The organism is Dankookia rubra (assembly GCF_004355005.1).
Classification (GTDB): Bacteria; Pseudomonadota; Alphaproteobacteria; order Acetobacterales; family Acetobacteraceae; genus Paracraurococcus; species Paracraurococcus ruber_A.
This window is the reverse complement of the sequence record NZ_SMSJ01000049.1, coordinates 1-41,610: the sequence shown is the minus strand read 5'-3', so window position 1 is coordinate 41,610 and position 41,610 is coordinate 1. Positions and strand designations below refer to the sequence as shown.

General features: G+C 68.9%; 35 protein-coding genes and 1 pseudogene. 18 read left to right on the top strand and 18 right to left on the bottom strand.

The features are described 5' to 3' along the window. Positions 1-118 precede the first annotated feature (118 nt). Positions 119-844 carry an IS5 family transposase gene (locus tag E2C06_RS24855; RefSeq protein WP_133291285.1) on the top strand — a complete coding sequence of 242 codons (726 nt, stop codon included), beginning with the start codon at positions 119-121 and terminating at the stop codon, positions 842-844. Positions 845-1,337: 493 nt separating this feature from the next. Here E2C06_RS24855 and metB read toward each other — a convergent pair whose 3' ends face one another. Both metB and E2C06_RS24845 read right to left on the bottom strand, forming a co-directional pair. Then, a complete protein-coding gene (gene metB, locus E2C06_RS24850) occupies positions 1,338-2,501 on the bottom strand; it encodes a cystathionine gamma-synthase (RefSeq protein ID WP_133291284.1) in 1,164 nt (387 codons plus the stop codon). A 245-nt stretch (positions 2,502-2,746) separates the two neighbouring features. Beyond that, positions 2,747-3,634, bottom strand: coding sequence for a LysR family transcriptional regulator (locus E2C06_RS24845; protein WP_133291283.1), 888 nt, complete (start codon positions 3,632-3,634; stop codon positions 2,747-2,749). A gap of 122 nt (positions 3,635-3,756) precedes the next feature. Here E2C06_RS24845 and E2C06_RS24840 point away from each other — a divergent pair, with 122 nt between their 5' ends. From E2C06_RS24840 to E2C06_RS24825, 4 genes are all read left to right on the top strand, one after another. Continuing rightward, positions 3,757-4,611: an XdhC family protein gene (locus E2C06_RS24840; protein WP_193560501.1), complete on the top strand. Its 855-nt coding sequence runs from the start codon at positions 3,757-3,759 to the stop codon at positions 4,609-4,611. Positions 4,612-4,678: 67 nt separating this feature from the next. After that, positions 4,679-5,146, top strand: coding sequence for a hypothetical protein (locus E2C06_RS24835; RefSeq protein WP_133291282.1), 468 nt, complete (start codon positions 4,679-4,681; stop codon positions 5,144-5,146). Continuing rightward, positions 5,124-5,786 carry a 5-formyltetrahydrofolate cyclo-ligase gene (locus E2C06_RS24830; protein WP_133291281.1) on the top strand — a complete coding sequence of 221 codons (663 nt, stop codon included), beginning with the start codon at positions 5,124-5,126 and terminating at the stop codon, positions 5,784-5,786. Before E2C06_RS24835 ends, E2C06_RS24830 begins: the two co-directional genes overlap by 23 nt. Beyond that, entirely contained in the window at positions 5,786-6,256 is a 471-nt protein-coding gene (locus tag E2C06_RS24825; RefSeq protein ID WP_241671454.1) for a PAS domain-containing protein, read from the top strand. The genes E2C06_RS24830 and E2C06_RS24825 overlap by 1 nt, the downstream gene beginning before the upstream one ends. Before the next feature lie 47 nt (positions 6,257-6,303). Here the strand turns inward: E2C06_RS24825 and E2C06_RS24820 are convergent, their stop codons facing one another. The 3 genes and pseudogenes from E2C06_RS24820 to E2C06_RS24810 all read right to left on the bottom strand — a co-directional run bounded on the left by E2C06_RS24820 (position 6,304) and on the right by E2C06_RS24810 (position 10,451). Continuing rightward, the gene (locus E2C06_RS24820; RefSeq protein ID WP_133291280.1) at positions 6,304-7,470 is read right to left on the bottom strand and encodes a tellurite resistance/C4-dicarboxylate transporter family protein; all 1,167 of its coding nucleotides are present in this window, start codon (positions 7,468-7,470) and stop codon (positions 6,304-6,306) included. Positions 7,471-7,881: 411 nt separating this feature from the next. After that, positions 7,882-9,142: pseudogene (locus E2C06_RS24815) on the bottom strand (IS3 family transposase). Positions 9,143-9,488: 346 nt separating this feature from the next. Further along, positions 9,489-10,451 (bottom strand): MurR/RpiR family transcriptional regulator, encoded by a 963-nt coding sequence (locus tag E2C06_RS24810; protein WP_133291279.1) that lies wholly within the window; start codon positions 10,449-10,451, stop codon positions 9,489-9,491. Between the two features lie 117 nt (positions 10,452-10,568). Between E2C06_RS24810 and E2C06_RS24805 the strand changes: the two genes are divergently transcribed. The 5 genes from E2C06_RS24805 (at position 10,569) to E2C06_RS24785 (ending at position 18,168) form a co-directional block, all read left to right on the top strand. After that, positions 10,569-11,927: an aspartate aminotransferase family protein gene (locus E2C06_RS24805; protein WP_133291278.1), complete on the top strand. Its 1,359-nt coding sequence runs from the start codon at positions 10,569-10,571 to the stop codon at positions 11,925-11,927. 65 nt (positions 11,928-11,992) lie between these two features. Continuing rightward, entirely contained in the window at positions 11,993-12,943 is a 951-nt protein-coding gene (locus E2C06_RS24800) for an amino acid ABC transporter substrate-binding protein (protein ID WP_206664680.1), read from the top strand. 71 nt (positions 12,944-13,014) lie between these two features. After that, the gene (locus tag E2C06_RS24795; protein ID WP_133291276.1) at positions 13,015-14,241 is read left to right on the top strand and encodes an ABC transporter substrate-binding protein; all 1,227 of its coding nucleotides are present in this window, start codon (positions 13,015-13,017) and stop codon (positions 14,239-14,241) included. Positions 14,242-14,335: 94 nt separating this feature from the next. Continuing rightward, complete coding sequence (locus E2C06_RS24790; protein ID WP_133291275.1) at positions 14,336-16,423, top strand: hydantoinase/oxoprolinase family protein; 2,088 nt, start codon at positions 14,336-14,338, stop codon at positions 16,421-16,423. Continuing rightward, positions 16,420-18,168 (top strand): hydantoinase B/oxoprolinase family protein, encoded by a 1,749-nt coding sequence (locus E2C06_RS24785; protein ID WP_133291274.1) that lies wholly within the window; start codon positions 16,420-16,422, stop codon positions 18,166-18,168. Before E2C06_RS24790 ends, E2C06_RS24785 begins: the two co-directional genes overlap by 4 nt. A 32-nt stretch (positions 18,169-18,200) precedes the next feature. Here E2C06_RS24785 and E2C06_RS24780 read toward each other — a convergent pair whose 3' ends face one another. From E2C06_RS24780 to acnA, 3 genes are all read right to left on the bottom strand, one after another. Further along, positions 18,201-19,292, bottom strand: a complete 1,092-nt coding sequence (locus E2C06_RS24780) for a lactonase family protein (RefSeq protein WP_133291273.1) — start codon at positions 19,290-19,292, stop codon at positions 18,201-18,203. 182 nt (positions 19,293-19,474) lie between these two features. Then, positions 19,475-20,455 carry a Bug family tripartite tricarboxylate transporter substrate binding protein gene (locus E2C06_RS24775; RefSeq protein ID WP_133291272.1) on the bottom strand — a complete coding sequence of 327 codons (981 nt, stop codon included), beginning with the start codon at positions 20,453-20,455 and terminating at the stop codon, positions 19,475-19,477. Between the two features lie 66 nt (positions 20,456-20,521). Further along, complete coding sequence (gene acnA, locus E2C06_RS24770) at positions 20,522-23,179, bottom strand: aconitate hydratase AcnA (RefSeq protein WP_133291271.1); 2,658 nt, start codon at positions 23,177-23,179, stop codon at positions 20,522-20,524. Between the two features lie 106 nt (positions 23,180-23,285). On the opposite strand from acnA, the gene E2C06_RS24765 reads away from it, so the two are divergent. Further along, positions 23,286-24,272: an FCD domain-containing protein gene (locus E2C06_RS24765; protein ID WP_133291270.1), complete on the top strand. Its 987-nt coding sequence runs from the start codon at positions 23,286-23,288 to the stop codon at positions 24,270-24,272. 364 nt (positions 24,273-24,636) lie between these two features. Then, complete coding sequence (locus E2C06_RS24760) at positions 24,637-25,617, top strand: Bug family tripartite tricarboxylate transporter substrate binding protein (RefSeq protein ID WP_133291269.1); 981 nt, start codon at positions 24,637-24,639, stop codon at positions 25,615-25,617. A 210-nt stretch (positions 25,618-25,827) separates the two neighbouring features. Here the strand turns inward: E2C06_RS24760 and E2C06_RS24755 are convergent, their stop codons facing one another. Together E2C06_RS24755 and E2C06_RS24750 are read right to left on the bottom strand one after the other, a co-directional pair. Then, positions 25,828-26,778, bottom strand: a complete 951-nt coding sequence (locus E2C06_RS24755; protein ID WP_165982638.1) for a GntR family transcriptional regulator — start codon at positions 26,776-26,778, stop codon at positions 25,828-25,830. Positions 26,779-26,851: 73 nt separating this feature from the next. Then, complete coding sequence (locus E2C06_RS24750) at positions 26,852-27,823, bottom strand: Bug family tripartite tricarboxylate transporter substrate binding protein (RefSeq protein WP_133291267.1); 972 nt, start codon at positions 27,821-27,823, stop codon at positions 26,852-26,854. Between the two features lie 181 nt (positions 27,824-28,004). On the opposite strand from E2C06_RS24750, the gene E2C06_RS24745 reads away from it, so the two are divergent. From E2C06_RS24745 to E2C06_RS24730, 4 genes are all read left to right on the top strand, one after another. Continuing rightward, on the top strand, positions 28,005-29,087 hold the full coding sequence (locus E2C06_RS24745; protein WP_133291266.1) for an isocitrate/isopropylmalate dehydrogenase family protein: 1,083 nt from the start codon (positions 28,005-28,007) through the stop codon (positions 29,085-29,087). 12 nt (positions 29,088-29,099) lie between these two features. Further along, a complete protein-coding gene (locus tag E2C06_RS24740) occupies positions 29,100-30,500 on the top strand; it encodes an NAD-dependent succinate-semialdehyde dehydrogenase (RefSeq protein ID WP_133291265.1) in 1,401 nt (466 codons plus the stop codon). A 17-nt stretch (positions 30,501-30,517) separates the two neighbouring features. Then, on the top strand, positions 30,518-30,931 hold the full coding sequence (locus E2C06_RS24735; protein WP_133291264.1) for a cupin domain-containing protein: 414 nt from the start codon (positions 30,518-30,520) through the stop codon (positions 30,929-30,931). 186 nt (positions 30,932-31,117) lie between these two features. Next, positions 31,118-32,125, top strand: a complete 1,008-nt coding sequence (locus E2C06_RS24730; protein ID WP_133291263.1) for an amidohydrolase family protein — start codon at positions 31,118-31,120, stop codon at positions 32,123-32,125. 8 nt (positions 32,126-32,133) lie between these two features. Here E2C06_RS24730 and E2C06_RS24725 read toward each other — a convergent pair whose 3' ends face one another. Together E2C06_RS24725 and E2C06_RS24720 are read right to left on the bottom strand one after the other, a co-directional pair. After that, positions 32,134-33,006 carry a hypothetical protein gene (locus E2C06_RS24725; protein WP_133291262.1) on the bottom strand — a complete coding sequence of 291 codons (873 nt, stop codon included), beginning with the start codon at positions 33,004-33,006 and terminating at the stop codon, positions 32,134-32,136. A gap of 107 nt (positions 33,007-33,113) precedes the next feature. Further along, a complete protein-coding gene (locus tag E2C06_RS24720) occupies positions 33,114-34,016 on the bottom strand; it encodes a phytanoyl-CoA dioxygenase family protein (protein ID WP_133291261.1) in 903 nt (300 codons plus the stop codon). 82 nt (positions 34,017-34,098) lie between these two features. Here E2C06_RS24720 and E2C06_RS24715 point away from each other — a divergent pair, with 82 nt between their 5' ends. After that, on the top strand, positions 34,099-34,581 hold the full coding sequence (locus E2C06_RS24715; protein WP_133291260.1) for an Lrp/AsnC family transcriptional regulator: 483 nt from the start codon (positions 34,099-34,101) through the stop codon (positions 34,579-34,581). Here the strand turns inward: E2C06_RS24715 and E2C06_RS24710 are convergent. The 6 genes from E2C06_RS24710 to E2C06_RS24685 are packed head-to-tail and all read right to left on the bottom strand — an operon-like array spanning position 34,563 to position 40,268. Further along, entirely contained in the window at positions 34,563-34,901 is a 339-nt protein-coding gene (locus E2C06_RS24710) for a monooxygenase (protein ID WP_133291259.1), read from the bottom strand. The two genes, E2C06_RS24715 and E2C06_RS24710, sit on opposite strands and share 19 nt — an antisense overlap. Positions 34,902-34,913: 12 nt before the next feature. Then, positions 34,914-35,561: a cupin domain-containing protein gene (locus E2C06_RS24705; RefSeq protein ID WP_133291258.1), complete on the bottom strand. Its 648-nt coding sequence runs from the start codon at positions 35,559-35,561 to the stop codon at positions 34,914-34,916. Next, complete coding sequence (locus tag E2C06_RS24700) at positions 35,552-36,586, bottom strand: alcohol dehydrogenase (protein WP_133291257.1); 1,035 nt, start codon at positions 36,584-36,586, stop codon at positions 35,552-35,554. Before E2C06_RS24700 ends, E2C06_RS24705 begins: the two co-directional genes overlap by 10 nt. Before the next feature lie 16 nt (positions 36,587-36,602). Then, the gene (locus tag E2C06_RS24695; RefSeq protein WP_133291256.1) at positions 36,603-37,706 is read right to left on the bottom strand and encodes a flavin monoamine oxidase family protein; all 1,104 of its coding nucleotides are present in this window, start codon (positions 37,704-37,706) and stop codon (positions 36,603-36,605) included. 1 nt (position 37,707) lies between these two features. Beyond that, entirely contained in the window at positions 37,708-38,937 is a 1,230-nt protein-coding gene (locus E2C06_RS24690) for an MFS transporter (RefSeq protein ID WP_133291255.1), read from the bottom strand. Between the two features lie 11 nt (positions 38,938-38,948). Next, entirely contained in the window at positions 38,949-40,268 is a 1,320-nt protein-coding gene (locus E2C06_RS24685; protein ID WP_133291254.1) for a tetratricopeptide repeat protein, read from the bottom strand. A gap of 160 nt (positions 40,269-40,428) precedes the next feature. On the opposite strand from E2C06_RS24685, the gene E2C06_RS24680 reads away from it, so the two are divergent. Continuing rightward, a complete protein-coding gene (locus E2C06_RS24680) occupies positions 40,429-41,256 on the top strand; it encodes an AraC family transcriptional regulator (RefSeq protein WP_133291253.1) in 828 nt (275 codons plus the stop codon). The last annotated feature ends 354 nt before the right edge of the window (positions 41,257-41,610 follow it).

Here is a 41,610-nt window from a genome sequence, read left to right as displayed (position 1 = left end):
CCCCATCCGAAACCAACCGCAACCCAGTAGCGGTCACCAAGCTCAAGCGGTGGCTACCGGCTGCCCCAATTTTACTCCGCCGGGCGCTCCAATATTCCTCCGCCGTTGACAGTCGGACGTGAAGCTCGCCGAGGCGCTGGACGACCGTACCAGCTTTCGCCGCTTCTGCGGCTTTGCCGCCCACGAGCCGACGCCCGAGCGCACCGCCTTCGTCCGCTTCCGGCGCGAGCTGGTTCGGCGCGGGCTGGACCGAGTGCTGTTCGAGACCGTCACCCGACAGCTCGAGACCAAGGGCGTGATGGTGCGCACCGGCACTTTGGTGGACGCGACGCTGATTCCGTCGGCCAGCATCAGGCAGGACGGCGAGGCCAAGTGGGCTGGGCACCGCCGGCGCAAGCCGGTGCATGGCTACAAGGCGCACGTGGCGACTGACGAAGGTGCCGGCTTGGTGCGTGGTGTCGAGGTCACGACGGCCAATGTGCACGATGCGGCCGAGCTGGCGGCGGTGCTGCCACCGGAGCCAGGCGACGTCTATGGCGACAGCGCCTTCACCGGCGGGTCGGCGGAGCGGCTGATCATCGGTCGCGGCGGCCGGCCGCGCACGGTGTGGACCGGCATCTGGGGCCGCGGCCCGGACGCGCTCGCACGGCTGGAAGCGAACAACGCTGCCGTCCGGCGGGTCCGCTGCCGCATCGAGACGGTGTTCGGCACCTGGAAACGCAGCTATGGCCTGCGGCGGATGCGCTGGCTCGGCCTCGCCAAGGCTGGCCTGCAGGTGCGGCTTGCCGCGATGGCCTACAATCTCCGGCGCACCGTTACCCTGCTGCACGCTGCGGCAGCCTGAAATGGGACGAGTCTGTCCACATCGCCCCTTAGCCTTCCGAGGCAGACCAAAACCGACGCGCATCATGGTGCCCGAAGCAACCCGAAGCCCACACCACGAAGATCTCCGCTCCTTCTGTGCACCCGCGCACAGCTCTCATAAGATACGCCTCAGCGCCATTCGACCTCGCGACACAGCTTAGACACGGTCCAGGCACTCAGGCCCGTTACCTCCACCTCTGGCCCGTCCAATACCACTTGCATCAGCGCCGCCTGTTGCGTCCCGTCCAGTCACGCTGGTCGACCTGGGCGAGGTCGATTGGGCAGTCCGGTAAAGCCCTCGACGATGTAGCGCGTCACTGCATCGCGCGGCGCATCGCATTTCCTGCCTGCCAAATGCGCCGCCTTCGCCCGAGGTAGACTCTCGAGGGCGCCCGCGATCGCCTGCTCCCACGCCGTCGCACGGTCCTCTTCCCAAGGTGCCAGCCGTCGCAGCTCCTCCGCCGACAAGGGTTTCATCCACTCGCGGATGCTTCCAAACCCCTGGCGAGGTCGGCCTCCAGGTCCGCCTTACTTTCCAAACCGACGGAAAGCCGCAGCAGGTTTTCGCCGATCCCAGCGGCGCGTCTGACATCGGCGCTCATACTCACGTGGGTCATCGTTGCCGGATGGGCGACCAGGCTTTCCACGCCCCCGAGGGACTCGGCCAGCGTGAACACCTCGATCGCCCCACAGAACCGGCGCACGCCCTCTACACCGCTGGAGATCTCGAAGCTCAGCATGGCGCCGAAGCCGCGCTGCTGAGCTATTGCGATCTCATGCCCAGGGTGCGTGCGGAGCCCGGGATAGTGGACGGCCTTCACGGCCGGGTGCCGCTGAAGAAACCCGGCGAGCTCGGCCGCCGTCTGCTGCTGGCGCTCGACGCGCGCGAACAACGTCCGCAGGCCGCGCAGGGTGAGGTAGGCGTCGAAGGGCGCACCAGTCACGCCCGTGACGTTCGCCCAGGACGCCAGCGCCTCGACATCCGCCGGATTGGCAGCAACGACTGCGCCGCCGACCACGTCGGAATGGCCATTGAGGTACTTGGTCGTTGAGTGGACGACGAAGTCCGCGCCGAGCCGGAGCGGCTGCTGCAGCGCCGGGGACAGGAAGGTGTTGTCCACCACCACCTTCGCCCCAGCCGATCGCGCCTGGGCAGCGATTTCGCGGATGTCGACGATGCGCATTAATGGGTTGCTCGGGCTCTCGATGAGGACGAGCCTCGGGCCGCACGCCATGGCGGCAGCGAGGGCCTCTCCGTCGGTCTGGTCGACGAAGCGGACCTCGAACTGCCGCTTCGCCCTCCGCGCGCTCAATAGCCGCCAGGTGCCGGCGTAGCAGTCGTGCGGCGCGACCACGAGGTCGCCCGGCTCAAGGCTGGATAGCACAAGGTCGATGGCGGCCATACCCGACGAGACGACTACGGCACCGGCGCCCGCCTCCAACTTCGCTAGGGTGTCGGCGAGGAGGTCGCGCGTCGGATTGCCAGAGCGTGTGTAGTCGTAGCGGCCTGCCCGGCCGAAGCCGTCGAAGGCGTAGCTGCTCGACAAGTGGACCGGCGGTGCCACGGCTTTGAAGGCGCTGTCCGTCGCTATGCCGTTCGCGGCGGCAACGGTCTGCGGAGACTTGGGCTGGGGCATAGTTTCGACACCTTGCGCTGAGAGCAACCACCGCTTGTGGGAGTGGAGACCTGTCATCTCCAGGAGCGTGAACCGGCCGACTACCCGCTGTCACGTGCTGGCCGGAGGACCGGGTCGGGGCTCCCTCTCGCGGCAACCGGTGGCAGCCGGGCATACATCGTCCCAGCGCTGCCCGAGATCCGGCGCGCGGGGCGCGTAGGACGCATGCTCTGGCGAGGGCAGGCCTCCCGTGTGCATCAAGCGCCTCAGCCTGGTGCTTCCGGTGTTCCGGCGCTCGCAACCCATCCCGTGCCGTCAGCGCGGACGACGCTCCGGAGGCCGTCGAGCGCGATCCGGACCACCCCGGCATCATCCGTCCCCGCATGCACCGCGTAGGCGGGGTAGACGAACTCCGGGGCGCCGGACACCAGTTGGAGCTGGCCGCCCTCCAGGTACGGCCGGACCGCGCCCATGCGAAAATACCCCGAACCTCCCGCCGCAAGGATGTAGCCGAGACCGAGCGGACCCAGCCCGACATGGAGGGCCGGCTCGTCCCGGCCGGCCTGGCCCGGGCCCTTCCACAACGCGAATTCCGGGCCCCAATCCACATGCACGTAGGGCGGCGCACCGCCCCTTGCGCCCGGTGAGGTGGTCACCATGACCAGCTTCTCCTCGACGAGGAGTTCCACCGCGAGGCCGGGCCGGTAGCGGGGGGCGTAGAGCACCGCGAGGTCGAGGACGCCCTCAGCGACTTGATCCATCAGGTCTTCGGACCGTCCGACCTGCACCCGCAGGGCCACATCCGGCGCCGTGCGCCCCATCCAGAGGAGCCATTGGACCAGGAGCGGGTCCCAGAGGCTGAGCTCCGCCCCGATCGCCACGACCGCCCGCCGCCCCCGTGGCACCGCCACCTCGTGCCGCGCCCGCTCCCAGAGCTGCACCAGAGCGGGCGCATGCCGCAGAAAGCTCTCGCCCGCCGGTGTCAGCGAGGCGCCGGCCTTGTTGCGCACGAAGAGCGGCCGGCGCAGCTGCTCCTCCAGGGACCGGACCCGGGCGCTGACGGTCGTCTGGCTCACGTTCAGGCGCTCGGCGGCGCGCACGAAGCTACCGGCGGCAACGATGGCGAGAAAGGTGCGGGCCAGCTCGATATCCATGGAGCGCTCCGTCGTTCACTGCAGAGTTCTCGCAGTTATCCTGCAATCAATCTCGTTTGTATGCCGCATGCCCTGCCCCAAGATCTGCCCTGAGGGTTCGTGGTAGCCGAATGAGGGTGTGCATGACCGAGGGCGAGCAGTCTCACCTCCTGGACCTGATGGTGGCGCTGCGGGACCGGCGCGAGGCCTACGCGCTGGCCACCGTGGTCGAGACCAAAGGCTCCGCCTCGGCCAGCCCGGGGTCGAAGGCGCTGATCGGCCGGGACGGCACGCTCCTCGCCGGCTGGGTGGGCGGCGGTTGCGCCGAGTCCACCGTGCGGCAGGCGGCGCTGGAGTGCCTCCGCGACCCGCACCCCCGGGTGGTGGACCTCGATCTCGACGACGAGGTGCTGGGCGTGGGCATGCCCTGTGGCGGGAGCATGCGCGTCTATGTCGAGCCCGTGCTCCCGGCGCCGACGCTGTGGATCCTCGGCCACGGACGGGTCGCGGAATGCCTCTGCCGCTTCGGCGCCACGCTCGGCTTCCGGGTCGTGGTGGACGAGGCGCCGGCACCGGATCGGGCGCGATTCCCAGACGCGGCGGAGATCATCGACGGTGATTACGGGTACGAGAAGCTGGAGCCCCAGGCCGAGGACGCCGTGGTGATCGCCACGCAGCACAAGGGTGACCACATCTCCGCGGTTCGCGCGCTCCGCTCCCCCGCCGGCTATGTCGCTGTGATCGCCAGCCGCAAACGGTCGCGGCTGGTCTGGGACTTCCTGCGCGGGGAGGGATTTGCCGAGGAAGAATTCGCCCGGCTCCGCGCCCCGGCGGGGCTCGACCTCGGGGCACGAACACCCGAGGAGATCGCCCTGTCGGTCATGGGCGAGATCGTCATGCTGCGCCGGGGCGGTAGTGGCCGCCCCCGATGCGACGCTGCCGCGCACCGCGCCGAGCCGACCCAAGAGGAGGCGGTCGGCCGGGAACTGGTGGCCTGACCACGAGCCACGCGGACACCATGCACCCTCGCCGTGCGGACTGCCAGCTAAGGCCGAGGAGGTCGGGATGAATGAAGGGACGCAGCGGGGGGGTGCGCGGCCGGCGATCGCCCCGCCGGAGGAGGACCCCAACGCCGTCGTCGTCTGCAGCTCACCGCCCTGCTTCATGCACGAGCTCGACCCGTCTTACCTCGGCTATCTCGGCCGCGACGAGGTGCGGGAGCTGCTGGAAGCGCTGCTCGCGATGAGATGGTCCGGCACCGTGGTCGAGGCGGCCTGGGTGCGCGCCATGCTGCGACGGCACCTGGCCCATCCGGGTGTCACGCGGCCCCCTGGACCGTCGCATGTCCAGGGCGAGGCGACCACCGGCGGCGCCCACGCGGGATCCGCCGATGGCGGAGAGGACTGCCTGAGGCTCCGGCTGCGCGCTGCCTTGCCCCGCCTCGCCGACGGCGCATTGCAGCGCGACCTCGCGGAGGTCCTCAGGATGCTCGAGCGCGACCTTCGACGCCATGGCCGCACTGGCGACAGCTAAAGGCGTGCCGGGCTGGGCGGAGGTGCGGAGCTGGCGCAAGGCGCAGCGCGCGAGCCTCGTCGCGCAGTGTCTCGGTGCCGGACGCGCCGAACGGGAAGGCTGGAACTCCACCATCACGGCTCACCTCGAGGGACTGCCGGCGCTGGCAGGTCCGACGGGGACAGTCGGCTTCTACTGGCCCTTCAAAGGGGAGTACGACCCGAGGCCTCTAGCGCGCCTGCTTCATGCCCGCGGCGTGCGCCTGGCGCTGCCGGTCGTCGTCGAACGGGCGAGGCCGGTGGCCTTCCGGGCTTGGTGGCCGGGCATGCGCATGCGGCCCGGGGTCTGGAACATCCCGGTGCCGGATGAGGGCGACTGGGTCCGCCCCGAAGCCTTGCTGGTGCCGCTGCTCGGCTTTGACCCGCAAGGTTACCGGCTCGGCTACGGCGGTGGCTATTACGACCGGACTCTGGCCGCCGCGCGGCCGACACCTCCGCTTGCAATCGGCGTTGGCTTCGAGGTCGGGCGGCTGGAGACCATCCATCCGCAGCCGCACGACGTGCCGATGGACCTGATCGTCACCGAGCGGCGGGTCTTCCGGGGATCAGCACCCGTGACGGCGACTGAGGGCTCGGGCCCAGGTAGTCGGGAGGGAGTATAATGATGGGCGACGGGTGGTCGGGGGCGGAGTTGGGCCGGCTGGGTCGTGTCATGCTGGAGGCAGCGGCAGATGCCATCATCCTCGCAGACCGCAAGGGTGCGATCCGCTTCTGGAATGCTGGGGCGGAGCGCCTGTTCGGTTTCACTGCGGCGGAGGCGCTCGGTCGTCCGCTCGACATCATCGTCCCGGAGCCGCAGCGGGCGCGGCACTGGGCAGGGTTCAGCCGGGTCATGGAGACGGGCGAGAGCCGCTACGGTGCGGGCGAGGTACTCGCCGTGCCCGGCCTGCGCAAGGATGGCAGCCGCATCTCGCTGGAGTTCACCATCGTGCCCCTGCACGACCAGGCGGGCCGGATGGAGGGCATGGCCGCAATCCTGCGCGACGTGACGCAACGCTTCGAAGAACTGCGCGCGCTTCGGCGGCAGGTTGCAGCCGCACGGGAGGGCCGCGCCGCCGAGCCGCGGCCCTAGGCAGATCCGAGCCGCCCGCCGTCCTGAGGCGAGGCAAGACTGGAGCTTCAGCGCCGGGCTGCCACCGTCGCGTGCCCCGCCCGGATCAGGAGGCCGGCGAAGGCGGCGAGCCACGCCGCGATCGCCACCCAGACAAAGAGCCGCGGGATCGGCAAGAGGAAGTCGTGACTGGCCGCTCGCGCGAAGGTCGCGGTCGCGGCGGTATACATGCCGAGCGGGAAGACCATGGACCAGTATTGCGGGTCGTAAGCTAAGGAGATTCTCCCGGCCACGTGCCGCCAGGCAGTCAGTAAGGCCAGTAGCGGCACCCACCAGGTTGCCGCGGCCCAGAAGCCCGTCGTCAGCGCGTTGATGAAGGGCTGGAAGCCCAGGACGCCGGGATGGCCCTGCGCGTAGAGCAGGAGGTCGGCGCCCGCGAGGGTGGCGATCGCCACTGCACCCATGTTGATCCAGTAAGGCGGCGTCAGCATCGCCGGGGTCATTTCGAGGAAAAGCCAGCGGTAGAGAATGAGCGCGATCAGGACCGCGTAGAACATCCCGCCGAGCAGGAAGAGGCAGACGCAGGCAAAAATACCAATTTCTGGCCGCGGCAGCAGGTCGGCGACGGAGGTGCCGAGGACGCAGAGCGACTCTGTCGAGACCGCAACCAGGAGCCAGGCTCCGCTCAGCCCCCGCTCGATCGGTGGCTTCGGGCCGGCGAGTATCGCCCCGAGAAAGAAGCCGTAGAGCAGGGCGACCCAGAGCAGGGTGGCCCACAGCCACAGCGCCAGGGCGATCTCACGAAACGTGGTCAGGGAGGCGAACTGGACCCCGAGCACACCGGTTGCGGCGACCATGGTCAGGAATGGCGGGCCCACTGCATGGTCGGCCAAGTCGCGGAGCAGGGCGGAAGGGTGCCGTAGCAGCCGCGCTAGCGTGATCGCCAGCAGCGCCGGGTAGGCGACCAGGTTGAGCGCGAACAGCGCGGTGGGGACCAGCGGCACCTCTTGGAGATACGCCGCGAGCGAGACGATGCCGGTGGCCATGACGAATGCGAAGTGACCAGGCGAGAAGCGCGCCAACCGGCCGCGGTGGCCACCCGGCACAACGGCCGGCTTGGTCCCGGCCTGCACGGGGAACGTCAAGCCCGGGCCGAGGAAGGTGACCGGGCGGTCGGCCCGGGTCGTCCGGCCAGGCTCGTCGGTGTGCGACTGAATGGCGAGCCGATCCCGCACCGAGTGAACTCTCTCTCAAACGCGGCGAAGGAGCGCGGTAAGGATAGGAGGGGGGCTCGGCTGCTCATGGGCTAATGCTACTGCGACAAGTCGCGGTGTGAAGGCTTACCTCTGGATGGCGGCCACAATCGTCCACTCCGCCGCGGAGACCTGCTTCGGCGCCTTCTGAAGCGCCAGCACGGCGCTGGGATGGCGATGCGATCCGGGCTTGAGAGGCTCAACGTCGTCAGCACGGGAACTTCCTCGAGCTGGCACCGGAACACACCCTCCGGTTACAGGAACGCGGTACTTACAGGCATGGGATCGCGAGCGACCGCGCAAAAGTGTAGTGCGTCCGGATGTTGAGACAGCCTGCTGCGCTATTCAGGCGGCCAAGGGTAGGTTGGCCGGTGGGCATTGAGCAAGGCGGCGTTACTCGGCGCGGATCTGGTTCGGAGTGCGGTAGCCGTGCCGGGCGACGATCCAGGTGGCGTTATAGTGGGCCACGAACTCCTGCAGCCCACGGCGCAGCTCTTCAATGGTGTCGAAGGTGTGCACCCGTAGGAAGTTCTCTTTCAGGGTGCGGACGAAGCGCTCGGCGACGCCGTTGCCCTCGGGCTGGCGGACGAAGGAAGGCGAGCTCTCGATGCCGAAGAAGGCGATCTCGTCCTGGAAGTCGCCTGACAGGTAGTTGGAGCCGTGGTCGTGGCGGAGGGAGAGACCCTTGGCCGCGTTCTTTTCGAAGCCGCCGAAGTGGCGCAGCACGTCCTGGCGCACCGGCTCGAGTGCCTCGAAGCGGTTGCCGGAGCGGGCGGCATGGTTGCCGACGCACTCGCCGGAGCAGTGGTCGACGGCAACGAACACCCGGGCCCGACCGTCTCGGATGGTCACGGTCTCGGTCATGTCGGTCCCCCACATCGCGTCCACCGCCGTTGTGGTGATGGTGCCGTCATGGGCGGCAGCTCGGGACGGCCGACGCGGTGTGGCGCGAGCACGCCGTGCTGGCCCATGAGGCGCCGGACCCGCCGGGCCGAGGTGCGGATCCCGGCATGGCGCAGCCGGGCCCAGATCTTGCGGTAGCCCTCGCCATGCAGGCGCGAGCCGAGGATCTGGGCGCGGATGTGCTCGAGCAACTCGGTGTCAGAGCAGGCACCGACCGGGCCCCGGCGTGTCGGACCGGCCGGTGCCGCGGGGTCGGGCGCCGCGCGATGGCGGTAGACTGTGGCACGGGAGAGCTGCCAGACCCGAGCGACCCTGGCCAAGCCGTAGGCGTGGCCCGTGACCGACGAGATGGCCCGGCTCACCGCCTCGACCTCCGGCGGGCCAAAGGGCGGCCGCCCTCCAGGGCCGCAATCTTCTGCTCCAGCAGCTCGTTGGCCATGGTGACCTCGCCGAGCTTGGCCTTGAGCCGGAGCAGTTCCCCATCGCGGCTGTCGCGCTCACGCTCCTTCATCGCCGCCTCTGCCCCGATCAGGGCGCGATCGCGCCACTCGCTCAGGCGGGCGACGGTGACGTTGAGCTCGCGGGCCACGATCTCCAGCGGCTCACCGCGCAGCAGGCGGGTGACGGCGGCCAGCTTGCGCCGGGCGGAGTTGCGACGCTCCGGCCCGGCACCGCCCGTGGGGGTGCCGGAATCGACGTGCTGGACGCCCGCCGGCGCCCCCACGGGCTGGTGGCTGCGGTTCTGGTCCATCGGTCTGACCTCCGGTTGCGGTGATCTCTACCGCAGCCGGCTGTCTCATCGAACCGTGTCGCACCCCAGTCCCGACGCCGGGCAGCATTCGCTCTCATGGCAAACGGACCGCCCTTGCAGAAGAAGGGGCCTCGCCCCGGCCTCACCCTAACTGAAGACACTTATAGAGCCGGCTTGGGCCATCTTGAGGCCGGCGCCGGGTCGCACGGGGATAATACCTGTAAAACCGGCAAACTCATCCAAGTGCACCCAAGCCGGCTCTATAGGCGGGCGACCAATGCAACAAGGCGCCACTGCAGCGGCGGGAACCGGGAAACGAAAGTCTCTGGGCGGCCGTTGCAGCTCATTATCTGGGCAGACGGCCAGTGCTGCCCGACCTCCGATTCGCTGCGCCACGCTTGCGCGCTGAACTAGTGGTCAGGAGGTATTCGCCTGCATCCACAAGCCGCCTTTCGTTCGTACGGATCCGCTTCTGCGCATTCTCACCGAGCTTTGCTACCGTCAGCGCTGCAAGCAGATTGGCTAAAGCCAGCGCTCCGCCCGCTGATTCCGGAAAGGCGCGGCTCAGTGTTGGCGCCACAAAGAAAAGGTCGCCAGCTAGATCGCGCAGGGGAGCCTCGTCGATATCGGACACGACAATGATCCGTGCCCCGGCATCGCTCGCTCGCCGCGCCAGCGCATCGGTCACCCGACTGAACGGCGCAAAGGTAAAGGCAACAAAAGCATCCTCCGCCGCCGCATCTTCAAGCGCCCCCTCAGGTGCACCACCCGCGTCATCGAGCAAGGAGACGCCGGGCCGGGCCTTACGGAGGGCGTAGGCGAGCGTGAAGGCCGCCGGGAAAGGCGTGCGACGGGCAGCCACGAACACGCGCGGAGCAGTCGCAAGGACTGTCGTGGACCGGTCCAGCGCGGTCTCGGTCAACCCCGCGAATGCTCGGCGAAGCACGTCATGCTCCGCGGCGAAGAAGCTCTCCGCGAAGGCCAGCGCCCCGGTGCCGGCCCCGGCAGCGGCCGCGATGGCGCGTGCGCTGTCCACGTTGCGTGTCGCGGCCACCTGCGCTGCCGCACCGTTGCGCAAGACGCGGTCCACGAAGCCCTGACGCAGTTCGTTGTATCCGGGCAGGCCCAGCCGCTGCGCCAGGCGGACCAGCGTGACGGGTGGAACATCGGCCCGCCGCGCAAGCGCGCGCATCGAATGAACGGCCACGTTCTCAGGATGCGCCAGAAGATAGCGCGCCGCCTCGGCCATAGGCCCCGTCAGTTCCGCGAGCACCCCCCGGAGCGCCTTGAAGGTCTCGGCTTCATTCATGTCGGCAGGCTCCCCATAACGACCGCTTCGGACAAGCGGTGGACCAATTGCTCCTATTGACTCATAGCCGAACCATATGGTCCGCTCCAGGCTGCGTCATTGCATGGAAGTCCGGGCATGGATCATCCCGCAGCAACCAACGCCGAACCGACCGATAATCAACCGCCGTTTTCGCGGTCTGCCGCCGAGTTCGAGAGGGCCAAGCGCGTCATTCCCGGCGGCAGTATGCGCCAGGCCACCTGGTTCGCACCGCATCCACCCTACGCGGTCAGGGGCGAAGGCTGCTGGGTGGAGGACCTGGATGGCCGTCGCATCCTCGATTGCGCGAACAACTTCTTCTCGCTGGTGCATGGCCATGCCTTCCCGCCGGTGGTCGAGGCGCTACGGAAGGTGGTGGGCGACGGCACGGCGTTCGGGATGCCCACACGGCATGAGACAGCCCTGGCCGAGGCTATCCGCAGCCGCTCGCCACGCTGCGAGCAGATCCGCTTCTGCAATTCGGGCACAGAGGCGGTCATGTTTGCCGTCAAGGCAGCGCGCGCGCTGACCGGTCGCCCCGCGATCGCGAAGTTCGAGGGCGCCTATCACGGCAGCTATGATTCGCTCGAAGTCAGCCTGGGCTCAGATCCTTCGAACTGGGATGGTTCGGGCGGTGATCCGGCCGCGGTGCCCTATGACCGCGGTACGCCTGCAGGTGTCGTCGCCGACACGGTGGTGCTGCCCTATGCCGATGCCGACCGATGCACTGCCATTCTCGAGCGGGAGGCTCCCCGGATTGCCGCGGTGGTATTGGACCCGCTGGCCTCGAAGATCGGTATGGTGCCGCCCCCGGCGGCAACCATCGAGGCCATCCGCAATGCCGGTACCCGGCATGGGATCCTGCTGATCTGCGACGAGGTCATCACCTTCCGCCTCTCCCACGCCGGGGCGCATCCTCTCTTTGGGCTGGAGCCCGATCTGATCGCGCTCGGCAAGATCATCGGCGGCGGCCTGCCGGTCGGAGCGGTGGCCGGGCCGGCAGCGCGGATGGCCATTTTCGACCATACCCGCGGCCAGCCGCCAGTGGCATTCGGCGGTACCTTCAGCGCGAACCCGTTGACCATGGCGGCTGGTCTCGCCGCGCTCGACGCGTTTGATTTGCCGGCCGTGGACAGGCTGAACCGTCTGGGCGACACCCTGCGAAGCCGCGTCAATGCTGCCTTCACCGAAGCGGGCGTAGCCGCGCAGATGACCGGCTTCGGATCGCTGTTCCGCCTGCACCTGACGGCCGCCCCGATCCGGGACTACCGCAGCTGCTATCCGGACGCGGCCGCGAAGAAAGCGCTTGCGGCTATCCACCTGACGATGCTCGACGCTGGCGTTCTGCTGACTCCCAACTGCTCTGGCGCCCTCTCGACGCCAATGGCCGCTGCGGAGATCAGCCTCATAGCCCATGCCCTCGTCGAAGCCACCCTGGCGGAAAGGACTGGGCGATGATGCGGCGTCTCCTCGCTGCTGCAGCCCTAGTCGCAGGGCTGAGCGCGGCGGCTCAGGCGGGTCCCGTGTTGGATCGGGTTCGGGCCAACAATACCGTCCGGTGCGGGGTCGGCGGATCCGTTGCAGGGTTTTCGCTTCCGGACGGTCGCGGTGAATGGCACGGGCTGGATGTGGACTACTGCCGCGCCGTGGCGACCGCCGTACTTGGCGATCCGCGACGCGTGACCTTCGTCCCAGTCACCTTGCAGACACGCTTTACAGCGTTGTCTTCCGGAGAGGTGGACGTACTGGCCCGCGACACCGTCTGGACCATGTCGCGGGATGTCAGCCTCGGGATCGTCTTCGTCGGCACCAGCTTCTACACGGGTACGGGGGTGATGGTCCGTCGCGCGTCCAATGTCACCCGGATGGATCAGTTGGGTGGCGCGACGATCTGTGCGAGCCAGGGAGGATCAAACCTGCCCGAGGTCACCGACTTCCTCCGCGCCCGCAACCTGAGCTTCACTCCAATTACCTTCGACCGTTTCGCTGCTGTGCTTGAAGGCTTTTTGGCCGGACGATGTGATGCGGTGACTGCGGGTGCTGCGGACTTGGCTGGCGCAATCTCGGTTCAGGTGACCAATCCCCAAGACTTCCTTGTGTTGCCCGAGGTCCTGAGCCGCGACCCATATGGCCCGGCGGTGGCCCGCGGTGACATGGAATGGTTCTCGATCGCGCGCTGGACTCTCTTCGCACTGATCGAGGCCGAGGAGCGCGGACTCACGCGAGCCAATGTCCGCCAGATGGCAGCCAGCGCGACCGATCCTGCGCTGAAGCGCCTGCTCGGCACGGAAGACAACCTCCGCGGCATGCTGACTCTGCAGCGCGACTGGGTGATCCGGGTCATCGAGCATGTCGGCAACTACGGCGAAATCTACGACCGCAACTTCGGGCCCGAAACGCCAATCAACCTGGGGCGCGGCCAGAACCACGTCGTCTCCCGCGGAGGGCTCCACTACGGCATGCCGTTCCGCTGAGCAGATCGGACGCCCGTCGCGTGCGTAGCGGCGCCTCCCCGTGGGATTCCAGAGGCAGAGGTCGAGAAGCCATGAACGTGACACGACGTGCGATGCTGGCGTCCGCCGCGGCGCTGCCCTTCCTGTCGCGGCCGGCATGGTCGCAGCAGCAGGTTGTCCGGCTTGGGGTGCTGACGGACATGGCCGGCATGTACAAAGACACCTCCGGTCAGACCACGGTGGTCTGCGTGCAGCAGGCAGTGGAGGACTTCCGGGCGATCGCGCCCGATATCCGCGTCGAGGTGCTCGCTGCCGATCACCAGAACCGGGCGGATGTCGGCGTGACCACCGCGCGCCGCTGGTTCGACCAGCAGGGCGTGGATGTTATCCTGGACGTGAATAACAGCGCCATCGCCTTCGCAATCAATGACGTGGTGCGGGAGAAGGACAAGATCCAGCTGAACAGCGGCGCCGTCTCGTCGGACCTCACCGGCGCCCGCTGTAGTCCAAACACCCTGCATTGGACCACGGACACCTGGGCGAACGCCCGCGCCACGGCCCGCGCCATGCTTGACCAGGGCAACAAGGACTGGTTCTTCATCACCGCCGACTATTCCTTCGGCCACTTGCTGCAGGCCGAGATCAGCCGGGTGGTCGAGGCCGGTGGCGGCCGGATCGTCGGCGGCGCACGCTATCCTTCGCCGGGCACCACGGATTTCTCTTCCTTCCTGGTCGAGGCCCGGGCGCGCGGCGCCAAGGTGATCGGCTTGTGTAATGCCGGTGCCGACCTCAACAACTGCGTGCAGCAGGCCCGTGAATTCGGCCTCAACCGGCAGGGCGTCAAGTTGGTGGCCCCGATCGCCCTGCTCACCAATGTGCATGGGCTTGGCCTCGAAGCGGCTGAGGGCCTGGTGCTTTCGGAGCCGTTCTACTGGGACATGAGCGAGCGCAGCCGGGCCTTCACCGCGCGCATCCGTCCCAAGGCGCCGACCAACTGGCCCAGTAGCATCCATGCCGGCGCCTATTCGGCGGCGCTGCATTACCTGAAGGCGGTCGCCCGGATCGGCGTGCCGGCCTCCAAGGCCTCCGGCCGAACGGCGATCGAAACCATGCGCGCCATGACGGTGGAGGACGATGTCTACGAACGCGCGACTATTCGTGCGGATGGACGCGTACTATTCCCGGCCCGGGTCTGGGACGTGAAGGCGGCGTCCGAGAGCAAAGGACCTTGGGATTACCTGAAGCCGCGCGCCACCATCCCGGCTGCCGAGGCCTTCCGGCCGATCGGCGAGGGGAACTGCGCGCTCGTCCGCGGCTAGGACGCACCGTGCCCGCACCGCGCGCCATTACCGCCCAGGTTCTCCGCGGGGCCGGCGAAGAGCGAGTTCTCCATTCCAGTCAGGGCACTCCTGCATGACCACGGACGCAATCCAGCCCCCTTTCCGCATCGGGGTCGACATTGGTGGCACCTTCACCGACATCGTCGTCGCTGGCGCGGCGGGCCGGCTGCTGGCGCACAAAGCCCCGTCCACGCCGGAGGACCGCACCATTGGCGTGCTGAACGCCATCGCAGGTGCCGCGCAGGCGATGGGGCGCGACACGCGGGACCTGCTGCGCGAAACGGAACTCCTGGTCCATGGCTCCACCGTCGCCACCAACACCCTGCTGGAAGGCAAGGGGGCGCGGGTGGGCTTGCTGACCACCGAGGGGTTCCGCGACAGCCTGGAAATCCGCCGCGGCCTGCGGCGAGACGTCTGGGACCATCGCTCGCCCTTTCCGCCGCCGCTGGTGCCGCGCCGGCTGCGACTGGGCGTGACCGAACGCATCGATGCCGCAGGGGCGGTGGTGACGCCGCTATCCCGCGACAGCGTGCTGCGCGCGGTCGAGGTGTTTCGTGCCGAGGGCGTGGAGGCAATCGCCATCTGCTTCCTCAACAGCTTCCGCACTCCGGCGCATGAACATGCCTGCCGTGCCATCATCCAGGAGGTCTGGCCCGAGGTCTGGGTCTCCTGCTCCGGCGATATCGCACCGATTATGGGCGAGTACGAGCGTAGCGCGACAGTTGTCGTCAATGCCTATGTTGGCCCGCGCGTGGCACCCTATCTGCGTTCGCTTGAGGAAAGGCTGTCCGGCCTCGGCCTGCGTCATCCGCTGCTGATCGTGCAAAGCAATGGCGGCGCCGCGAACGTGGCGGAGGTAGCGCATCATCCGGTGCAGATGGTGCTATCCGGCCCGGCCGCGGGCGTCGGCGCGATCCGCTACTTCGGGCGCGATACCGGCTCGTCGGACCTCGTCTCTATCGAGGTGGGTGGCACCAGCTGCGACGTGACCCTGATGCGCGACGGCGTCGTGCAGATGACCGACCAACTTGATGTCGAAGGACATTGTATCGCCATCCCCTCGGTCGAGATTCACACCATCGGCGCAGGCGGCGGCACCATCGGTCATGTCGACGCGGGCGGGATGCTGCATGCCGGCCCGCGGGGTGCCGGCGCGCGGCCTGGGCCGGCGGCCTATGGTTTCGGCGGCATCCAGCCCACGGTGACGGATGCGCAACTCGTCCTCGGCCGGCTGGCACCCGGCCCCTATGCAGGCGGTGCCATCATGCTGGATCGCGACAAGGCTGCCGAAGCGATCGAGCGGCATCTGGCACAACCGCTAGGGCTGACGCTGGAGCAGGCAGCGGCCGGCCTGATCCGCTTGGTGGACCAGAACATTCAGCACGCCGTGGAACGCGTCAGCATCGAGCGCGGCTATGACATCCGTGACTTCACGCTGATTGCGGCAGGCGGCGCCGGGCCGCTGCACGGGGCGGCGGTTGGGCGTGCCCTGGGCTGCGCCGCGGTCTATGTGCCACGCTTGGCCGGCGTGTTCTGCGCCTTCGGCATGTGCAATACCGATGTTCGCATCGACCGCATCCGCAGCTGGTACCAGCGGCTGGATGACCGCCAGCCGGATCGACTGGAGGCGGCGTTCCGCGAAGTTGAGCAGCAAGCCCGTGCCGCGTTGGCGCGGCAGGGCTTCGCCGAGGATGCAATCCTGCTCGAACGCGGGCTGGCGCTGCGCTATCCCGGGCAGCAATGGCCGGTGACCATCACCTGCGACGACGGGCTGGGCGTGGAGCAGTTGCGCCGTAGCTTTGAGGCGGCGCACCAGCGGCTATATGGCCACTTCCAGCAGGATGGCGAGATCGAGGCACTCGGCCTGAAGGTCGGGGCACGCGGCCACCTGCCGATGGCGGCGCCGGCGCTGGCCGAGCCCGGCCCGTTGCGCTGGCCGGAACCTGGGGGGCGGCGCCCGGTCTGGATCGACGATGCCACCGGCACGGTCCTGACGCCGATCCATGACGGGCGGCGCCTTGTGCCCGGCGATGCCGTGGCAGGTCCCGCCGTCATCGACGAGGCGACAACGACGCTGCTCGTCGAGAGCGGCCAGAGGCTGCGCGTGACCGCCGCCGGAAATTATCTGATCGAACCCGCGAAGAAGGACGGCGCCGTATGACCGCCACCGCTACCGCCATCGATCCGGTCCGCCTCGCTGTCGTCCAGAAGCAGGTGGATCACATCTCGCAGCAGATGGGCCTGATCATGACGCGCACGGCGCGTAGCCCGATTTTCAGTCAGAGCCACGATTTCACCTGCTTCGTCGCCAGCGCTGGTGGCGACATCATCGCCCAGGCGGACGGGATCCCGATTCATAGCGGCGGAGGCGGCTTTGCGGTGCGCGCCACGTTGCAGGCCTTTGGCGACGAGATGGCAGAGGGCGATGTTTACCTGCTGAGCGATCCCTACACTGCGGGTGGCAACCACCTGCCGGATTGGACCATGATCCGCCCGGTCTTTGTCAGCGGTCGCCTTTGTGGATTCACCTGCAACCGCGCGCATCAATCGGATATCGGTGGCGGCGCCGCAGGCACCTACAACCCCGAAGCAACGGAGATCTTCCACGAGGGCATCCGCCTTCCCGTGCTTCGCCTGGTCGAAGCCGGGAAGCTGCGTCGTGACCTCTTCACACTACTCCTGCTGAACTCCCGCTGCCCGGACCTCATGGAAGGCGACCTGAGCGCGATGTTCGGCTCGACCCGGATCGGGGCGGAACGCGTCGCCGCGATGCTCGCCGAGATGCGGATCGACCAGGGGCTCGCCTATTTCGATGCATTGCTGCGCTACGGCGAAGCCCGCATGCGCGCGGAGATCGCGAAGCTGCCCAACGGCACCTATCTCGGCGAGGATGGCAGCGACACCGACTGTTTCCAGAAGATAGACGTGCCGGTGCGCGTCGCGCTCGAGATCCGCGATGACGCTCTGGTCTTCGACTTCACTGGAAGCTCGCCGCAGATTAGGGGTTTCAAGAACAGCTCGTTGGCGAACACCTATTCCGCCGTTTATGTGGCCGTCGCCACCTTTTTTGATCATTCGCTACCACGGAACGAGGGGCTGTTCCGCCCCGTGACGATCATCGCCCCCGAAGGCACCGTGGTGAATGCCCGCCCGCCGGCACCGATGACGATGAACACGGTCTATCCGGCAACCGACATCATCTACGCCTGCTGGAAGGCCCTGGCGCAAGCTGCGCCGGAGCGCGGCTGCGCCGGCTGGGGCAAAGCCTGCTATGGGCTGAGTTCTGGTCGCGATACGGATGGACGCTTCTTCGTCATGTATCATTGGCACGGTGCATCGGGTGGCGGCGCTGTGAAAGGGCGCGACGGATTCCAGTCTGTCGGCCACATGATCTCGCTTGGTGGCCTGACACTGCCAAACGTGGAGGGGTACGAGCAGTCCTATCCCGTGCACATCCATCGGCAGGAACTGAGGTGCGACACCGCTGGGGCGGGCGAGTTCCGCGGCGGCGCCGGCGTGGACTACATCTGCGACGTGCTGGTACTGACCGAGCACGCGGTCCGTTCGGAAGGTGTGGGCCGTCCGTCCGGCTACGGAATCGGTGGCGGACTGGATGGAGCCTCAGGGTTGCTCGACGTGGATGAAATCGGAAAAGGTTCTTGCCCGCCGCCACAGTACGGCATCCAGCGCCTCGGCCCTTCGCGCATTCGAGTGCAGTCGAGCGCCGGGGGAGGATGGGGCGATCCGTTCCGTCGAGATCCGGACGCCGTACTGGCAGATGTGCTTGACGGTATCGTGAGCTCTGAGATGGCACTGAATGCTTACGGCGTTGTCTTAACGAGTGATGGGTGCACGGTCGATCACGCGCAAACCAGCCGCCGAAGGCTATCTGCAGCCGGATCGTAAGCGTCTAAGTGCCAAAAACGAATCTGCTGATATCAAACTGTCTCGCGGAACAAGATACAAACCGGACTCCCCGTCCTGGCGACCTCGCCGGCCAGCGTCAGTTCGCCCGCCTCCGCGGCGACCTCGAACCTGAGAATGGTGTCGCTATCCTCGTTTGCGACGTAGAGAAACCGGCCGGTTGGGTCCGGTGCGAAGAAACGAGGCGTCCGGCCGCCCGAAGCAATCCACTGCTGGACCGTCAGCCGCCCGGTGCCGACATCGACGGTGAGGACCGCAATGGAGTCGTGCCCGCGGTTCGAGGCATAGACGAAGCGCCCATCAGAAGAGACAGCAATCTCAGCGGCCCGGCTGTTGCCGGTGAAAGTGTCGGGCAAGGCAGAGAGAATCTGGAACGGCTCAAGGGCGCCGGTCTGCCCATCGTAGCGGTAGGCGGTCACAGTAGAGTCCAGTTCGTTCACTACGTAGGCATAGGGCGCAGCGGGATGCAGCGCCACATGGCGCGGCCCCGACGCTTCACGCGCGACAACGGAGCCCTGCTCGGTCGGAACCAGCTTGCCGCTCGCCGCCTCCAGACGGAAGGCGAAGACGCGGTCGAGCCCTTTATCTGGCACGATGATGAACCGCCCGGCCGTGTCAAACTCCGTCTGGTGCGGCTTGGCGAAGGGCTGTTCGACGCGGTGCGGTCCAATGGTGCCTTCGAGCTTAACGAGGTCGGTGAGCTCGCCAATCGAGCCCTCCTCCGGGTCGATGCGCAACACGGCAACCGTGGAGGTGATGTGGTTGGCAACCACCATGAAGCGGTTCGTCGGATCCACTGCCAGGTGCACCGGATTGCGGCCGCCGGTCGAACGTCGGTTCAGAAAGCTGAGCCGCCCGGTCGCGTCGTCGATGCGGAAGGCGCTCACCTCCGTGCTGTCGCCGTGCACCGTGTAGAGAAAGCGCCGGTGCCGGTCGAAGGCGAGGAACGAGGGGTTCAGCAGGCCCTCCACGAGCTGCACATGGGACCAGTCGCCCGTTGCCGCGTCTGTCCTGTAGACGTTTATTCCGTCGCCCCGGGCGTTGCGCTCGCGCGTGGTTCGGCAGCCGACATAGGCGTAGTAAGCTGAGACGATGCTGGATGGCATGATAGCAGCTCCCTGCTGCGGTGTGGACGCGGCCGGGCTGGCCGCCATCGTGGACAGGCTCGGCGTGACCGTGGCGGCAAGGATGGCCCGACGGCCAAGCAGCACTGAGCCTGGTGCTGGCGATGGAGAGTTCCAGGTCAACGTCCCGCTCTCGGTTCTTGGTTGTGCTGGATGGCGGCGGTTCAGCCTTCCGGCGTGATGTTCGCGTCCTCAATGATCCGGGTGAACTTGCGGGTCTCTGCCTCCACGAAGCTGCGGAACTCGGCCTGGCTCATGGCGTGCGGAATGGCGCCCTGCTCGGCGAGCTTGGCCTGCAGGCCCGGGTCGCGTAGCACCGCCGCGAGAGCCTCCTGCAGGCGTGCCACGACCGGCGCCGGCGTCGCTGCCGGGGCAAAGACGCCGAACCAGTTCAGCAACTCATACTCCGTGAGGCTGGGCGCCTCGGCGATAGCGGGGACATCTTGCAGTTGCGGCAGCCGCTCGCGCGAGGTCACCGCGACGGCCCGGAGCTTGCGGTCTTGGATCAGCGGCAGGGCGGGGCCGAGGCTGCTGAAGTTCATCGAGACCCGCCCCGCGGCCACGTCGGTCAAGGCCGGTGTGGCGCCCTTGTAGGGCACGTGCAGGATGTCGGTACCCGCCATGCGGTTCAGCAGCTCCCCCGCCAGGTGCTGCGGGTTGCCAATGCCGGAGGAGGCGTAGGAGAGCTTACCCGGGTTGGCCTTGGCATAGGCGACCAACTCCGCCGGCGTGCGGATCGGCAGGCGGGGATCGACGACCAGCACGTTGGGCACGGTTCCCACCAGCGAGATGGGGGTGAGCTCGCGCGCCGGGTCATAGGTCATGCGCTGTTTGAGCAGGGCCGGATTTGCGGCGATCTCGCCGGCGGCGGCCATGAGCAGCGTGTATCCGTCGGGTGCCGCGCGGGCGACGGCCTGGGCGCCGATCATGGCGCTCGCCCCGGGCTTGTTCTCGACGATCAGTGGCTGGCCGAGTGCCTGGCGCATCGGCTCGGTCATGAGGCGGGCGACGATATCCACGCCGCCGCCCGGAGCATAGCCGACAATGACCCGGATCGGGCGGTCCGGGTATGTGGCTTGCGCCAGGGCGCCGCGCCCGGCCAGGGCTGCGCCGGTCGCCAGCAGCAGGGTACGCTTGTTGATCATTGAGTTCCTCCCGTTGGGTCTGGATTGGTGTTGATTTTGTGCCGTGAGGCTGCGGGTTCGGCTTGGCTAACGGCTCGCGGCATGTCCGCCGCCGCTGGCAGCCAGCGCGCGACGCAAGATCATCGGGATCATCCCCCCGGCCTGGATGAGCGCGACCTCCCTGGCCGTCTCGATCAGGGCAGTCGCAGTGCCGCTCAGCACCTCGCCCGTCACGCCGCGCCGCAGCGTCAGTGGGATGGCAGCCCGCGGCACCAGGGCGGGGAGGTCCCAGGCGATCTCGATGGCGTCGTCCGGAGCAAGGCCCAGCATGTCGAAGCGCCACCCTTCCGGCAGGCGCAGCGGCAGCACGCCCATGCCAACCAGGTTGGAGCGGTGGATGCGCTCGAAGCTGTTGGCCAGCACGGCGCGGGCGCCGAGAAGCTGAGCACCCTTGGCCGCCCAGTCACGGGAGGAGCCGGTGCCGTATCGCTCGCCGGCGACGATCACCACCGGCAGCCCGGCCTCGGCATAGCGTTGCGCGGCGCGCCAGGCCGGCAGTGCCTCGCCTGTCGGGGCAAACACGCTGTGGCCGGTCGGCAGGCCCGGACGGAGGTGATTGACCGCGGCCTTGTTGGTGAAGAGGCCGCGCAGCATGACCTCCCAGTTCCCGCGGCGCGAAGCATAGACGTTGAGGTCGCGCGGGTCCTCGCCGCGTTCGACCAACCAGGTCGCGGCATCGCTCCTGGCCGGGATCGCGCCAGCCGGTGAAATGTGGTCGGTAGTGATGTCGTCGCCGAGCACCAGCAGCGGATGCGCCCGGAGCAGGCCTGCCTCCTGCGCCTCGGGACCGAAGCTGACGAAGGGCGGCGGGCGGAGATAGGTGGAGGCGGGGTCCCAGGGAAAGCGCAGCGTGGCCGGCGCCTCCAGCGCCGCCCATGCCGGCGAGCGGTCCGCCGCCTCGCCGGCCGCGGCGATGTCGGCCGGATCGGACGCCGCGGCGACCGCCGCCTCGATCTCCGCGCTGCGCGGCCAGAGATCCGTCAGGTGCACGGGGCAGCCACTGGCAACGGTGCCGAGCGGATCGCGTGTGATGTCGAGACCCGCCCGGCCGGCGATGGCATAGGCGATGACCAGGGGCGGCGAGGCCAGCAGCGCGGACTCGATCTGAGGATGCACCCGGCCGGGGAAGTTGCGGTTGCCCGACAGGATCGCGACCGGTTTCAGCCCGCGCGCCTCGACGGCCTCGGCGACCGCCGGCAACAGCGGCCCGGAGTTGCCGATGCAGGTGGCACAGCCATAGCCGGCAATGCCGAAACCCAGGGCTTCCAGGTCCTCCAGCAGCCCGGCGCGGCGCAATTGCCGCTCCGCCGCAGGCGAGCCAGGGGTGAGCGAGGTCTTGACCCAGGCTGGCACGCAGAGGCCGAGCGCCCGCGCCCGCCGCGCCACCAGCCCGGCCGCGACCAGCAGCCCGAGATCGGAGGTGTTGGTGCAGGAGGTGATGGCGGCAACCGCCACTGCATCGGCCGGCATGCCAGCCACGGCGGCGCCGTCCGCCGGGGACCCGACGGCGGCGAGCGCCGCAGGAACCTGGGCCGGGTCCAGACGGTCCTGCGGCCGGCGTGGCCCGGCGACCGATGGGCGCAAAGACGCGAGGTCGAGTTCCAGCACGGTGGTGTAGCGGGGCTCGTTCTCTGGGTCGTGCCAGAGGCCCTGCGCCCTGGCATAGGCCTCGACCAGCGCAACCTGCGGCGCGTCACGGCCGGTCGCGCGGAGGTAATCCAGGGTGTGGCCGTCGATCGGGAAGGCGCCCGTCGTGGCGCCGTATTCGGGCGCCATGTTGGAGACGACCGCGCGCTGCCCGGCGGTGAGCGACCCGACGCCCGGGCCGAAGAACTCCACGAACTCGCCGGCGACGCCCGCCTTGCGGAGCAGCTGCGTCACCGCGAGGGCGAGGTCAGTGGCGAAGGTTCCCTCCGGCAGCGCCCCGGCTAGGCGGACGCCATAGACCTCCGGTACGCGCAGCGAGACCGGCACGCCGAACATCACGCCCTCGGCCTCGATGCCGCCCACACCCCAGCCAAGCACGCCGATGCCGTTGACCATCGGGGTATGGCTGTCGGTGCCGACCAGCGTGTCGGGCACCGCCCAGGTCGTGCCGTCCCGCTGCTCCGTCGTGACGACGGTTGCCAGGCGCTCGAGGTTGATGGTGTGCATGATGCCGGTGCCGGGCGGGAAGACCCGGAAGCCGTGCACCGTGTTGGCGGCCCACTTCATGAAGCGGTAGCGCTCGGCGTTGCGCGCCATCTCGTTGGCCATGTTGGTGCGCAGCGCATCCGGCCGGGCCGAGACGTCGACCGGTAGTGAGTGGTCGGTGGAGGTGGCCACCGGCACCGCAGGATTGAGCATGGCCGGATCGCCGCCCGCCTCGGCCAGAGCGTCGCGCATCGCGGCGATGTCCACCAGGGCCGGGCCGCAGGTTGTGTCGTGCATCAGGATGCGCAGCGGCGCGAAGGGGATCTCGGCCTCCGAGTGGCCGGTCCCCAGCCAGGCGAGGAGGGCGTCGCGGCCCGCCTGGCGCACCTCGGCTTCCGGCTGCCGCAGCAGATTCTCGAGCAACACGCGGTGGCACCAGGGCAGCCGCATCAGGGTCTCGCGGCCACCGGTAGCGGCCGGCAGGTCCACGATGCGGCAGGTGCCAAAGGCTCCCCGGAGCATGGTCGAGGGCGTGGCGGTGAGGTCGGTCATTTGGACGTTCCGGGGTTCTTACCGTGTGCCGGTATCTGTATCTTATAATGATAAAAGACCGCAAGCCCTCTCGGCACCCTGCCCGGCTCTCTGTTAGGGTGCGGCCATGCCCCGTTCCCCTGCCGCCGACCTGCACCGCGATCTCGCCCGGTCGATCACCGATCACCTACGCGCCTCAGGTTCGGAGCCCGGTCATGTGTTGAGCGAGAATGGTCTGGCCCAAGCTGTGGGCACCTCACGCTCCCCGGTCCGGGGGGCGGTGCAGGTGCTGCTCGATCTCGGGGTGCTGGAACGGCGCGGTGACGGCCGGCTTGCCGTCCGCCAGCTTCCGGCCGTCTGGGAAGACGCGGCGTCCCATGATGCCGAGGCCGGTGCCGCAGCCCGGCTCTACTGGCGCATCGCCTCCGACCGAATCGCCGGCATCCTGCCGGACCTCGCAAGCGAAGCTGGCCTGATGCGCCGCTACGAAGCGCCGCGCGGCGTGGTCCATCGCGTTCTGCTGCAGATCATGGGCGAAGGCTGGGCCGAGCGGGCGCCAGCGGGCGGCTGGCGCTTCCTCGCCCTGATCGACACCCCCAGCAGCTACGACGAGTCCTACCGCTTCCGGCGGGCGATCGAGCCGGCGGCGCTGCTCGATCCGGCATTCGCCCTGGCACCCCGCGTCGCGGCGCGGCTTCGCCGCGAACAGGAGGGGCTGCTCGCTCAGGCGGAGAAGGAGGCCGATCCACGCGAGGTGTTCGAGCTGAACTCCGGCTTCCACCTCGCGCTGATGCTGGCGTCGAACAACCGCTTCTTCGCCGACGCCGGAACCCGGGTGACGCGGTTGCGGCGGCTGGTGGGCTACGTCATCGCGCTAGATCGCAGCCGGATGGCTGACCAATCCAGGGAGCACTTGGCGATCCTCGACCGGATCGAGGCGGAGGACCGCGTCGGCGCCGCCGAGCTGCTGGTGCGTCACCTCGATGCCGGGCGCGCTTCGAAGGCCCGGCTGCTAGAGGATACCCGGCTGCGCATCAAGGCGCTCGTGCCGTCGCTGTCGTCGGTAACACCAACCGCCGCCACTACTCCTGTCATGGTCGATCCCGCCGCCTAAGCGGTTACCGTCCCGCCGCCCTCACCTATCGGGTGCCACAGCCGGTCCCGGTGGCGACGCGCGATCGGAATGTCGTTGGAGGTGAGGACCTATCCAAGCGGAAAGCACTGCACATGATGCCGTCCGCACCGCATCTCCGACATGCCGCCACAAGCGACCTTCATCGCCGAGCTGTTCGACGTCGCTGCCTGACTTGCATGCCAGCGGGGCCATTTACGGCCCGCTGCAAACTTTGCAACACAACCGGTAACCACCTGAACCGGCTGTTCTTGCAGAGCGACTCGCGCCGCCGGTAGCCTCACCCAAAAGGAAGCCCTCGGACGAACAGTTCGCAAGAGGGGCAGCATTCGAGGGAGGGGATATCGTGGCCGGCACCCGCCGTTCGTTTGTAACATTGGCCACGGGCTCGGCCCTGGGCTTGGCTGGCCTGTCAGGCACAGCACACGCCCAGGCTTATCCGTCGCGGCCTGCGCGCATCCTCGTCGGCTTCGCCGCCGGTGGCGCGACCGACATCCAGGCCCGGCTGATGGGGCAGTGGCTGTCGGACCATCTCGGCCAGCAATACATCGTCGACAACCGCAGCGGCGCCAGCGGCAACATCGCCACGGAAATAGTCGCCCGGGCGGCGCCCGATGGCTACACGCTGCTCCAGGTCGTCACTCCACACGCAATCAACGCCGCGCTCTATTCCAACCTGCCATTCGATTTCATGCGCGACATCGCCCCGGTGATCTGCGCGGCGCGGCTGGCCTATGTCGCCGTCGTCAACCCGGCCTCTCAGGTTCGGAGCATCCCCGAGCTGATCGCCCATGCGAAGGAGAATCCGGGTCGCCTCACCTACGGCTCGGCCGGGACCGGCACGCCGCAGAACATCTCGGTCGAGCTGTTCAAGATGATGACCGGGGTGAACCTCCTGCACGTGCCCTATCGCGGCGGTGCGCCGGCGGTGGCGGACCTGATGGCCGGCCACATCCAGCTCGTGTTCAGCCCGCTGTCGGAGGCGATCGAGCAGATCAGGGCCGGCAAGCTGCGGCCGCTCGGGGTGACCACAGCTTCCCGGCTCGAGGTGCTGCCGGACGTGCCGCGGATCGCCGATTTCGTGCCGGGCTACGAGGCCAGCGGCTTCGCCGGCATAGGCGTGCCGCACGACACGCCGGCCGTCATCATCGATCTGCTGAACCGCGAGTTGAATGCGGGCATCGCTGATCCCGGGGTTCGGGCCCGCATCATCGACCTTGGGGGCACGCCGGTCGGCGGCACGGCGGCCGAGTTCGAGGCCATTCTGGCAGCCGCTGTCGAGAAGTGGGCGCGGGTGATTAAGTTCGCGGGCATCAAGGCCGACTAGCCTCTGGATGGTTTGTCCGAACCGACCACTGAATTTGGCGGAAGTGGTGCCGCGGCATGCGGCACCCGAGGCGGTCTCCTGTAATCCGCGCCGACAGGCGGTAGCCTCGGTTGGCGCCAGACCAAGAGGGTCACTGGCGCCCACGACCAAGGCGCAACATCTCCCGACCTTCCCTTCAACACCTTTGGATATGCCTCGGCGGCGGCGGACCTATCGGCTGCCGGGCACGGATATCGCGTCGGCCTTCCCCACCTCCAGCGACGACCGTACCACTTTCTCCTTTGTCAGCCGCGATCCCTGGAGGTGAACACGGAGGAAGGCCGAGGCTGCTTCCAGGTCGCCGCTTTCAATCAGGTCGAGGATGTGCAGGTGCTCCATGCAGATGCGCTCCAGCCGCACGCGATCGGGGTGGACCCGGTACTCGATCAGCCGCCGCATCGCGTTCACCCGCCGCAGCGCATCGAGCATGAACGGATTGCCCGAGCCGGCCATCAAGGCCTCATGGAACTCCGCGCCGATGCGATGGGTCTCGGCACGCGAGGATGCCTGCCAGCCGCCATTCAGCAGGGCGTGCTGCTCCGCCCGCAGCCGCTCGATGACCGCCGGCTTCAGCTGATAACCCGGTTCGAGCAGCGCCGCGGGCTCGACGAGGACCCGGAAGCGGAAGCCCTGCATATAGGCCTCCGGCGAGCGGAGGAGCGGGCGGAACTCCCAGCCCTGGCCCGCGCGCCGCTCGATCCAGCCTTCATGCACCATGCGGGCGAGGATGCGGCCGAGTTGCGCCCGAGACATGCCGTAGCGGCGGAGCAGGTCGGTCTCCGCCACACGGGGTCCGATCAGGTTGGTCAGGTGATCGTCGGCAATGCGGAAATAGAGCGTGTCGTCCCCTGCCGTCTCGTCTTCGGAGGACGGAACTGCGGATGGCATGGCCTTCAGGAAATAACCCCGCCGCGACTGGCGCTCCACGACCCCGTCGGCGGCCAGCACGCCAAGCGCGTTCCGCACCGGCGTCCGCGAAACCCCGAAGGCCTCGGCGAGGGCCTCCTCCCGCAGATGGGCGCCGGGCGGCAGCCCTTCGCGCCGCGCCCAGTCCAGGATCTGGGCCGCCAGACCTCGCGCCAGGCTGCGCCTGCTATCGGTGGTCCCGACTGCCCCGTCCATCCGCATCTCCTTCGGTCCAGGGGCCGGAATAGCCTCGTTCGCCCGTCCGGCGCGAGCGGTGTTCTCTGCGCCTTCAGTCCATCTGCATGCCAGAGGCCGCCACGATCGGCCCCCAGCGGTCCAACTCCGCCTGCCAATAGGCGCGGAAGGCGGCTGGGTCGGAGGTGCCGCCAGAGAGGCCCATCTCGCGCAGGCGCGCCTGGCAGGCCGGCTCCGCAAGGCCTTCGCGCAAGGCACGCGCGACCGTCTCGACGACCGACGCCGGCACGCGGCTGGGCGCGAAGACTCCGTACCAGTTCTCGATCTCGAAACCCGGCAGCCCGGCCTCAACGGACGTCGGCACATCCGGCAGCAGCGGGTCCCGGCGCGGCGACGCCACCGCGAGCGGGCGCACCAGTCCCTCCTGGATCTGGCCGAGCACCACCGGAACCGCCTCCAGGAGCATGTCCACCTGCCCGGCCACAACGGCGGTGAGCGCGGGGCCGGAGCCGCGGTACGGCACATGCGTCGTCTCCACGCCCAGCGCCCGGCCCAGCATGGCGCCGGTCAGATGCGGCACGGTGCCGTTGCCGCCCGAGCCGTAGGTCAGCCCGCCGGATCGGCTGCCGGCGGCCCGGAGCCCGGCGACATCAGTGGCCAGCCCACGCCGCACCGCCAGCACGCTCGGGCTGCGGCCGACCTCGCCGACCGCCTGGAAGTCCCGCTGAATGTCGAAATTGAGGTTTCGATACAAGAAGACGTTCAGGGCGGCCGAGGAGGTGGTGAGGAAGGCAAAAGTGTAGCCGTCGGCCGTACCCTTCGCGACCGCCTCCATGCCGATTGTCCCGCCGGCCCCGCCGCGGTTCTCAACCACGACCGCCTGGCCCAGCTTCGGCGTCATGCACTGGGCGGCAAGACGGCCTGCAACGTCCGATCCGCCGCCTGGTGCGAAGGGTACGATTAGCCTGATGGGCCGCTGGGGATAGCTGCCCTGGGCCAGGGCGGGTGGTGCGAAGGCGCAAAGAGCGAGGCCAGCGAGGCAGGCCAGCTTGAGGCGTCGGGTCATGGGCGTTGTCCTCCGATAGGGCTTGCGAGTTTTGTACTCTTTCACGTATTAGAACATCAAGCCCATTGGTGAAGCCGAGCCCTTCGGCGCACCGGCGGTGCCCACCACAAGCCCGGAGGAACACGCCCATGCGCCCCTCATGCCCAAACGTTCTGGCTCAACTCGACCGGCGAGGTGCCCGATGACCCGCATCCTCGTCCTGCCCGGAGACGGCATCGGCCCGGAAATCACTGCGGCAACGCTGAAGGTGCTCGAGGCGGCCGACCGGCGCTTCGGCCTCGGCCTCCGCTTCGAGCAGCGCGACATCGGCTTCGCCGCTCTGGAGAAGCACGGGACCACGCTGCCGGAGGAGGTCATGGACCTCGCGCGCGAGGTGGACGCGACGCTGCTCGGCCCGATTTCGCACCTCGACTATCCGCCGCGCGAGCAGGGCGGGATCAACATCTCCTCGGCCTTCCGGACGCGGCTCGACCTCTACGCCAATGTCCGGCCGGCGCGAACCCGCCCAGGCCTCGGCCGCGGGCACCAGCCGCTCGACCTCGTCATCATGCGGGAGGCAACGGAGGGCTTTTACCCCGACCGCAACATGCACCTCGGCATCGGCGAGTTCATGCCGACGCCGGACATGGCGCTCTCCATTCGCAAGATCACCCGTCATGCCTCGGAGCGCATCGCCCGTCGGTCCTTTGAACTGGCCCGGCGCCGCCGGTGCAAGGTGACCGCCGTGCACAAGGCGAACGCGTTCAAGATCAGCGACGGCCTGTTCCTGGAGTGCTGCCGCAAGGTCGCGGCCGAGTTCCCGGACATCGCCTTCGACACGGTCATCGTCGATGCCTGCGCCGCTCTCCTCGTGCGCGATCCCGGGCGCTTCGACGTGCTCTGCGCCACGAACTTCCACGCCGACATCCTGTCCGACCTGGCTTCCGAACTGTCGGGCGGCCTCGGCGTCGCGGGTTCGATCAACCACAATGAGACCATGTGCTGTGCGCAGGCCCAGCACGGCTCCGCTCCGGACATCGCGGGCCAGGATAAGGCGAACCCCACCTCGCTGATCCTCTCCGCCGCCATGATGCTCGAATGGCTCGGGGAGCGCCGCAGCGACACCCGCCTGGCGCAGGCGGGGGCGGCGGTCTCCGCCGCGGTGGACGCGCTGCTCGCCGAGCCGCGGACGCGGACCACCGACCTAGGCGGCGAGCTGGGCACGCGCGCCTTCAGCGAAGCCCTGGTCGTCTATCTCACCGCGGATGCGCGGGAGACGGCATAGGACGAGTGCGGGATGATCATCACAACGAATCCGGCAACCGGCGAGGAGCTGGCGCGGTACGAGTTTCATACGCCGGCGGAGGTGGACGCGACGCTGGCGGCCGCCGTCGCGGCCCAGCGGCGCTGGGCAGCGGAGCCGGTCGAGAGGCGGACGGCCCTCCTGCGCCGTATCGCCGGCGTCCTTCGCGCCAACCGCGACCGCTACGCTCGCCTCATCACGGAGGAGATGGGCAAGCCGATCGTCGAGGCGGAGGGCGAAATCGACAAGTGCGCCCTCACTCTGGACTACTACGCCGAGAACGCTCCGCGCTTCCTCGCCGATGAGCCCGTGGCGACGAGCGCATTCGAGAGCGCCATCGTCTGGGACCCGCTCGGCGTGGTGCTGGCAATCATGCCCTGGAACTACCCCTTTTGGCAGCTCGTGCGCTTCCTCGCACCCACCCTTGCGGCCGGGAACGGGGCCGTGCTGAAGCATGCCAACAACGTCCCGGGCTGCGCACTGGCGATCCGTGAGATGATGCGCGAGGCAGATGCGCCGGAGGGTCTGCTCGGGGTCCTCTTCGTGGACAATACCGAGGTCGCCGGGATCATTGCCGACGACCGCATCGCGGCTGTAACCCTGACCGGCTCCACGGCGGTCGGCAGCATCGTCGCTGCCCAGGCCGGGCGGGCGCTGAAGCCGCAGGTGCTGGAGCTTGGCGGCTCCGACCCCTTCATCGTGCTCGCCGATGCGGACATTGAGGCAGCGGCAAAGACGGCGGTGAAGGCGCGCTTCTCCAACACCGGGCAGAGCTGCATCTCGGCCAAGCGCTTCATCGTCGTCGAGGCGGTTGCGGAGGCCTTCGCCGAGGCCTTCCGGCGGCATATGGCGTACCTTGTCGTGGGCAATCCGATGGACCGGCAGACGACGATCGGCGCCATGGCACGGGAGAACCTCCGGGACACACTGCACGCCCAGGTCGAGGCATCGGTGGCGGCCGGCGCCTGCCTGGTCGCGGGCGGCAGGCCCGTTCCGGGCCGCGGCTTCTTCTACGAGCCGACGCTCCTCGACGGGGTTGCGCCGGAGATGGTTGCGTTCTGCGAGGAGACTTTCGGCCCCGCTGCCGCGATCGTCCGCGCGCGCGATACCGAGGATGCGATCCGGCTCGCCAATCAGACGGAGTTCGGCCTTGGCGCCGCGCTCTGGACGGGCGACCTGTTCGCCGCGAAGCGCCTGGTCCGGCGCATCGAGGCGGGCGCGGTCTTCGTCAACGCGCTCGTCGCCTCCGACCCGCGCATCCCCTTCGGCGGCATCAAGAAATCCGGCTACGGCCGGGAGCTCGGCGCGCTCGGCATGCGCGCGTTCTTAAATGCCAAGACGATCTGGATCGGCACCGCCGAGCCGGCGACCTCCCCCCGCAAACCCCTGGATTGAGCAGGAGAGACAGTCCCATGGCGAACGAGACCCCAAAGGGCGTGGTGCTCTACCCCGACGAGATGAAGGCCTATGAGCGCGGCGGCGGCGCCAAGACCATCCCTCTCGTCGGCCCGAGGATCGGCGCGAAGAGCTTCCTGAACGGCATGACGATCTTCGGCCCGAGTGCCGCCATCCCGCTGCACACCCACAACTGCGAGGAGAGCGTCCTTCTCCTCGAGGGTAACGCGATTGCCGAGATCGACGGCGAGCGGCACGAGATCAAGGCCGGCGACATTTCCTGGATTCCAGAGGGCGTGCCGCACCGCTTCATCAACGCCTCGCAGACCGAGGGAATGAAGATCCTCTGGATTTACGCCCGCGTCGACGCCACCCGCACGCTCGTCGAGACGGGCGAGACCCGCCCCGTGCTCGCCGAGCATAAGGACTAAGGGCTCGGCTGGATCTGCAGGCCACAAAAACGGGACGAAGCGCGGCATCGAGGGGGTGTTCGAGGAAGGGTGGCGAAAGCCGCCCCGTCCTGCACATGCCAGAGGACGGCGGCTTCAACGTCCTCGGAACGCTGCCCTGCAGCACTCGTGTCCCGAGCTGAGACGCCCTGAGGGAGAGCAGCCACGATGAACGAAAATCCCCGTGTGGAAATGGCCATCCCGCCGGTGAGGCGCCGCTCGCTCCTAACAGCATCGGGTTCAATCTTGTTTGGGATTACGGAAACAACGGCGATGACATCAACCCCGTTCGCCGCCAGTTCGACAACTCCGGCCGCGCTGTCGGGGACATGCGACTGTCATGTCCATGTCTTCGCGCCCGACCCCTTCCCCTACGCGGCAGGACGCAACTACACGCCGGGCCCTGCCTCGGTCGGCGATCTGCGCACCTTCCTGGCGTCTCTCGGAATGGAGCGTGTCGTCCTGGTCCAGCCGAGCGTCTACGGTGCGGACAATGCCTGCCTGCTGAACGCACTTGAGCAGCTCGGGCCACGGGTCGCGCGCGGCATCGCCGTCATCGATCCGCAAAGGACGACCGACGCCGAGCTCAACCGTATGCACAGTGCTGGTGTCCGTGGAGTCCGTGTTAACCTGGAAGTCCGCGGCGAGGACAGCGGCCGCACCGCAGGCGAGGCTGTCCGTGCCGCCGCCATCCGGGTGGCCTCGCGAGGCTGGGCGCTTCAGGTCTATGCCGATATGAGGGTGATCGGGGCGGTTAGTGACCAACTCGCCGCGCTGCAGATACCCGTGATCCTTGACCACTTCGCGGGAGCCAAGGCCGAGCGCGGTCCCGATCAACCGGGCATGGCTCAAGTGCTTAACCTACTGCAGACGGGCAATGCCTATGTCAAATTGTCCGCGCCCTACCGCGCCTCGAGCGACGGCCCCTCCTATGCGAACTTGGCGCCGATCGCGCAGGCATTCTTCGCCGCCAACCCCGAACGCCTTATCTGGGCCTCTGACTGGCCTCACACTGGAGGTGCGAGGAGCCGCAACCCGGGAAGCGTCGAGGTGGTAGAACCATTTCAGGCGGTCGACGACCGCGGAGCACTCGACGCGATTGTGGGGTGGGCGTCGGACGACAGAGCACGTCGGGCCCTCCTCGTCGACAATCCGGCTCGGCTTTACGGGTTCTGATACTTTTACTAAGCGCGTGGCGGCTGGCCGAACCGCCGCCGGCGTTCGTCGCCGATCGCCAGCAGCCGCTCCCGGTCCTCCGGCAGCACCCGGGCATAGCGCTCGCGCCAGGCAGGATCCTCGGGCTTCCAGGCAAAGGGCGACTGCACCGTGCTGCGCGGCCCCGTGGCGTTCTCCAGCACATCGAAGGCGAGGCCCAGGATCGCCCGCTGCATCGCGCGGTCCCAGGGATGCCCGCAGGGATTCCCGAGCGGGAGGTCGGAGAAGACGAAGCGCGGCACGCCGCAATGCTCGACGATGTCGCGCGCCGCGCCGATCAGCACGGTCGGCATCCCGTTCTCTTCCAGATGCCGGGCGATGAGGCTCTCGGTCTGGTGGCAAACCGGGCAGAGTGCAGAGAGGATCGCCGCCTCGGCCCCATCCTCGCGCAGGCGCCGGAGGATCTCGGGTGCATCCTGCTCGATGGTCTTCTTCTGGCTGTATTCGGTGGGTGCCGCATGGAAGCGAGCGGCGAGGCCGCCCAGCTGTCCCGCGGCGACGAAATGCTGCGCCGCCTCGAGGGGCAGGAAGCTCTCGCGGTCCTCGGTATGGGTGGTTTCCTTGTCCCAAGCTACATCGGTGTCGAAGCTCGCCGGTGGGCTTGCGACCAGGCCGCTCCAGACCTGGCGGCGGTTGCGCGCGTCGCGGTGGGAGCGGTCGCCGGGCCCCGCCGTGCTGACCAGGCCGACCGTCATCGCGCTGAGCGGCTTGCCGAGCGGTGTGAAGGGCACCTCGTCATGCTGCGCCCAGACATAGTCGTTGTCGTAGCCGAGCGCGCGGTAATAGAGCTGCGTCCGCTCCATGTAGCGAACGGGCGCTTCCGTCAGGGTCGCTGCCTGCATGTCGTCCTCCCTCTGCCGGGGCCGGTTCGCCAGCCCTCTGGCGCTATCTGTGGCAGATGGCGCGGCGTCCGTCTTTCGATGAGCCGCCAAAGCGTATCGACGATCCGTCAGGCTGCCTGCGGCGGCATCCGCCAGCCGGTCTCGCAGTAATCCTCGATCCAGCCGGTCCGGTGGCCGGTGCCGGACCAGAGGATGGGGAAGTAGCTCTCATCCATCACCGGGTCGCCGGTGCGCTGATAGCGACGGTAGATGTAGCCGCCGGGCCGATCGCTGAAGCGCGCCTGCTCCGGCACCAAATGCACGCCGATCGAGCGGCGCATGCGGTCATCCGTCAGGTTGGGGCCGGAGCCGTGCCAGATCTCCCCCGCGTGGAAGACGCAGGATCCGGCCGGTACCTCGATCAGCACGGAATCGGGCGGCGCGATGCCGGCCTCCGCGGCGGCCGCGCGCATATGAGCGCGGAAGTCGTCCGGCGCGTGGAACCCCTCCGGGATCGGCGTCAGCGGCCAGAGATGCGAGCCGGGCACGTATTCCAGCGTGCCGGCCTCGCGCGCCGTGTCGTCCAACGTCACCCAGCAGGTGACGGTCTCCTGCGGGTCGAGCACATCAAGGAAGGAGGTGTCCTGGTGGAAGGAGACCGGCTTCGTCCGCGGCGCCTTCCACCAGAGGGTATCCTGGCCGAGCCGCGTTCCGGACCACCCTGCCAGCGCCGCGGCGGCACGGCCGATATCGGCCGAGAGCGCGAGGCGCGCGATGGTCAGGTCCGCCTTCCAGGCATTCGCCATGTGGCGCGTGACGTCGGGCAGGCTCATGCCCTCCCGCCAGTACCATTCGTCCGGGTAGATGCCGGTGTCGAAGCGACCAGCGAAGACCAGCGGGAAGCGTTCCCGCAGCGCCTCGATCCGCCCGGGCGAGAGGATGCGCTCCACTACCAGGAAGCCGTCGCGGCGGAAGCGGGCGATCGCCCCGGCATCGATGCCGGCGAGCAGGGGCAAGTCGAAGGCGGGCATGACGTGATCCTGTTCGGCCAGAGGGCGGTCCCGTAGCCTAGTCGTCGGATATGGTGGCTGACCACCGAATGGATTACGGAAGATGAGCCTCGGCACCGCCCTCGACCGAACGGACGACGCCATTCTCCGGCTGCTGCAGAAGGATGCGCGGCTCTCGGTCAAGGAGATCGCCGCCGCGGTCGGGCTCGCCCCGTCCTCGGTGCATGGGCGGATCCGGCAGTTGCGGGAGGCGGGCGTGCTGCGCGGCGCGCATGCCGAGGTCGATCCGCGCGCGCTCGGCATCGGGCTCGAGGCGCTGCTGATGATCGGCCTGTCGAAGCATGAGCGCGACACGGTGGACCGGTTCCTCGACGACGCGGTGGCGCTGCCCGAGGTGCGCGCCGCCTTCCTCGTGACAGGCCGCTACGACGTGATCGTCCATGTGGCGGTGCGCGACACCCAGCAGCTAAAGGACCTGGCGCTGGACCACTTCACCAGCCGCCCGGCGGTGACGCGCATCGAGACCTCGATCATCTTCGAGGCCAGGCGACGGCATGCCCTGCCGGTCTACCGCGCCGCGGGCTGACCCGCTCCGGCCTCGTCGACCGTCTCGCCGAGCGCGTTGTCCGCCACCAGCGGCGTCTCGAAATACTGGACCTGCGGCTCGCTGCCATAGGTACGCCGCACCCGTTCGAGCCAGGCGGCGTCGCGCGCCCGACGCGCGGCGTCCATGCTGCGCCAGAAATAGACGCCCCCGGCCCTACGGGTCGTCTCGTCGAAGAGGTAGTTCTTGCGGATTAGGTCGGGGTTCGCCCGCCAGCCCGGCGCGCTGCGGCGATAATTCGCCACGACCTCGTCCCGGGTCATGCCGTCCGGGATACCGAAGGTGATGATCTCGGTGGTCACGACGGTCTCCTCTCAGGGCATCGGCAGGATATCGGGGTGGAGCAGCGGCGCGTCCCTGATCCAGAGCCGGGCACCAGCTGGGCCGGCGACGCCCTTGGGGCCGGTGCCGGCCGGCAGGCGGCCCCAGCTTTGCGGCTCGAGGCTTTCGCCGCCGGTCGTCAGGCCGCCCGAGAGCACGAGGAATTCCAGCCCGCGTGGGTTGTCCACATCGACGGCCGCGCCGGCCTCCCAGGCCCGAAGGCGAACGGCCTCATGCCCATCGTCGAACAGCACGGCCGAGGCGTCGGCCTCCGGCTGGCGGACGACCTGCGCCGCATCGCCTTCCCGGAACTGCCAGAGCCGCACGAAGATCGTGCAGCCCGGCTTCGAGGCCGGCACATGCGAGGTGCCGGGTGGATTACGGAAGTAGCAGCCGGCCGGATAGTCACCATGCTCGTCCTGGAAGACGCCCTCCAGCACGAGGATCTCCTCGCCGCCGCCGTGGACGTGGCGCGGGAAAGCGCTGCCCGGCGCGTAGCGCACGATGGAGGTCGCGCGCGCCACCTCGCCGCCGATGCGGAACAGCATGCGGCGCTCGACGCCGGCGGCCGGGCTCCGCACCCAGTCCATCCGCCCGGCATGGATGATGACGGGCTTCGACAGGTCGTCATTCAGGCGCATGGTCGTTCTCCCCCCATCATCAGGACCATCCGGAACCGGACATGCCCCGACTTCACGCGCCGGACGGCCTCGGCGGTCTGCTCGAGCGGCATGGTCTCGATCATCGGCCTCACGCCGGTCAGCACGCTGAAATCCAGCGTTCGCTCGTTCTCGTAGGGCGATCCGGTGATCGACCCCGTCACGCTGCGCTCGCCGCCCACGAGGAGCCCCGGCACAACGGGCAGCGGATCGTTGCCGACGCCGAGCAGCACGAGCCTCCCCTCCGGCGCCAGCCCGCCGAGGAGCGGCGCAACAGCAGCGGGCGTGGCGATGGTGGTGAGGATCGCCTTCGCGCCTCCCAGCACGCGCAGCCGCTCGGCGGCGTCCTCGCCGTTCGTATCGATGTAGTGGTGCGCGCCGAGGTCGTGCGCGTCCTGGGCGATGTCCTGGCCGCGGCCGATCGCCGCCACCCGGAAGCCCATCCGGCGGGCGTACTGCAGCGCCATGTGGCCCAGCCCGCCGATCCCGAGCACGGCGACCAGGTCCCCCGCCTCCGCGCCGCATTTTTTCAGCGCGTTGAAGGTGGCGATGCCGGCGCAGAGGATCGGCGCGGCCTCCTCGGCGTTGAGTTCCGGCGGGATCGAGACCAAGCCGGTGCCGCGCGCGGTCATCATCTCGGCATAGCCGCCATCGCGGTTGGAGCCCATGATGGGCTGGTTGCGACAGAGATTGAAGCGGCCCTGGCGGCATTGCACGCATTCGCCGCAATGCCCGCCGAGCCTCCCGACGCCAACCCGCTGGCCCGGCTTCCAGATGGAGGCGACGCCACTGCCGAGTGCGACGACGCGGCCCACCACCTCGTGCCCCGGAACGCGCGGAAGCTGGCGCGCCGGATCGGCATTCTCAATATCGCCGATAGCGCCGCAGATGCCGCAGGCCTCGACCGCGATCAGCACCTCGCCCGGAGCCGGGCTGGGCACGGGGCGGGTCACCAGCTCGAGCAGGCCCGGGTGCGTCACCTGCACGGCACGGTAGGTTTCCGTCATCAGGGTCGCCTCGCAGTCATCCCGGCTGCACCTCCGCCATCCGCCCGAGGGTCTGCGCCACCGCCCGCTCCGCCGCGTCCAGCGCGCCCGCGAGGTAGCCGGGCGCGACCGCGCTGGTTTCGCTGCCGGCGAGACACAGCCGGTCCCGCCAGGCGCCGGTGACCCAGGGTCCCTGCCGCGGCAGGGGGTGCGCGCCGCCGCGCCGGTCTTCCGCAGTCGCAGTCAGCGGCTCCGCGCTCCAGTCCTTCAGCAAGGTCGCGCCGGGTGTCGCCGCCGCTGGCCCGAACAGACGTGCAAGCTGATCGAGGCAGGCCCGGGTCAGGGCCTCCGTGCCGATGGCGGCGCGCCCTTCCGCCGGGATGCCCACGAAGCCGAAGAGCGCGGCGGCGCCGGAGGCCGTCGTCGAGTCATGGATCTCCGCCAGCGGACCGACCGTGCTCTGCGCCATGCCCGAGAGACCCGCATCGCGCCAGAAGGGGCGGTCGTAGAGCGCGAAGAGCTTCGCATGCGGCGCCATCCAGGTCGCGGTGTCGCGCCAGGTCAGCCGCGTGGAGGGCTCGATGGCGGGCGCGAAGGCGATGGTCGCATCGATTAGCCGCGGCGGCAGGGCGAGGATGACCTGGTTGGCCGGCAGCGCCTCCTCGCCGCCCCCGGGCCCGCGCAGGGTAAGCCGGACGCCCCTCTCCTCGAGCGCGATCCGCGTCACCTGCACGCCAAGGCGGACGGCATCCCCGGGCAGGCCTGCGGCCAGGGCCCGGACGAGCGCGCCCGTGCCGCCGGCGAGGCGCATGGAGCGCGGTTCCTGCCGGAAGCCCTGATAGCGTTGCGGCGGCGCGGTGCGCGACCGCTCCACCAGAACGTCGCCGTCGTCGTGCTGCGGGAAGGCCTCCAGGCCCAGCTCGTCCACGACGCCGGCCATCGCCGGGTGCATCCCAGGCCAGAACCAGGACGGCCCGAGGTCGAAGCCGTCCATGGCGGCGCGGCCAGCCGTGTCCGCTGTCAGGATCCGTCCGCCGAGCCGCTCGCGCGCCTCGATCAGGCGGAACGGCACGCCCGCATCATGCAGCAGCCGTGCGGCGTGGAGCCCGGCGAGGCCGCCGCCGACAATGGCGACGGTCATCTCAGCCCGCCGTCGCACGGGCACGGGTCGCGGCCGTGACCGCCAGCGCCGCGACCGCGAGCGCCAGCGGGCCGAAAGACACCCAGAGCACCGTGTCCCAGCCATAGGCGGTCAGCAGGCCACCGGAGGCGAAGGAGCCCAGGGCCATCGTCCCGAAGACGATAAAGTCGTTGAGCGACTGCACCCGCGTCCGCTCCTCCGGCCGGTGGCACTCCAGCACCAGGGAAGATGCGCCGACGAAGCCGAAATTCCAGCCGAGCCCGAGCAGCACCAGGCTGCCCCAGAAATGCCCGACATCCTGGCCGAGCAGGCCGGCGACAACGGCGGCCGATATCAGCGCCAGGCCCGCAGCCACGACGCGCGGCGCGCCGAAGCGGGTGATGAGCCGGCCCGTGAAGAAGCCTGGGGCGTACATGGCGATGACGTGCCACTGCAGGCCGAGATTGGCGGAGTCCTGCGGCAGCCCGCAGAGCAGCATCGCCAACGGCGCCGCGGTCATGAGGAAGTTCATCAGCAGGTAGGAGACCACGCCGCAGATTACCGCGGTGATGAAGCGCGGCTGGCGCGCGATGGACAGCAGCGGACGGCCGCCGGCCATCTCTGCCGCGGTCGGCATCGGCAGCCGCACGCCGAGCAGGACGAGCGCCGAGAGCGCCGCCACGCCCGCCTGGGCCAGGAAGGTGGCCGCGAAGATATGGGGCACCCACAGGTCCATGGTGTGCGTCACGAGCTGCGGCCCGATGACGCCGGCGAAGACCCCGCCCGCCATGACCAGCGACAGCGCGCGCGGACGTCGCGTGGCCGGCACGCAATCGGCCGCCGCAAAGCGAAAGGACAGCACCACCGCGGCATAGGCACCGCCGAAGAAGGTTGCGAGGCAGAAGGTCCAGAAGGAGCCCAGCAGCACCGCGAGGGTACCCAGCAGGCCGACGAGCACACCGCACCCGGTCCCGGCCAGGAAGGCGGCGCGGCGGCCGTAGCGGCGCGCGATGGCGCCGGCCGGCAAGGTGCAGGCGGCCATGCCGACGACGAAGATCGAGATCGGCAGCGTCGCCATCGCCGGGCTCGGCGCCAAGCTGTGGCCGACGACCGCGCCCGTGGCGTAGACGACCGTCGAGTTGGCGCCGGCGAGCGCCTGGGCGATCGTCAGCCGGGCGACGTTGCCGGTCTCATGCTCGAAGGCGACCGGAGGTGCAATCCCGTCTACCGGGGCGGCTTGGGCCTGTGACATGGGGTTCCGTCTCAGGCGGCCAGCTGGCCGAGCCAGCGCGCATCGCGCGGCGAGGGCCGGCGATGCAGGCGGCGATCGAGCAGCGCGCGGGCCTTCGCGGCCTCGCCGCTCCGCATGAGGGCAATGAGGAGCATATCCTCCAGCATCTCCCGCTGGGCGCCGCTGCCGCCGATGCGCACCACCTCGCACGTGACCGGCTCCAGGATGCGCGCGCAGTCGGCGTAGTCGGCATCGGCGAAGGCAAGCGCGGCGCGGCAGACCGCCGGCACCACCGGTCCCGCGCCGAGGCTGCCTGCGTCGGCCAGCTGCGTCAGCGCTGCGGTGCGCCGTGCCACCGCCTCCCGGTCGCCGGCGGCGGCCTCGAAGATCGCCATATGCGCGTCGGCGAAGGCGAAGCCGGCCTTCGGGAAAGCTGGCGCGGCATAGGTCGCGGCCGCCTGCCATAGACCCGCCGGGACCTCATGCCCATAGGCCTGCAGCCGCCAGAGGAAGGAGGCCGTGTCGCTGACCACGTTCACCGGCATCCCCTTCGAGACGGAGGGCTGGACGTGCTCGCCATAGATCGCCAGCGCGCGCTCCGTGTCGCCACGCTCCAGCGCGGCCAGGGCCGAGTGCCAAGCGATATGGCCGTGCAGGGGGCCGCTGCGGTCGTAGCCGGGCAGCCAGCCCGCAATCAGCACCTCGGCCTCGTCGTTCGCGCCGGCCTCGTAGAGCGCGTGCGAAACCGCGTGGGCGGCGTTCGCATTCTCCCGCCGCAGCGCAAAGCCGCGCCAGGTGATGTCGAGGCCCTGCGCGACCGCGCCGTTCTCGGCATGCGACCAGCCGCGGTAGGTGAGGAACCACCAGTCGTCCTCGGCGAAGTGCCGGGCGTGGCGTTCGCAGAGGTCGACGCGCGCCTGGTCGTGGTCCGCCATGCCGGAAAAGGCGAAGAGGCCGAAGGCGCCGAGCGGCAGCGAGAGGACCAGGACGTCGCGCGGCCAGTCCTCGAGATGCGCGAGGGCGCGCTCCAGCGCCTTGGCCGGCTGGCCGCCGATGGCGAGCGACAGGATCTCGACATGGCTCCGCTCCCGCGCGGTCCCGTTGCGGGCGACAAGGTCCGCCGCTGTTGCGATCCGCGCCCTGGCCTCGGCCGGCTCGGCGCGGATGGCGTGCAGCCGGGCGCGCGCTGCATGGGGAAGGGCGAAGTCCGGATCGGCCGCGACGGCCGCCTCGAGCGCCTCCGCCGCGCCGGGCCAAGCCGAGAGCAGGAGGTCCACGCCCTCCCGGTAGCGCTCGGCGGCAAGGTCGGAGGTGGTGGAGAGCGGCAGGCCGCGGCGGTCGAGGTGGGCCATGGCGGGATCCTCGTGTTGAAGGTGTGGTCGCCGGTCCGCGGCCCGATAGGTCCGGAGCGCCGCCAGCGTCCTGCCTCCCAGGTATACCGGCCTGCCAGATGGCTGTATTTCGACTGGACGACATGCTGTGTAGAACAGCGGACAAAAGGAGGCTGCGGCCATGCAATGGGAGACGATTGCCGCTCCGCCTGGGCTGATGGCCCCCCGCCCGATGACCGTGCGGGCCCAGTCCATCCCGGCGCACCACTACTTCCCGGAGCACGCGCATGCCTGGCATCAGGTGGTCTACGCGATCTCGGGCGTGCTGACGGTGGCGGTTGAGGGGCAGTCGCTCGTGATCTCACCCGAGCAGGCGGTCTGGCTGCCGACCGGTCTGCGGCACCGCGTCGGGTCGCTGCTCGGCGCCGAGTTCCGGAGCCTGTGGATTGCCGACGAGGCCGGCCGGAGCCTGCCACCGAGCCCGACCGTGGTCGGCGTCTCGCCGCTGCTTCGGGCCCTGATCGTCGAGGCGGCTGAGATCGAGGGGCAATCAGACCAGGATGGCTACGCCGGTCGCGTGAGGGCGCTGATCCTCGACCAGTTGCGGCGCGCGCCGCCCCTTTCAGGCGCGCTGCCCTGGCCGCGCAGCGGGGCGCTGGGAACCCTGTGCGAGGCGCTCTACGCCGATCCGGCGGACGACCGCGGGCCGGAGGACTGGGGCCGCGAGCTAGGCATGTCGGGCCGCACCCTGGCGCGGCGCTTCGAGGCGGAGCTGGCCATGAGCCTGCGCTCCTGGCGGCGTCGGCTGCGGCTGTTCAAGGCCATCGAGCTGTTGGGCGGTGGCCTGGGCGTCACCCAGGTCGCGATGGAGCTTGGCTATAGCTCGACCTCCGCCTTTATCTACGCGTTCCGCACCGAGATGGGCTGCAGTCCTCAGGCCTACATGAGGGGGCATGCGACGGAGAGCGGTGCCCCGGCTCTGGCCGTAGTCGGCGAGCACTCGTCCTGATCCGTGCACCTACAGTCCGGTACTGTGCCCCGCGGCAGCTTGACGGAGAGACACCTCACCAGCTTGCACGAAGGTCCGGATTCCACCCATCTCGGTGAGCCAAGGCTCGGTGCGCTTTGTCCGTTTCAGGAAGTCGGGCGCGCCCAGCCGACGACCGAGAAGGGCGCAGAGCTGCCGATCGCGTCTGTTGGTCAACGATGTCCGCTCGCCCATCAACACCGGACATACGCGTAGCGAGCACGAAGGTCGCATCCGGTGGTTTGGATCCCGCCCAGAGAAACGCTTTTCAGGTCACCTTGATATTGCGGTCTCGGATTAGCTTGCCCCACTTCGCTGACTCCTCGGTCTTGATGC

Bases quoted from the DNA above. Each gene is read 5' to 3' on its own strand.
- E2C06_RS24810 (WP_133291279.1), bottom strand. From the start codon at position 10,451: ATGAATGAAGCCGAGACCTTCAAGGCGCTCCGGGGGGTGCTCGCGGAA.
- E2C06_RS24720 (WP_133291261.1), bottom strand. From the start codon at position 34,016: ATGCCCGCCTTCGACTTGCCCCTGCTCGCCGGCATCGATGCCGGGGCG.
- acnA (WP_133291271.1), bottom strand. From the start codon at position 23,179: ATGACCGACCTCACCGCCACGCCCTCGACCATGCTCCGGGGAGCCTTT.
- E2C06_RS24830 (WP_133291281.1), top strand. From the start codon at position 5,124: ATGGCCGCACTGGCGACAGCTAAAGGCGTGCCGGGCTGGGCGGAGGTG.
- E2C06_RS24695 (WP_133291256.1), bottom strand. From the start codon at position 37,706: ATGACCGTCGCCATTGTCGGCGGCGGCCTCGCCGGGCTCCACGCCGCA.
- E2C06_RS24750 (WP_133291267.1), bottom strand. From the start codon at position 27,823: ATGACCCGACGCCTCAAGCTGGCCTGCCTCGCTGGCCTCGCTCTTTGC.
- E2C06_RS24680 (WP_133291253.1), top strand. From the start codon at position 40,429: ATGCAATGGGAGACGATTGCCGCTCCGCCTGGGCTGATGGCCCCCCGC.
- E2C06_RS24700 (WP_133291257.1), bottom strand. From the start codon at position 36,586: ATGACGGAAACCTACCGTGCCGTGCAGGTGACGCACCCGGGCCTGCTC.
- E2C06_RS24755 (WP_165982638.1), bottom strand. From the start codon at position 26,778: ATGGACGGGGCAGTCGGGACCACCGATAGCAGGCGCAGCCTGGCGCGA.
- E2C06_RS24795 (WP_133291276.1), top strand. From the start codon at position 13,015: ATGAACGTGACACGACGTGCGATGCTGGCGTCCGCCGCGGCGCTGCCC.
- E2C06_RS24735 (WP_133291264.1), top strand. From the start codon at position 30,518: ATGGCGAACGAGACCCCAAAGGGCGTGGTGCTCTACCCCGACGAGATG.
- E2C06_RS24785 (WP_133291274.1), top strand. From the start codon at position 16,420: ATGACCGCCACCGCTACCGCCATCGATCCGGTCCGCCTCGCTGTCGTC.
- E2C06_RS24725 (WP_133291262.1), bottom strand. From the start codon at position 33,006: ATGCAGGCAGCGACCCTGACGGAAGCGCCCGTTCGCTACATGGAGCGG.
- E2C06_RS24775 (WP_133291272.1), bottom strand. From the start codon at position 20,455: ATGATCAACAAGCGTACCCTGCTGCTGGCGACCGGCGCAGCCCTGGCC.
- E2C06_RS24845 (WP_133291283.1), bottom strand. From the start codon at position 3,634: ATGGATATCGAGCTGGCCCGCACCTTTCTCGCCATCGTTGCCGCCGGT.
- E2C06_RS24835 (WP_133291282.1), top strand. From the start codon at position 4,679: ATGAATGAAGGGACGCAGCGGGGGGGTGCGCGGCCGGCGATCGCCCCG.
- E2C06_RS24780 (WP_133291273.1), bottom strand. From the start codon at position 19,292: ATGCCATCCAGCATCGTCTCAGCTTACTACGCCTATGTCGGCTGCCGA.
- metB (WP_133291284.1), bottom strand. From the start codon at position 2,501: ATGCCCCAGCCCAAGTCTCCGCAGACCGTTGCCGCCGCGAACGGCATA.
- E2C06_RS24730 (WP_133291263.1), top strand. From the start codon at position 31,118: ATGAACGAAAATCCCCGTGTGGAAATGGCCATCCCGCCGGTGAGGCGC.
- E2C06_RS24745 (WP_133291266.1), top strand. From the start codon at position 28,005: ATGACCCGCATCCTCGTCCTGCCCGGAGACGGCATCGGCCCGGAAATC.
- E2C06_RS24790 (WP_133291275.1), top strand. From the start codon at position 14,336: ATGACCACGGACGCAATCCAGCCCCCTTTCCGCATCGGGGTCGACATT.
- E2C06_RS24740 (WP_133291265.1), top strand. From the start codon at position 29,100: ATGATCATCACAACGAATCCGGCAACCGGCGAGGAGCTGGCGCGGTAC.
- E2C06_RS24705 (WP_133291258.1), bottom strand. From the start codon at position 35,561: ATGCGCCTGAATGACGACCTGTCGAAGCCCGTCATCATCCATGCCGGG.
- E2C06_RS24805 (WP_133291278.1), top strand. From the start codon at position 10,569: ATGGATCATCCCGCAGCAACCAACGCCGAACCGACCGATAATCAACCG.
- E2C06_RS24715 (WP_133291260.1), top strand. From the start codon at position 34,099: ATGAGCCTCGGCACCGCCCTCGACCGAACGGACGACGCCATTCTCCGG.
- E2C06_RS24825 (WP_241671454.1), top strand. From the start codon at position 5,786: ATGATGGGCGACGGGTGGTCGGGGGCGGAGTTGGGCCGGCTGGGTCGT.
- E2C06_RS24690 (WP_133291255.1), bottom strand. From the start codon at position 38,937: ATGTCACAGGCCCAAGCCGCCCCGGTAGACGGGATTGCACCTCCGGTC.
- E2C06_RS24840 (WP_193560501.1), top strand. From the start codon at position 3,757: ATGACCGAGGGCGAGCAGTCTCACCTCCTGGACCTGATGGTGGCGCTG.
- E2C06_RS24765 (WP_133291270.1), top strand. From the start codon at position 23,286: ATGCCCCGTTCCCCTGCCGCCGACCTGCACCGCGATCTCGCCCGGTCG.
- E2C06_RS24685 (WP_133291254.1), bottom strand. From the start codon at position 40,268: ATGGCCCACCTCGACCGCCGCGGCCTGCCGCTCTCCACCACCTCCGAC.